The sequence below is a fragment of the Pararhizobium sp. DWP3-4 genome (assembly GCF_049898205.1).
Taxonomy (GTDB): domain Bacteria; phylum Pseudomonadota; class Alphaproteobacteria; order Rhizobiales; family Rhizobiaceae; genus Pararhizobium.
The window spans coordinates 1-55,354 of the sequence record NZ_JAFCXF010000007.1 but is presented as its reverse complement, the minus strand read 5'-3'; the positions used below and the strand labels follow the sequence as shown (position 1 = coordinate 55,354).

The following is a 55,354-nucleotide window of genomic DNA, read 5'->3' as shown; positions in this document are numbered from 1 at the left end:
CCACGCCTTTGGTACGGTTGGATACGCGGAATCATCGATGGATGATTTCACTGCGGCGGCGGGGCTGACGCGGGGTGCGCTGTATCATCATTTCGGTGACAAGAAGGGATTGCTGCAGGCGGTCATCCGGGAAATCGACGCGGAGATGACGGAGCGTCTGCACGTGGTTTCGGCCGGTGCCCCGACGCGCTGGCAGGGTTTTGTCGATGAGTGTTCGACATATATCGAGATGGCGCTGGAGCCGGAAATCCAAAGGATCATGTTTCGCGACGGCCCGGCCGTACTGGGCGATATCTCGCAATGGCCAACCACAAACGGCTGTATCGCGGCGCTCAAGCAAAGTCTCAGCGAACTCAAGCAGGACGGCGTGATCATCGATGTCGATGAGGAAGTGACCGCGCGCCTGATCAATGGCGCCAGCAGCAATGCCGCCCTGTGGATCGCCAATTCCGACGACCCGCAGCAGACCTCCAGAAGGGCGGTTCAGGGGTTTCGCACCTTGCTGGACGGGTTGCGGGTGAAGTAGGCACGGCGGCGCGCGCCTCAGCCCGTGACGAAGTAATAGACCGCCAGCAACAGGCCGACAGCGACGACCAGGCCGCGAATCAGCGCCTGCGGCACGCGGCGGGCGAGCCAGACGCCGGCATAGCCACCGAGCGCGCCGCCGGGGATCATGACGGCGGCATGCAGCCAGCCGACGACATTGCCGCCGGCAAAGACGACAATGGCGACGGCGGCAATGACCATGGCGAGGAAATTCTTCAGCGCGTTCAGCCGGTGGTAATCGCCGCCCTTGGCGATACCGAGTACGGCCAGCATCATGATGCCCATGCCGGCGCCGAAGAAGCCCCCATAGATAGCGGTGGCAAACTGGCTGATGAGACCAAGCGGGCCCATCGGCGCGTCGTCGCTAGCCGATTTCGGCCGCAATAGCGGGCCGGCGGCGAAAATCGCAGTCGCCGCAATCAGCAACCAGGGGACCATAGCCCGGAAGGAAGGATTGGACAGCGACAGCAGGATCAATGCACCCGCGAGGCCCCCGATCAGGGAGAGTGCGCCGAGGATGGCCGCCTCACGGCGGTCCGCCCAGATCTCCTTGCGATAGGCGAGTGCCGAGGTCACGTAGCCGGGAAACTGGACGATGGAGGAGGTGGCATTGGCAACGATCGGCGGCAGGCCCGCCAGCGTCATGGCACCGAAGGTCAGAAAGGTGCCGCCGCCGGCCACCGCATTGACGGCGCTCGACAGGAACCCTGCGACAAACAGCATGATGGTAGTGGATATGGACATGACGCTCCTCCAGCGGTAGAATCGGACATAGCCTGCAGGTTCACCGGCGGCAAGACGTGGAAATCATCGTCCCCCGGCTTGCGGCAGGGAGAATTTTTGTCGTCCGGGGATGACAAACGCTGCTCTTTGGTGTATTCGCCCGACCGGTTCGGGAAAAATCCCGTCAGCCGAAAACAAAGAATGGTGAATTCGCTCCTGTTTCTCTTTACGAGAAACAAAACCTTGAGGCGCCTCATCTGAGGTCTGGTCCAACAGGTTCGATCGAGCGCTCTGGCTGTTGCAGAAGAACTTGAGAAGGTTAGACCCATGAACATCATCCAGCAGCTGGAAGCCGAACAGGCCGCCAAGATTGCCGCCAAGCGTACGCTTCCGGAATTTTCGGCAGGCGACACCCTCCGCGTCAACGTTCGCGTGACGGAAGGTACCCGTACCCGTATCCAGGCCTATGAAGGCGTTTGCATTGCCCGTTCCGGCGGTGGCATCAACGAAAGCTTCACGGTCCGCAAGATTTCCTACGGCGAAGGCGTCGAGCGCGTCTTCCCGGTTTACTCGCCGATGGTCGAAGGCGTCGAGATCGTTCGCCGCGGTAAGGTCCGTCGCGCCAAGCTGTACTACCTGCGCGATCGTCGCGGCAAGTCGGCTCGTATCGTTGAAGACACCGGCGTTCGCGCCCGCAAGCTGAACGATGCCGAACGCGCCGCCGTTGCCGAAGAAAAGGCACGTCTGGAAGCTGAAAAGATCGCAGCAGCACAGGCGCTGGCCGCCGAAAAGGCAGCAGCTGAAGCCGCCGCAGCAGAAGCAGCCGCCGCCAAGGCCGCTGAAGAAGCCGCCGCTGCAGCCGCAGCCGCTGAGCCGGCAGCAGAATAAGCTTCAATCCATCGGGATTGTTTTGAAAAGGCGGTCTTCGGGCCGCCTTTTTCTGTTTTGGGCAGGGGAATTCTTTGGGGGAAGAACACGTTGAACGATTATATCGAAACCAACCGCCTGAACTGGGACGACCGGGCGGGATTGCATGCGACCGACACGACGGGCAGCTACCGGATCGACCGGGTGATTGCCGGCGGCTCGTCGCTGCATGCGCTGGAAGCCGGCGAGATCGGCGATATTGCGGGCAAGGACGTCATCCATCTGCAATGCCATATCGGGCTGGATACGCTGAGCCTCAAGCATCTGGGCGCGCGCTCGGTCACCGGGCTCGATTTTTCCCCGGTTGCCATCACTGCTGCGCGGGATTTTGCCGAAAGGGCCGGAACCGAGGCAACCTTCGTCGAGGCCCCTGTCTATGATGCAGTAGCAGCGCTGGAGCACCGGACCTACGACATCGTCTTCGTCACCTGGGGTGCCATCCATTGGCTGCCGGATATTTTTGAATGGGCCAAAGTCGTTGCCAGCCTGCTGCGCCCCGGCGGCCGGCTCTACCTGCTCGACGGACATCCGCAGATGTATCAGTACGAAGGTACCGGGAGTGGCCGCCTGTCGCTCACCCATGGCTGGCGCACGCCGATCGACGCACCGCTTCTGTTTGAGGAAACCCACACCTATACCGGCGACGAACGGACGCTGACCCACCAGCACATGTACGAATGGCTGCACCCGCTCAGCGACACCGTCAACGCCCTATTGAAGGCCGGAATGACGCTGGATTTCCTCAATGAGCACGAAATCCTCGTCTGGCGGCATTATCCGGGCATGATCGAGACAGGCGAAGACCAGTTCGAACAGGCGTCGGGCCTGCCGCGCATTCCGCTATCGTTCTCGATCGGGGCGACGAAGGCTCGATAAGTTCGCGGCCAGACATGGCGTCCGGTAGGATTTTTCGCGAAATCGACCGGATACGGCGAGCCGTTCCAACTTTTGCCATCAAGGGCCAAGCCGCGGCCCTTGCCAGCCCGTTGGCTTCTGTGACACTTTCCGGTCGCCACAATTCAGGAGCCGCCCATGTTTTCCCGCCGCACCCTTCTCGCCGGCCTGACCGCCCTTGTTCTTGCGCCTTTCAGCGCTGCCGCCGCCGATCTGCCGGATCTGGCCGGGCGCACCGTCATTGTGGTTACCGAGAATGCCTATCCGCCGCTCCAGTTCGTCGATCCGAAGAGCGGCAAGGCGATCGGCTGGGAATATGACGCGATGGAAGAGATCGCCAAGCGGCTGAATTTCAAGCTGGAAATCCAGAACACTTCCTGGGATGCGATGATCCAGTCGGTTTCCGACGGCCAGTACGATATCGGCATGACCGGCATCACCATCAAGGATGAGCGCAAGGCGAAGGTGGATTTCTCCGATCCCTATATGCGCTCGCAGCAGTTCATGCTGGTGCGCGGCGACGAAACCCGCTTTGCCGACGCCAAAACGTTTGGCGCCTTTGCTGACGGTCTGGTCGGTGCGCAGCCGGGAACCTCGCCGTTCTACACAGCGGTCTACGAAATGCTCGACGGCAATGAGCAGAACCCGCGGGTCAAACTGTTCGAAACATTCGGCGCGACGGTGCAGGCGCTGAAGGCGGGCGATGTCGATGTCGTCCTGACCGACAGCGTCGCGGCGCAGGGCTATGTCGATTCCTCAGCCGGTGGCCTCAAGGTCGTCGGCGGGCCGCTCGGCACCGAGGATTTCGGCTTCATCTTCAAGAAGGGCTCGGATCTGGTCGCGCCGGTCAATGCCGCCATTGCGGCGCTGAAGGCAGACGGCACGCTCGACAAGCTGAACCAGAAATGGTTCGTCGATTACAAGATGGGCGAATGATCGCCACCGATGACGCCTGCGCACGATAATTCCCAGAAGGGCGACTATCCCTGGTGGCTGGTCGCCCTTGCCGTGATCGCCGTGGCGCTGGCCGTGGTGATCATCTCCAGCGGTGTCTACCGCCAGGTTTTCAGCATCGTTTCGGCCGGTATCGGCATCACCATTTTCGTGACGCTGGTCGGCTTCTTCTTCGCCACGGCCTTGGGGCTCGGCATTGCGCTGATGGCGCTGTCGGATCGCGCAGCACTGCGCCAGATTGCCCGGTTCTATACCGAGGTGATCCGCGGCATTCCGATCCTGGTTCTGCTGTTCTACATCGCCTTTGCCGGCGCCCCGGCGCTGGTGGTTGCGATCAACTTCCTGCTGTCACCGCTGATTTCGGCAGGGGCCATGGAGCCGATGGTGGTGCGCGACCTGTCCTTGATGTGGCGGGCGATCATCGCGCTGTCGATCGGCTATTCCGCCTTCATCGCCGAGGTTTTTCGCGCCGGCATCCTGTCTGTCGACAAGGGGCAGATCGAGGCAGCCAAGGCGCTCGGCCTGTCGCGCTATCAACGCTTCCGGTTGGTGGTCTTCCCGCAAGCGATCCGCGTCATCCTGCCGCCGCTCGGCAATGATTTCGTGGCGATGGTGAAGGATAGTTCCTTGGTCTCGGTACTCGGCGTCGCCGATATCACCCAGGCGGGCAAGATCTATGCGTCGGGTTCGTTCCGGTTCTTCGAGACTTATTCGATCGTCGCCTATATCTACCTGATCTTGACGGTCGGGCTGTCATTGGGGTTGCGGCGATTGGAGCAGAGGATGCGGCGAACATCCCGATAGCAATCATTGATATGCGCTCCAAACTCGTCTATAGGTTGAAGGTGACGTCAGTTGAGGGATCAATATGATTGCTTTAAAGTTTGCCGCAAAATGGCTCCTGCTTTTAGTGCTTTCCGTTAAGATTCTTTCCGCGGCGCTCTTCCTTCCGGTTTACTTTCTGGCCAATGCGTTTGCGCTGAGCGGTGTGACTGCCTGGATTCTGTCTGTTTTGATCTTAATGTTTTCGATCAATTTGGCGTGGACGCTTTTCAGTCGTACATACTGGCAAAGGCGCACGCCCACAGAGGCATAAACGTCGCGCGCTAAATTCATCGAAGCAATGCTGACACGATGGCAATTGAAGAACCTTCAAAAAATTGCTATATCCCCGCTCATGGAATCCAAATTCGGATGTTACGAGCAGAAAATCGTCGTGCTGCAGGACCACAAGCGTCTGCCGGCACGGTTTTTTGCGTGCGTTTCCGGCGCCCTCAGCAGCCGGCTTATCTGACCGTCGGGGCCTGATCCCGACCGGTCCCCGGCGCCTTTGCCGGACTTTTTCCTGAGCCTTTCTTCACAATGCCCGAACTTCAAATGGATGCACAGCCATGAGCGCACCGCGTACCCTCTACGACAAGATCTGGGACGACCATCTGGTCGATCAACAGGATGACGGAACCTGTCTTCTCTATATCGATCGCCATCTCGTTCACGAAGTGACGAGCCCGCAGGCGTTCGAAGGCCTTCGCTTGACGAACCGTCAGGTCCGGGCTCCGCAGAAGACGCTTGCCGTCGTCGACCACAATGTGCCGACCTCGCCGGATCGCCATCTCGGCATCAAGAACGAGGAAAGCCGCATCCAGGTCGAGGCGCTCGCTCAGAATGCTGCCGATTTTGGCGTCGAATATTATTCGGCCAGCGATATCCGCCAGGGCATCGTCCATATCGTCGGACCCGAACAGGGCTTCACCCTGCCGGGCATGACCATCGTCTGCGGCGACAGCCACACCTCGACCCATGGTGCTTTCGGGGCTTTGGCGCATGGCATCGGCACGTCCGAGGTCGAGCATGTGCTTGCCACCCAGACGCTGATCCAGAAGAAGGCCAAGAACATGCTGGTGCGTGTCGATGGCGTCCTGCCGGAGCATGTCACCGCCAAGGATATCATCCTGGCCATCATCGGCGAGATCGGCACCGCCGGCGGTACCGGTAGTGTCATCGAATTTGCCGGCGAAGCCATCCGCGCGCTGTCGATGGAAGGCCGCATGACCGTCTGCAACATGACGATCGAAGGCGGCGCCCGCGCCGGCCTGATCGCGCCGGACGAAAAGACCTTCGAATATATCAAGGGCAAGCCGCGCGCGCCGAAGGGCGAAGACCTGGAAAAGGCGATCGCCTACTGGAAGACGCTGCAGACCGATGAAGGCGCGCACTATGACCGCGTCGTCGTCCTCAATGCCGCCGACCTGCCGCCGATCGTCTCCTGGGGCTCCTCGCCGGAAGACGTCATCTCGGTTCAGGGTATCGTGCCGAACCCGGACGAAATTACCGACGAGAACAAGCGCACCTCCAAGTGGCGCGCGCTCGACTATATGGGCCTGAAGCCGGGCACGAAGATCACAGATATCAATATCGACCGCGTCTTCATCGGCTCCTGCACCAATGGCCGCATCGAGGACCTGCGCGAAGTCGCCAAGGTTGTGGAAGGCCGTACCGTGGCTTCGACGGTTTCGGCGATGATCGTTCCGGGTTCCGGCCTCGTCAAGGAACAGGCGGAAGCCGAAGGCCTCGACGTGATCTTCAAGGCGGCCGGTTTCGACTGGCGCGAGCCGGGCTGTTCGATGTGCCTTGCCATGAACGACGACCGCTTAAAGCCGGGCGAACGCTGCGCCTCGACCTCCAACCGCAACTTCGAAGGCCGCCAGGGTTTTAAGGGCCGCACGCACCTCGTTTCGCCGGCGATGGCTGCTGCTGCAGCGGTTTCGGGACATTTCGTCGATATCCGCGACTGGAAGTAGTCTCGGCGGAGGGCTCCGTGGTTAGGTTCACGGCGTCTTTGTGCCCCAATCTTAGATCCGGCTAAGGCGGAAGCAGTGCTTCCGCCTTTTCGTTTGGGCGCGTATACTCGATCGGGCCTCGCGGTTTGGGAGTTTCATCATGACCGGTGCGGACAAAGTCTTTGCTGGCGGCATGCCGGCGATCTACCAGCAACTCTTCGTTCCGATGATCTTCGAGCCGTATGCGCGGGAGATGGCGGCGCGGATTGCGACGTTTGCACCGCGCGACGTGCTCGAGGTCGCCGCTGGCACGGGGGTGTTGACCCGCGCCATGGCGTCCGGGCTCGGCGCTGAAACACGGATCGTCGCCACGGATCTCAACCAGCCGATGCTCGACCTGGCGATAGCCAATCAGGGCGTGGACGACCGCATCACCTGGAAGCAGGCGGACGGTCTGGCATTGCCATTCGAGGACCAGTCCTTCGACATCGTCGCTTGCCAGTTCGGCGTGATGTTCTTCCCCGACAAGATCGCCGGCTACCGCGAAGCCCGGCGTGTTTTGAAACCTACCGGGCGCTATCTCTTCAATGTCTGGGATTCCATCCAGAACAACGCGTTCGTCATGACTGCCGCGCGAACGCTGACGGATATGTTTCCGGACGATCCGCCGCGTTTCATGGAGCGGACGCCGCACGGGTACCACGACCCTTCGGCGATCGCTGCGGATGCGCGAGCCGCCGGATTCTCGTCGGTGAAGACCGAGACGGTCGACTGTGTCAGCCGCGCCAGATCCGCGCTCGATGCGGCGACGGCCTATTGTCAAGGCAATCCGCTTGCCGTCGAGATCGAGACGCGTGCACCCGGAAAACTGCAGGATGTGACCGAAACCGTTGCCGGTGCGCTGAGGCGGCAGTTCGGTGACGGAGCCATTGAAGGCCCCATCCGCGCGCATATCATTACGGCACTGCCGTAACCAGTCTGCCTCTTCGTGATGTGGAAATTCGCCCAGACCTTAACGCACCACCCTGACCACCGTCCCCCGCCGCATGAAGCGCAGCAGCCGCTTCATCGACGGCAGGCTGACGGCGACGCAACCCTCGGTCGGCGTGTAGCCGGGTTTGGCGAGGTGGAAGAAGATCGCCGAGCCGCCGTAGCGCTTCCGGCTGCGCAGGTTCCAGTCCATCACCAGGCAGACGTCGTAAAGCCCGTCTTCACGCCGCATCTTTTCGTGGCTGGGCGTGAACGGCGCGCCCACGGGGCGGTTATAGAGTGCATGGCGGGGCTCGTCGCACCAGAGCAGCTTTTCCGGCGTGAAGCGTAGCGGCAAGGCGGTTGGCGATCGGGGAATGCGGTCGTGGCGGACATAGCCGCCAATGAGGCGCATGGCGGCGATCGGGGTGGCGCCATCGCCTTCGCGCTTGCGCGCGGTGATGCCGCTGCGGCCGATGGCGGCTTCCTCGGTACGTCCGGCAAAATTCACCAGTGCGCGGCTGCGGTTGCGGGGCTTTGCTCTGACGGTGATGGTGCGGGCGGGAACGGCAACCTTGCGGGATTTCAATCGCATTTTGCTCACAGTTTTTTGCGTTGTCCGTGATTTGAAACATAACCATAGCATTGCACGATATGTAACAACCGGGTGAGTGCTGCGGAGCTTGTCTAAGGCAGCAATTGCGTTAGTTTAAGACCGCAAGCAAGGAGAGAATACCATGTCGGCCCGCACCATTCTTCTCGTCGATGACGACAACGACCTGCGTGAAACCCTGGTGGAGCAGCTTGCTCTCTATGAGGAGTTCACCATTCTGCAGGAGGCGACGGCCGCCAAGGGCATCAACACTGCCCGCAACAACCAGATAGCCTTGCTGGTTATGGATGTCGGCCTGCCGGACATGGATGGCCGCGAGGCGGTCAAGCTTCTGCGCAAGGGCGGCTTCAAGCCGCCGATCATCATGCTGACCGGGCATGATACGGATTCGGATACGATCCTCGGGCTCGAGGCCGGCGCCAACGACTATGTCACCAAGCCCTTTCGTTTTGCGGTATTGCTTGCCCGCATCCGGGCGCAGCTGCGCCAGCACGAACAGAGCGAGGACGCCACCTTCACCGTCGGCCCCTACACGTTCAAGCCGGGCCAGAAGCTCTTGACGCTGGAAAACGGCCAAAAGATCCGGCTGACCGAAAAGGAAGCAGCAATCATCCGCTACCTCTACCGCGCCGACCAGAAGGTCGTGACCCGCGACGTGCTGCTTGAGGAGGTCTGGGGCTATAATTCCGGCGTCACCACCCATACGCTGGAGACTCATGTCTACCGGCTGCGCCAGAAAATCGAACGCGACCCTTCCAATGCGGAGATTTTGGTGACAGAGAATGGCGGCTACAAGATCGTTCCCTAACCGCATCATGCCCGCTTAGAGGTATCCCTTTGTCGCTGAATGACGATATCGCCCTTCTGTCCCTCGTGCCGCTGTTTGCGGATATAGATGACGACAAATTGCGGCTGATCGCCTTCGGGGCCGAGCGGCGCCGGTTGAACAAGGGCCAGCAGCTGTTTCGCGAGGGCGCGCCGGCCGATTGTGCCTTTGCCATTGCCAGCGGCTCCGTTACGCTGACGCGCCACCTGGTCGATGGCAGCGTCGAACGGTTTGACACCGTCGGGCGCGGAACGCTTCTGTCCGAATTGGCGATGATTTCCTTCGTCGAGCGCAAGTTTACCGCGACGGCCGAGGAAGACAGTGAAGTCATCCGCATCAACCGGCCGCTGTTTCGCCGCATGCTGGAGGAATATCCGGAAGTCGCCGTCGTGGTCGAAGGCCGGATCAAGGCCAACCTGCAGGCGATGATCAGCGCGATGCAGAAACTGGCGCCGAAATTCGGGTAGACGTTTCCTTTCGGAGACAGTGTGTTTCGACGACAGGGGGTCTGCGGCTGGCCTTCGGTCTTTGCTGTGGCGTGCTTGTTCCCCATCTATGCTGCAACACATCGCCATCATCGGGATAGAAAACAATGAAGAAAATCGGCTTCCTTTCGTTCGGACACTGGACACCTTCGCCGCAATCGGGGACCCGGTCTGCCGGAGACGCGCTGCTGCAATCGATCGATCTCGCGGTTGCCGCCGAAGAATTGGGTGCGGACGGCGCCTATTTCCGTGTGCATCATTTTGCCCGGCAGCTTGCCGCACCCTTTCCGCTTCTCGCCGCTATTGGCGCCAGAACCAAAAAGATCGAGATCGGTACGGCCGTTATCGACATGCGCTATGAGAACCCGCTCTACATGGCCGAGGATGCCGGGAGTGCCGACCTGATATCGAACGGGCGCCTGCAGCTGGGCATCAGCCGTGGTTCGCCTGAACAGGTGATCGATGGTTGGCGCTATTTCGGGTATGAGCCGCAGGACGGCATGAGCGATGCGGATATGGCGCGCAAGCACACCGAAGTCTTGCTCGAAACGTTGAAAGGCCAGGGCTTTGCCCAGCCGAACCCGCGTCCGATGTTTCCCAATCCGCCGGGCCTGTTGCGGCTCGAGCCGCATTCGGAAGGCTTGCGCGAGCGCATCTGGTGGGGGGCCAGCTCGAATGCAACGGCCATCTGGGCGGCAAAGCTCGGCATGAACCTGCAGAGCTCGACGCTGAAGAATGACGAAACCGGCGAACCCTTCCACGTCCAGCAGGCGGCGCAGATCCGCCTCTACCGGGAGGCCTGGAAGGAAGCCGGCCATACGCGCACGCCCCGTGTGTCGGTCAGCCGCAGCATCTTCGCGCTCGTGGATGATCGCGACCGCGCCTATTTCGGCGGTGGCAGCAAGGAAAGCGATACGGTCGGCTATATCGATGACCAGACGCGGGCGATCTTCGGCCGCTCCTATGCCGCAGAGCCCGACGTCCTCATCCGGCAACTGGCCGAAGACGAGGCGATCGCCGAGGCCGATACGTTGCTTCTGACCGTCCCGAACCAGCTGGGCGTCGATTACAACGCCCACGTCATCGAGTCGGTCCTGAAGCATGTCGCACCGGCGCTCGGCTGGCGGTAAGATCGGTTATCGCCCCTAAAGATCGAAATGGGCGATGACGGGGACGTGGTCTGAGGGGCGGTCCCAGCCCCGGGCTTCCTTGAGGATATCGACGCGGGTAAGGTGCGGCGAGAGGTCGGCGGACGACCAGACATGGTCGAGACGGCGGCCCTTGTTGGCACCTTCCCAATCCTTGGCGCGGTAGCTCCACCAGGTGTAGAGCTTTTCCGGCGACGGCTTGTGCTGGCGCATCAGGTCGACCCAGGCGCCACCGTTCAGCACGGCCGTCAGGCCTTCGGTTTCGATCGGCGTGTGGCTGACGATCTTAAGGAGCTGCTTGTGCGACCAGACGTCGTGTTCCAGCGGCGCGATGTTGAGATCGCCGACCAGAACCGACGAAATGCCGGCCTCGCTTTCGGCATGGAGCAGCTTCATCTCGTCGATGAAATCGAGCTTATGGCCGAATTTCTGGTTGATCGTCCGGTCCGGCTCGTCGCCGCCGGCGGGCACATAGAAATTATGCAGGCGGATTTTCTTGGCCGATTTTTCAAAGACGACCGAGAGATGGCGGGCATCGCCCACGCCGCAGTAGTCGCGCCGGTCACTCAACTCATGCAGCGGCAGGCGGGAGATGGTGGCGACGCCGTGATAACCCTTCTGGCCATGGATGGCGATATGCTCGTAACCCAGCGCCTTCAGCGGCGAAAATGGGAAGAGATCGTTGGCAACCTTGGTTTCCTGCACGCAGAGAATATCCGGCGCCCAGGTCTTCAAGAGATGCTCGACCAGCGGCATGCGCAGGCGCACCGAGTTGATGTTCCAGGTGGCGATCGACAATGCCATGCAAGGGGTCCTTCGTGAGAATGCGACGTGGAAACGGACGCAGCCCGCGTTCGTCAGGGGGGCTTTTAGGTCGGCTTCACACGTGGACCAGGGGCCTATGTTGACAGCCGCTGATGGTGATATCTATTGCCGGTGAGGTTTTCAACCGCCGCGATTCCCCGGCAAGACAGGGTGCCCCATGATCCGCCAGCTTGGCCCAGACGATATGCAGGTGTTTCGCCAAATCCGGCTCGAAGCTTTACGCAACGAACCGGCGAATTTTGCCAGCAGCGCTGCGGATTGGGAGGCTTTGCCGGATGCCGAATGGACACGGCGACTGACCGTTAATGCCGTCTTTGTCGATTTTCATGAGGGCGAGCCGGTCGCCATCATGGGCCTGATGCCGCAGACTGCCAGCAAGATGGCGCATCGCGGCACCGTCATCATGGTCTATGTACGCAAAGGCAGGCGCGGCGGCGGGCATGCGAAGGCAATTCTCGATATGCTGGTCGCTCATGCCCTGCAAGCCGGTATCCGGCAGCTGGAGCTCGCCGTCAGCGCCGAAAACCCGTCGGCTATCCGTTTTTACCAGCGTGAGGGGTTTACGCAGGCCGGCCGTATTCAAGGAGGAACAATTCACGAGGGCAGGGAGATCGATGAAATCCTGATGACGCGCCGCATCGTTGGCGGCGCTTCGGCGCAGTAAACGCAGCGGCATCCAATCTGCCGTTGCCGGTTTTACTTGCCGCGATTGTTGATGTCGTCGTAAGGGATCTGGAAGACCTTGTCGTCCATCGGCACGCCGTTCTTGACGTTGAAGATCATCACCGAGGTGTCCTTCTTCTGCGCGTCGGTGATCGTCCACTGGCGCAGGTCGTAGGTTTTCGGGTCGAACATCAGGGTGATCGTCGCATCGCCAAACACGGTGCGGTCGCCCAGCACGATGGTGGTGAGATCGGCCTCTTCCTTGACGTCGCGCACCATCTTGCCGGTCAGGTCGATATTGTCGGATAGCAGCAGCTTCAGCGGCGTCTTCGACAAAGGATAGATATCCCAGGTCTTCATTTTCTGATTGCCAATGACGACGGACTTGCCGTCGGCGATCACCCGCATCGGCGAGGGCGCCTCATAGTTGAAGCGGATCTTGCCGGGGCGGCTGATGAAGAACTTGCCGCCCGTCTGTTCGCCGCGCGGGCCGAACTGTACGAACTCGCCGCTCATGGTTTTGACGGAGGCGAAATGATCGGCGATTTTCTGGGCAATGGCGGTCTGCGCCCGGGCAGGCTCAACGGGCAGACCGATGAAGGTCAGGGCAGCGAAAACAGCCAGACCGCCAACGAAGGCACGGCGCGACAGGGACGGAAATTTCATGTCCTGTTCAAAATGGCCGGTTTCGGTGTCTGTCATCGTTATCTCCTTCATTTCCAGTCTCATGTGGAGCGCAAGTGCGGCGCCTTCAAGGCCTGTCCTGCGCCCGGCTTCAAATCCCCGTGAGGGCGCCCGGGCTATGTGCGCCAGGGATTCCGGAGTGCACGCGACGGCTTTCCCAACGGATTACCTGCCGGTGATGTCGCTTTCGGTCGGCACCAGGATTTCGCGTTTGCCGGCATGGTTGGCAGCACCGATGATGCCTTCCTGCTCCATGCGCTCGATCAGCGAGGCGGCGCGGTTGTAGCCGATGCCGAGGCGGCGCTGGACATAGGATGTCGATGCCTTGCCGTCGCGCAGCACGATGGCAACCGCCTGGTCGTAGGGATCGTCGGATTCGGCAAGGTTGGATGTGCCGGCCGGGCCGCTGCCGCCTTCGTCGTCCTCGTCGTCATCTTCGGTGATGGCATCGAGATATTGCGGCGAGCCCTGGGTTTTTAGATATTTGACGACATCCTCGACCTCGGTGTCCGAGACGAACGGGCCGTGCACACGCTGGATACGGCCGCCGCCGGCCATGTAGAGCATGTCGCCCATGCCAAGCAGCTGTTCGGCGCCCTGTTCACCCAAAATGGTGCGGCTGTCGATCTTCGAGGTGACTTGGAAGGAAATGCGGGTCGGGAAGTTGGCCTTGATCGTGCCGGTGATGACATCGACAGACGGGCGCTGCGTTGCCATGATCACGTGGATGCCGGCCGCACGGGCCATCTGGGCCAGACGCTGGACGGCCCCTTCGATGTCCTTGCCGGCGACCATCATCAGGTCGGCCATTTCGTCGATGATGACGACGATATAGGGCATCGGCTGCAGGTCGAACTCTTCCGTCTCGTAGACGGCTTCGCCAGTCTGGCGGTCGAATCCGGTCTGGACGGTGCGGCTGATCTGCTCGCCCTTGGCCATCGCCTGTTCGACGCGCGAATTGAAGCCGTCGATGTTGCGCACGCCGATCTTCGACATCTTCTTGTAGCGCTCTTCCATCTCGCGCACGGTCCATTTCAGCGCGACGACGGCCTTTTTCGGATCGGTGACGACGGGCGAGAGCAGGTGCGGAATGCCGTCATAGACGGAGAGTTCGAGCATCTTCGGGTCGATCATGATCAGGCGGCATTGCTCCGGCTTCAGCCGGTAGAGGATCGACAGGATCATGGTATTTATGGCGACCGATTTACCCGAACCGGTGGTGCCCGCGACCAATAGATGCGGCATCTTGGCGATATCGACGATGACCGGTTCGCCGCCGATCGTCTTGCCGAGCGCCATGGCAAGACGGGTCTTGCTGGTCTCGAAATCCCTCGATCCGATCAGTTCACGCAGATAGACGGTTTCACGGCGCTGGTTGGGCAGTTCGATGCCGATGGCGTTGCGGCCGGGCACGACGGCGACGCGGGCGGCGATCGCCGACATCGAGCGGGCGATATCGTCGGCCAGGCCGATGACTCGCGACGACTTGATGCCGGGGGCTGGCTCCAGTTCGTACATGGTGACCACCGGGCCCGGGCGGACATGAATGATCTCGCCCTTGACACCAAAGTCCTCCAGCACGCCTTCCAGCATGCGGGCATTCTGTTCGAGTGCATCGGCCGACAACGTCGCGTCGCGGGCGACGTTTTTCGGCTCGGCGAGGAAATGCAGCGGCGGCAGGGTGAAATCGTCATCGTCGGACACCAGCGACGTCTGCGCTTCGCGTTCGATGCGCTGGCCGGTCTTCGGACGGGGTGCTGGGGGGACAACGCGTGCCGTGGCCGACGGCATTGCCGGCTTGCGCGGTGCCGGGACCGGCGCCCAGTCGGCGGCCGGGTCGATATCGTCGTCCTCGTCACCACCGGGCAGAATGTCAGCGGATGCACGGCGGTTGTCGATAGCGGGGAAATCGTCGTCCTCGTCGTCCATCGACATCGACGGCGCGACGACGGTGCGGCGCTCGCTGCGGTCCAGCGACGGCTCGACCCGCTCGGAGCGGGCAACGGCTTTCGGGCGTGACGGTTCGTTCAGCGTGCCGAATTCATCCCCGTTGAAATCATAGGGTTCGTCATAATCGCGCACCGCCTGCTTGCGGCGGCCGCTGAGGCCAAACAGACGGCGGATACGGGCCTGGGCGGTGAAGCGCATATGGGTGAGTGCACCAGCCATCACCATGATGATACCCTCGGATTCGTCGTCTTCGGATTCGTCGCTGACGGTGCGGGCCTTGCTGGGTGCCGGTACAGGCACGTCGTTCTCGTCCTCAGCGTCGGATACGCCGATGAGGCCGGCGCTGTAGATCAGGAAATAGGCGGCGGGAAGCGTGAATAGGACGGCGAGCACGGTGCCGAATGTGCCGCTCGGATAGGTGCCGGTGAATAGGGCTGGAAAGCGCAGGATCATGTCGCCGAACACGCCGCCAAGGCCGTTCGGCAGCGGCCAGGTGACGGGAGCAGGGATGCAGCTCAGCGCAGCCGAGGCGAGCACGGACCCGAAGAACCAGGCACCGGCGCGCTTGACGATATGATCGAAGGGTTTGCCGATGATCAGCACCAAGCCCCAGGCGACGACGGGAAGGAGCGCCACGACACTGGCAATGCCGAAGAACTGCATGAAGATATCGGCGAAGGCGGCACCGGTGTAGCCCAGCAGGTTGGTCGGGGCATCGGCGGTCGCGTAGGAGAAGCTGGGATCGGCGACGTTCCAGCTCGACAATGCGGCAATGGCGAAACCGAGAGCGACGAATACCGCAAACCCCGCAAGAGCGGCGATCTGTTTCCAGACGAATGTGGAAAGCACAAACCGGTTGGAACGGTTGTCGTATACCGCCTGATTGCTTCTGCTCATGATGACCTGCTGCCTGTTATTCCCGAAAAACGCCATGCGCGCATGCGTCGAAGGTAAACAGAGGAGAGTTAAAGCCCTATTAACCTTGACGCTTCGTTTACGTGAAACGGACCTGCAAGGGCGGTTTTCCCCATTGAAAGCGCTTTTGTGGCAGTCAAAGCGATGCGTGAGGGCAAAAAAAGACCCGGACGAATCCGGGTCAAAAGCGGTTCCGCACGAGACGAAACCGCGACGGGACTGGATGCGGAGCCGGTTTTCCGGCTCCGCAAGTTCCTTATGAGTGGTAGGCGGCTTCGCCGTGCGAGGAGAGGTCGAGACCTTCGCGTTCGGCTTCGACGGGCACACGCAGACCGACGATGACATCGACGATCTTGTAGAGGATTGCGGAACCGATGCCCGACCACAGGATGGTGACGATGACGCCCTTGAACTGTGCCCAGACCTGCGTTGCGGTGCCGGCATAGCCAGCTGCAAAATCGGCCGTCGAGTAATCGACGATGCCGGCGCCACCGAGAGCCGGGTTGACGAAAACGCCGGTCAGAAGCGCACCGATGATGCCGCCGATGCAGTGAACGCCGAAGACGTCAGCCGTATCGTCATAGCCGAACTTGTTCTTCACCGTGGAGACGAAGAAGTAGCAGACCGGTGAGACGATGAGACCCATGACGATCGCGCCCATCGGGCCGACGAAGCCGGCGGCAGGCGTGATGACGACGAGGCCGGCGACCGCACCCGAAGCGGCACCGAGCATGGAAGCCTTGCCGCGCGTGAAGGTTTCAACCAGCGACCAGGAGATGATGGCCGCCGCCGTGGCAACGAAGGTGTTGATCATGGCAAGAACGGCATAGGCGTTGGCTTCGAGGTTGGAACCCGCATTGAAGCCGAACCAGCCAACCCACAGAAGCGAGGCGCCGATCATCGTCATGGTCATCGAGTGCGGAGCCATCATGTCCTTGCCGAAGCCGGTACGCTTGCCGACCATGATCGCGCCAACCAGACCGGCAATACCGGCATTGATGTGCACCACGGTGCCGCCGGCGAAGTCGATCGCGCCGAAGCCGAAGATCAGGCCAGTCGGGCCGGTATAGGCGCTCGGGCCGCCCCAGAACCAGACCATGTGGGCGATCGGGAAGTAGATGAAGGTGAGCCACAGTATGGTGAACAGGATCACGGCGGAGAACTTGATGCGTTCTGCGAAGGCACCGATGATCAGGCCGGGGGTGATGGCCGCAAAGGTCATCTGGAAGATGACGAAAACGAGCTCCGGAATGGCAACGCCCTTCGAGAAGCTCTCGGCCATGGTCGACACATCAACGCCGGACAGGAAGACCTTTGAGAAGCCGCCGACGAAACTGTTCAGCGAGCCGCCATCGGTGAAAGCGAGTGAGTAGCCGTAGGTGACCCAGATGATCATCGCGACCGCAGCGATCATCAGCACCTGCATCAGGACGGACAGCATGTTCTTGGTGCGCACGAGGCCGCCGTAGAACAGGGCGAGCCCCGGTACGGTCATCAACAGAACCAGAATGCTGGACAGCATCATCCAGGTCGTGTCGCCCTTGTCGACGGTCATCGCCGGCGCTGCGGCAACGGCCGCTTCTGTGGCGGCGGGCGCTGCTTCCTGCGCAAACGCGATGGCCGGGGCGAGGAGGGCTGCTGCTGCAGCGCCCACGCGTCCGAGAGAGGTAGAAAGTTTAAATGAAGACATTGACATGTAGCTCCCTGAACGGCCGTGACTTACAGCGCTTCTGTGTCGGTTTCGCCGGTACGAATGCGCACCGCATGGTCAATCGAGTAGACGAAGATCTTGCCGTCGCCGATCTGGCCGGTCTTGGCTGCCGCAGCGATCGCTTCGACGGTTTTATCGACGATCTCCGTGGCAACGGCGATTTCGATCTTCAGTTTCGGCAGGAAGCTCACGGCGTATTCGGTGCCGCGGTAGATTTCCGTATGTCCCTTCTGACGTCCGTAACCCTTCACTTCGGTCACGGTCAGGCCTTGGATGCCAACGGCAGTGAGGGCTTCGCGAACCTCATCGAGCTTGAACGGCTTGATAATGGCCATCACAATTTTCATCTGGTTTCCCATCCTTGTTCATCTTCGGCTCGGGGCCGTCTCTCCTTGCCGCCGAGCAAAAATCCCCAACGACCGCCCAGTGCTATTCAAGGGGCGTGCCAGTTTGAGAGTGGATGGGTAAGTCTATGAAAAGACAAGGAAATGACATATCCCGCAGAGCTGGATCCGCGAAATGTCAAAAATCCATCAAATTAAACGATGAAAAATTAAGCAGTTTATGAAAATCGGCGTTTTTTTATTCAGATGCCTTTTTCCGGATCAGGCCTTCCTGGGCAACGGAGGCGATCAGTGTACCGGAGCGATCAAAAAGGCTGCCACGCGTCATCCCGCGTGCACCGAAGGCGCTGGGGCTGTCCTGCGTGTAGAGCAGCCAGTCGTCCATCCGGCAGGGGCGGTGGAACCACATGGCATGATCGAGGCTCGCCACCTGCAGGTCGCGGTCGAAAACCGAGGTGCCGTGGGCATAGAGCGCCGTGTCGAGCAGGGTCATGTCGGAGATGTAAGCGAGCACCGCCGCCTGGATGTGTCGCTCGTCCGGAACGGCACCGACGGCCTTGACCCAGACGTCCTGCGACGGCTCCAGCTTGTCGCGCGAAAAATAGTGTTTCAGCGAAACCGGGCGGATTTCGATCGGCCGGGGGCGTTCCCAGTAGCGTCGAATGGCTTCCGGCGCATTGACCAGAAACTTATCCTTGATGTCCTGCTCACCCATCAGCGTTTCGGGGGCTGCGACATCCGGCATGGTGATCTGGTGGTCGAAGCCCTCTTCGTCGAACTGGAAGGAGGCCGACAGCGAAAAGATCGCCTTGCCGTGCTGGATGGCAACGACACGGCGGGTGGCAAAGCTTGCGCCGTCGCGGATGCGGTCGACATCGTAGATGATCGGCACGGCGGGATCGCCCGGCCGCATGAAATAGGCGTGCAGCGAATGCACGTAGCGGCCTTCGCTGACCGTGCGCTGGGCTGCCACCAGTGCCTGGCCGATGACCTGTCCGCCGAACACGCGCTGCCAGCCAACCTGCGGTGAGCGGCCGCGAAACAGGTTCTCCTCCAGCTTCTCCAGATCCAGCGTCTGCAGCAGGACATCCATCGGGGAAGGGTTTTCGGCGGGGCGCGGCATTTCGGCAATCTCCTAAGGTCGAGCGCTCAAGCGGTAGGAACGAGCGCATCAATGATCTATATAGGCCATAAGCAATGCTCAAGAGCGACGGGAGAATGAGAGATGATCGATGTGCTGATTGCGGGCGGCGGTTATGTCGGGTTGTCGCTGGCCGTATCCATCAAGAAAGCCGCGCCGCACCTTGCCGTGAGCCTGATCGACGGCGCTCCGGACGATGCCTGGAAAAAGGACGAGCGCGCCTCGGCGATCATTGCCGCCGCCGCGCAGATGCTCGACGTGCTCGGCATCTGGAGCGAGATCGAGCCGGAAGCCGAGCCGATCAAGCGCATGGTCATCACCGATTCAAAGACCGCCGATCCGGTGCGCCCGGTGTTTTTGACCTTCGAGGATGAAAAGGTCGAGGGCCGGCCGTTTGCGCATATGGTGCCCAATGTCGCGCTGGTCGGCGCGCTGCGCAAGGCAGCGCAGGCGCTAGGCGTCGAGATCCGGCAATCGACGGCCGCCGCCGGTTTCAACAGCGGCGATCATTCTGTTTCCGTCGCTTTGGCCAATGGCCAGGCAATCGAGGCACGGCTGCTGATCGCCTGCGATGGCGTGCGCTCGAAACTGCGCGATGCCGCCGGCATCAAGACGGTCGATTTCGATTATGGTCAGTCCGGGATCGTTACCACCGTCGAGCATGAGCGGCCGCACGACGGCACGGCGGAGGAGCACTTCCTGCCCGCCGGCCCGTTTGCAACGCTGCCGCTGAAGAACAACCGCTCCTCGCTGGTCTGGACGGAGCGGACGCGCGATGCCGACCGGTTGATCGCCAGCGACGATCTGGTGTTCGAGGAAGAATTGGAGCGCCGCTTCGGCCACAAGCTCGGCACGCTGAAGGTTGTCGGCGGGCGCCGCGCCTTTCCGCTGGGGCTGACGCTGGCGCGCGATTTCATCGCGCCGCGTTTCGCGCTGGCCGGCGATGCCGCCCACGGCATCCACCCGATTTCCGGCCAGGGCCTCAATCTCGGCTTCAAGGATGTGGCGGCGCTCGCCGAAACCATCGTCGATGCCGACCGACTCGGTCTCGATATCGGCTCGCTCGCCGTGCTCGAGCGCTACCAGAGCTGGCGCCGCTTCGACACATTCCGTATGGGCGTGACCACCGATGTGCTGAACCGGCTGTTTTCCAACGATGTCACGCCAGTCCGGGCACTGCGCGATTTCGGCCTCGGCATCGTCGACCGCATGCCCTCGGTGAAATCGTTCTTCATCCGCCAGGCGTCGGGATTAGGTGGGCAAAGCGAGCCGAAAATGCTGGGCGGGCAGGCGATCTGAGCGGAGGTCATATTTCGTTTCGGAAATGTCTGAATGCGTGGAGGCTTACCCCCTTCTGTCACCTTTGGTGACATCTCCCCCACAAGGAGGGAGATTTTTCTTTTCCCATATTGATCCAGAGCCAGCGGTGATCTCCCCCTTGTGGGGGAGATGTCGGCGTCGCCGACAGAGGGGGGCAAGCGTCGCAAAATTCATCAGTGGAGATAACCGGCGTCAGCCTCAATCCTCGATCTTGCGCGCCTCGGAGATCAGCATGATCGGAATGCCGTCGCGGATCGGGTAGGCGAGGCGGGCTTTCTCGGAGATCAACTCGTTGTCGGCGGCGCGGTAGCTGAGGCGGCCTTTGGTCAGCGGGCAGACCAACAGGTCAAGCAGTTTGGGATCGACCCGGCTGGTTCTGTCTTCCATCACTTCCGCCTATTGCAGCATGGTTTCGATATCGCCGAAATTGCGGGCGAGCACGATTTCGGTAATCGCAATCAGCGTTTCGGCGCGGGTCTTCAGGTCCGGTGCCTCGAGCAGCGCCTGCTTTTCCGCCGGGCCATAGGGCGACATCATCGCCATGGAATTGACCAGCGTCACATTGCTGGCCCGCTCGACGCTTTCCCAGTCGGCTTCCAGCTTGTTGGCGTCGAGATAGGCTTTGAAGGCGGCAAGCAAAGCTTGGCGATCGACCTGTGCTTCGTCGTCCGGCCCGGTGAGGTCGGTGGCGAAGGGGGCGATCTTGAAGGAGCGATAGCCTTTTTTGGTCAGATGCACTTCATCGAACAGCCGGAACCGGCATATGCCGGTCAAAGAGACGATGTAACGGCCATCTTCCATTTCGGCAAACGAGGTGATCCGGCCGATGCAACCGACCTGGCAGAGCGCCTGCACATGTGCCTGACCCGGCTCTTCGCGAATTTCCCCGAACGACGGCTGGATCATGCCGATCAGGCGATTTCCGGCCAGCGCATCGTCGAACATCGAGAGATAGCGCGGCTCGAAGATGTTGAGCGGCAGCTGTGAGCCCGGAAGCAGCAACACGCCCGTCAGCGGGAATACCGGAAGCGTCTCCGGCAGGTCCTGAGGCCTCAGATAACGTGCATTACCAACTTGCATGTCTCAATTCACCCCGTCGCTGTCAGGCGTTCTTGGCAGCCGCTGTGGCGCCGCGCCGCTTATCGACAAGAAATGGGGCGCCAGCGGTAAATCTCAAGGGAGATTGTCACAAAGCCGCCCCGTTAGGGTATCACGAAAACAGGATCGATGACAGTTTGCGCCGCGCCGACAGCGTTGCGGGGTCCATCGGTCCCCAGACATCGAAGAACTGCAGCAGCTCGCGCCGCGCGCCGTCATCCTCGAACGTCCGGTCGCGCTTCATCACCTTGAGCAGGTGATCGGCGGCAGCCTCGCGGTCGCCCTCGACATTGCGGATCTTAGCGAGCTTGATGCGGGCACCATGATCGTCGGGATCGGCAGCAAGGATTTGTTCCAGCGCATTCGGGTCGCCGAGCTTGCGGGCCTCCTCGATCTGGTCGAGTTTTTTCACAACGGCGGCGATGCCGGCATCCTTTGCAAGCTCCTCGGAAAGCTCGGCCAGCACTTCGCGCGCCTGCTCCAGCTCGCCGGCGGTGATCAGGCAATTGGCGAGCCCTGCAAGGGCTGCGGCATTCTCCGGGTCCGCCTGCAGCACGGCGCCGAAAAGGCCGGCGGCGTTCTCGATGTCGCCCTGCTCAACCAAGGCTTTTGCGTCTGCGAGCGCCGCGTCGATCCCGGCCTGCTGGTCATCGACCATCGGCCCGGCGACCTTGTCGATGAACTCGCGGATCTGGCTTTCAGGGACGGCGCCCATGAAACCATCGACCGGCCTGCCGCCGACAAAGGCGATGACGGCGGGGATGGACTGGATGCCGAGCTGGCCGGCGATCGAAGGATGATCGTCGATATTCATCTTGACCAGCCTGACGCGGCCCTGCGCTTCGGTCACCACCTTTTCGATCACCGGGGTCAGCTGCTTGCACGGGCCGCACCAAGGCGCCCAGAAATCGACCAGCACCGGCTGCTGACGGGAGGCTTCGAGCACGTCGCGGGTGAAGTTGGCGGTCGTGGTTTCCTTGATCAGCTCACCGGCTGGCGCGGCCGCTCCTGCCGGAACTTGCGCCTGTGCTGGGGCGCCGCCGTAGCTGGCCGTCGCGGTCATCTGGTTGCCGTAGGATGCCGCATAGGGATTGTCGTTGCCGCTCATCGTGTCTCCTCGCGGACATTCTCGTCCGTCTGACTGTCTTCCCGTCAAAGATCGTATGTCAGGACGTCACTTTCAAGACAAGGGCTTCGTGTCCGGTCGCCTCGATAAAGCGCAGCAGGTCTTTGGAGGCAATCGATGTCGTCGCATCGTTTGCCAGCGGATGGCAGTTGATGATCTCGTCCTTCATCAGGTCTTCGTCGATGATGATCTTCACGTTCTGCTGGGTATCATTGATGACCCCGAAAGCGGTGACGGCGCCGGGAATAACGCCCAGATATTCCATCAGCTTTTCCGGCCGGCCAAACGAGACCTTGCTGGCACCGCCGATAAGCTTGTGCACCGTTTTCAGGTCCACGGTCGCGTTCTCCTCTACCGTGAGCAGGAAATAGTTGTCCTTCTTGTCCTTCACGAACAGGTTCTTGGTGTGCCCACCGGCGATGGCGTCCCGCAAAGCCACCGATTCGGCGACGGTGAAAACCGGCTCGTGCCGCACGGTCTTGTGGGCGATGCCGAGGCTGTCGAGAAACGCGAACAATTCGTCCTGTGTCTTCGGCTGCGTTTCACTCATGACGGCTTCCCCCTGGCTTGAAAATGATGGTCTTCCTTACGGCGAAGGGCAAAAAACCGCAATCTTCCACAGAATGCAGGCCACAAAACGCCTTGTTTTCAGGGCCTTGCGACATTCCTTCAAAAAAATATCGGGTCGGCCGTCATTTCCCTGTTGCATTTAAAAATCGTCTGGGCCATATAGCCGTCGTCGCAGCAAACAACAAACGCAGCGGCGCCACGGTCCACCGACTACCCCCGGGCCTTGGATGATGAGCGGGTGTAGCTCAGGGGTAGAGCACAACCTTGCCAAGGTTGGGGTCGAGCGTTCGAATCGCTTCACCCGCTCCATTTTCTCTCTATTGAGATGCAGAAATTTGAAAGTTGCGCCGGCGACTTTGCTGCGTGCGTTTTATCCTCATCCCCTCCCCACATACGGCATCTCAGTTGCCATCACCGTCATCGTCAGCACATTGGCGCTAAGTGGCAGGCCGGCCATATAGACGACGGCATCGGCCACCAGCTTTGCCGGGATGGTCGGTTCGGAGGCGATTTCGCCATTGGCCTGCAGGACGCCGCCGCTCATTTGCGATGTCATTTCCGTCGAGGCATTGCCGATATCGATCTGGCCGCAGGCGATGTCGAACAGGCGGCCGTCGAGGGCGGTCGATTTGGTGAGGCCGGAAATGGCGTGTTTGGTGGCCGTATAGGGCGCCGACATCGGGCGCGGCGTCGAGGCGGAGATCGAGCCGTTGTTGATGATGCGCCCGCCACGCGGCGTCTGGGCCTTCATCAGTTTCATCGCCTGCTGGGTGCAGAGGAAGGCGCCGGTCAGGTTGGCGCTGACGATGGAATTCCACTGCTCGAAACTGATATCTTCCATCGGAACGGCCGGAAGGCCCATGCCGGCATTGTTGATCAGCAGGTCGAGACGGCCGAAATCGTGGCGGATGGCCGAAAACAGGGTGGCGACCGCCTGCGGATCGCCGACATCGGCAGCGAAGGCCCGTGCCGTGCCGCCGGTCTCCGCGGCGAGTTCCTTTGCCGCTACCTGCAGCACGTCAAAGCGCCGGCCTGAAAGGACGACCGTATAGCCGTTTTTCAATAGTGCCTCGGCAATCGCTCGGCCGATACCGGTGCCGCCGCCGGTCACCAATGCAATCTTCGATCCGCCTGCTTCAGCCATGCCCAAGTCCTCCCGTGCCGCAGCCTTGATCGGTGCATCAAATCCCGTTTCGCCGCAAAAGCCCAGCGGATTTGCTTTTGGCCTTATGGGATCAGCGGACCGGCGGAAACGAGGGAGTGGCTTGCACGGGCAACGTCGGATCACCGTTCTCGGCTGGGTTCATCCACGAATCGTGGCCGTGCTGCCGGGACATGCCACCCCTGCTTGGACGAGGATGCAGACGTGGATCAGTTTCGGGTAAAGACGTAATCGGTTTCCTGCCGCAGCGTTTCGCCGGGCCGCAGGACGGCCTGCGGGAAATTGGCGTGATTGACCGCATCCGGCCAGATCTGGGTTTCGAGGCAGAAACCGGCGAACGGGCCGTAGTGACGGCCTTCAAGGCCCGGCACAGGAACGTTCATCTTGAAGCCGGTGTAGAACTGCACGCCGGGCTCGGTGGTACGGACTTCCAGGGAGATGCCCGAATTGATGCTGCGCACCAGAGCGACGGACTGTTTCGGACCGCGGGCCTCGGCCAGGCAGAAATTGTGGTCGTAACCGATCTTGTCGCCCTCCAGCTGACGGCGCAGCGGGGTCATGGCGCGCAGGTCGAAGGCGGTATCCTCGACGGAGCGGATTTCGCCGGTCGGGACCTGCCATTCGTTGGTCGGCAGATAGCTGCTGGCGGCAATCATCGCATCGTGACTGAGCGCATCGGCGGTGCCGTCGAGATTGAAATAGCTGTGCTGACAGATGTTGCAGATCGTCGCCCGGTCGGTGCTGCTTTCATAGAGAACATTGAGGACGCCGCAATCGCCGACCGTGTAGGTGCAGGTGACGGTGCAATTGCCTGGATAACCGGCGCGGCCATCGGGATCGGCGATCTGCAGCACCACGCGGTTTTCCGCTGCCTCGATCAGGGTCCACAGGCGCTTGGCGATGCCGTCGCTGCCACCGTGCAGGTGGGTCACGCCCTTTTCATTGCATTCCAGCTGATAGGACACGCCGTCTATGGCAAAACGGCCACCGCCGATGCGATTGGCATTGCGGCCCGGCGTAGCGCCGAAATAGGGGGAGTGCGCGAGATAGTCGGAAAAATTCTCGAAGCCAAGCACCAGCGGCGCTGCATGGCCATCAAGGCGCAGGTCCTGGATGACCGATCCCCAGGTGAGGATATGCGCGGTCAGGCCGCCGCCCTTGATCACAATGCGATGCACGGGTTCGCCGGACGGCATATGGCCGAACAATTCAGTCTCTGTCTGCACGGCTATTCTTCCTCCACTAATCCCCGGCGGCAAACTGGCTCATTTCGCTGAAAGCGGCAACCGAAAAGTCATACAATTTACTGCCGTCCGGCCAATACAAGCGTTCCGGCGTCTCTCTCAGCAAAGAGAAGCAGATGGTCTTAAAACGTCTTCTGGTAGACGATGAAAGGCGTCTTTCCGGCAATCCGGTCATAGAGCTTGCGGGCACTGGCGTTGAAGTCCTGGGTCATCCAGTAGACTTCCTCGGCCTTTTCCGCGTTTGCACGGGCATAGACGGCCTCGATCAGCGCCCGGCCAATTCCCTGTCCGCGCACGTCCGGATCGGCGAACAGGTCCTGCAGGTAGCAGATCGAATTCTCGTGCCAGCAGGATCTGTGAAAGAGAAAATGCGCAAGGCCGACCGGCTTGCCGTCGAGAACGGCCAGATATCCGGCATATTCATGGGCTGCACCGCTCAAGAGCCGTGAAAAGGTGAGGGCGTAGATCTTTTCCGGCAGGGTGGTTTCGTAGAAGGCGAGATAAGCCTTCCACAGACGGCGCCAGTCCTGTTCGTCACCGGGCTCGACCGGGCGGATGATGAGGGGTGCGGTCAGCGTCTGTCCTTCCCGATATCGGCGAGATCATAGGATGTCGTCTGATAGATATCGTTGATCCAGTTGCCGAACAACAGGTGTGCGTGGCTGCGCCAGCGGTTCTGTGGCGTCAGCGTCGGATCATTGTGGGGAAAATGGTTGTGCGGCATCTTGATCGGCACGCCGGCATCGACATCGCGGAAATATTCGTCCGACAGCGAGGTCGAATCATATTCGACATGGTTGAAGACATAGAGCCGGTTGCCTGCCTTCTCGTGCACGAAGCAGACGCCCATTTCGTCGGATTCCATCAGGATTTCCAGGCCGGGTTTCTGTTCGATATCGGCGCGGCACACCTCGGTCCAGCGTGATACCGGGATCTGGAAATCATCGGAAAAGCCGCTGAGATAGGGCGAGGACGGGTTGAGATTGTGGTGGCGATAGACGCCGAATGCCTTTTCCTTCAGCGTGTATTTCGGCACGCCATGAAAATGGTAGATCGCCGCCATGGCGCCCCAGCAGATGTTCAGCGTCGAATGGACGTTGGTATGGGTCCAGTCGAGAATCTGCTGCATCTCGTTCCAATAGGTGACGTCTTCATAATCCAGCGTTTCGACAGGTGCGCCGGTGATGATCAGGCCGTCGAACTTGCGGTGCTTGACCTCTTCCCAGGTCTGGTAAAAGGCCAGCAGATGCTCTTCCGGCGTGTTCTTGGCCTTGTGGCCGCCCAACCGGATCAGCGAGAACTCGACCTGCAGCGGCGAGGCGCCGACGAGGCGCGCCATCTGCACTTCGGTCTTGATCTTGTTCGGCATGAGGTTGAGCAGGCCGATCTGCAGCGGCCGGATGTCCTGGCGGATCGCCGCAGTTTCGGTCATCACCCGCACGCCCTCTTTGACGAGGGTTTCATAGGCGGGAAGCGTATCGGGAATCTTGATGGGCATGGGGCAACACTCGGCTCTACGAACATGCCGGAACAAAAAACCGGCAACGATACAAATCGCAACCGGCCCCGCTTGCTTGCGCATGCACGGCCCTTTAGCGACTTATTTAACGTGGCTGCAAGCCGGCCGGCCAAATCACCACGAGTGCCTCAATAGCGCCTGTTCGCCTGCGAATCAATATGCATCACCCATGTCCGTGAAACCGGCGCCGCAGCGATTGCCGGCGGCAGGTTTTCTTGAAGCGGCGATGGGGGAATGTATGCGGGCGGCAGTCCCGTGAATCGCCAGATGCCGTGTTCACGCCGATGTGTTCGCGAACCTGAAACCCGGCGGCTGCCGCGTCCGTACCTCTGATGATGTCAGGAGGATACGCGATGCCCAGTCTTGCCTATCAGATCAGCCCGGCCGATTTCCGGCAGCGGCGCTTGCTGCAGGCGACCATCGCCGTCCTTGCAATACTGCCGGTGTTTGCCGGGCTGGCGGGCGTGGTGATGGGACCCGGCTTTCTCGGCGAAAAGACCCCGCCCGTCGATCTCGCCAGCCATGTGCGGTTCCTGTCCGGGCTTTTCCTTGCCCTCGGCATCGGCTGGTACAGCTGCATTCCGGCGATCGAGACCAAGGCCGAGCGCATCCGGATTCTGGCGATCCTGACCTTCAGCGGCGGGTTGGCGCGGCTGTGTTCGCTGGTTGTCGATGGTCTGCCCTCGGCCGGGCATGTGCTTGGCCTTGGCATGGAGCTTGTCGTCGTGCCCTGCCTGGTCGTCTGGCACGGGCGGGTCGCAGCGCTGAGCCAAAGCCGGGGCTGAGCGAGGTCGCGCGGCAATCGGCGTCTTTTGTCCGGTCAGAAAACGGGCGGAGGCGATTGCCGCAAGCGGCGGGTGGGGCGATCCTGGCGTGGCTGGGAGGATCGTCTCACCCTTTTTTGCGGTCAGCCACGGGCGGTTGCGTTTCTGGAGGCTTCTTCCCCGAAAACGGTCACTGGATCAGAGCCGATGCAGACGCGGTTGCGGCCGGAATTCTTGGCCTCGTAAAGAGCTGCATCCGCCTCCGCCATCAACGTCGCATTCGGCTTCTGCCGGTCGTCGTCGCGGTGGGCAAAGCCAATGCTGACGGTGACCATGCGGCGGATCTTGCGGGCATGGAGGGTGAGGAGAGACTGGACATTGCCGCGCACCAGCTCGGCCACTTCGACCGCCTGCTCCTGCGAAAGGTCGCCGAGAATGATGGCGAATTCCTCGCCGCCAAAACGGGCGGCCAGGTCGCGGCCGGGCCGGATGCTGGTCTGCAGCGCATCGGCCACCAGCACCAGGCAGAGATCGCCGTCGACATGACCAAAGCTGTCATTGTAGGACTTGAAGTGGTCGATATCGACGATCAGAAGGCTGCTGCGGCCCGCGTTTGCGCGCATGAAATTCATCAACTGCCGGCGGTTGGCCAGCCCCGTCAACGGATCGGTCAGCGTCTCGACGATCAGCTCCCGGTTGGCCCGCTCCAGCGCTGCGCCGTGGTCCGCAAGCTCTTCGGCCAGCTGCTTGTTTTCCAACGACAGGCGCAGCGCAAGAGTGAGCTGCGATCCCATGCCCCTGGCGATGACGGCCAAGGCAATGCATAGCAGCACCGAGGCGAGGGCGAGCAGTTGGCCGTATTCGATATCGCCTGATGCCAGCGTGATGGCAAACAGCGTGAAGATCGGTACCTGGAAAAGATTGTATGCCGCACCGTAGACGATGGCCGGGAAGGTGCAGGTGACAGCGCCCATCGCCAGGCAGCAGATGACCAGCGTCTGGTGATCATCACCGATGGTCAGCATCCAGGCGCCGCCGACACCCCAGGCTGTACCGGCAGTGAGATAGATGGCCTTGACGAGATGCGACCAGGCAACCGGCCCCCAGCCTTTCGGAATACCCTTGTAGCGCAGCACCGCGCTGGCGATGTGCGCGACCGCCGGCGCGCAGACGATGGTAAACCAGACCAAGAGGCCCGACTGCGTCTGCGGCGACCAGTAGGCCGCCAGCGCGATCAGCCCGCCGAATATGCTCAGCACAGATGCCGGCGCTGCCTTGAACAGCGCGTCCATTTGCAGCGCGAGCACATCTGTCGTGCCTCGAACCTGATGCCTGCCTTTCGCCATCCCATCCCCTTTCTCTGCGGCAAACTCTAACGGCCGTCTCCTAAGATTTCATGTCTGGATGGTCCATATCCGGCATGCGCCGTTCGCCGGCAGGCCCGGTCGGGACCATAGTCCGTGCCGTCACGCGGCGGCTTTTTTCGCCCGTGGTTTGCGTCATCTGCATGTCTGCCGGGCTTTTGCCTGGCAGGGTCGGCCGGGGCACATCGGGTGCCGCAGGTAAGTAGGAGTAGGTGACACGCGATGTGCCCCGTTTCAGTGTCTTTTGCCGCGCTTCTCAGGTTCTTCTGCGCTTTCCTCTCTGACAGGAAAGCCTCCAATGCCCCAGCCCGGCCGCTTATCCGCTGGGCTTTTCAATGAGGCGGGGTTTAGCCCTAGACCGTCCAAGGACGGTGTGACCACCCGGCACGCCCGGTCCGCTTTCACGAACCGGAGGAGAACCGCCTTTCACGCAGCCCCGGGAATTTCGCGCGCGTTTCGCCAAACCGTCCGGGCACCGGCCCCACCTCGCCGGCAACGCTTTCCGGTGTATCCGTGATGGGACGGGAATAAGTATGGCACGGGTTTTGCGGGCGGGGATTTGCGGGGATGAAATTTTTTTGAGAGAGCCACTATTATCCCACAGCCGGCTTGTAACGTTTGCATACTCACAGGCGGCTTCGCGCCTTCGTTCCGGTCGTTTGTACCGCCTGCTGAATTGCTGAACGTTACCCTTCTGCCACGCAGGTGCCGTCACCCTTGAAAGGGCAACAGTAGATTTGCCACCGTCACCACGAATGGAACAAAACCCAATTCTCTGAGTTGAACGCTATTCGACCAAAGCGGTGGAGGCCGTGGCGATGTCTGCGTTGGTCGAAATTCCAGGACCAAGCAAAATTTGAAACCAACGATAGGAGGAAGAAATGTCTTATTATTCCACTATGGTCGTCGTCGCAGCATCATGCGTTGCATTGGCTGGATGTCAAACAGCGAGCATGAATTCCAGCGCTGGCCCGGCGACGCCCGGCTGTGTGGTCGGAACGGTGGGAGGCGCCGTGGTGGGCGGTGTGGCGGGGTCCGCAATCGGGTCCGGTACCGGCCAGCTCTGGGCCGTTGGCGCCGGAGCAACGTTGGGCGGTGCGGCCGGTTCTGCAATAGCCTGCGGCCGCTAACTGTTTACGACAGGGCAGGTGGCGAATTACATGCGTCACTTGCTTGAAAAATAACCTGATTTATTCATTTGCCGTCATGAACTCAAAGGCCCTCGGCGTGTAAAGGCTGACCGCACCGAGGGCTTTTCTGCGTCACTTGGCAGGCCCATTTCCCCAAATGATGCTGCGTTCGCCTCAGAGCGTGTCGATCAGTCCTCCGTCCACGCGCATGGAAGCCCCGGTCGTCGCGGATGACAAAGGCGAGGCGAGATAGGTTACGAGGTTAGCAATCTCCTCCACGCTTGCAGCGCGTTGAATAATCGAACTGCCACGATGCGTCTTGACGAAGTCCGCCGCAACCTCCTTGATCGGCTTGCCCGTCTTCGCAACCTCTTCGGCAAGCATCGCCTCGACCCCTTCCGACAGTGTTGGACCGGGGAGGACCGAGTTCACGGTCACGCCAGTGCCCGCCATGCGCTTGGCAAGCCCACGGGCAACCGCAATGTCTGCGGTCTTGCTGACGCCGTAGTGGATCATTTCCACCGGAATATTAAAGCCGGATTCCGACGCAATGAAGATCACGCGACCCCAGTCGAGGTTCTGCATGCCCGGAAGGTAAGCGCGCGACAGCCGGACGGCCGACATGACGTTGACCTGCCAATGGCGATCCCACACCTCGTCGCTCGCCTCGAAAAAGTCGAGCGGCTGAAAAATGCCCGCATTGTTGATGAGGATGTCCACATGAGGAACCTTGGCGACGAGAGCTTCACACCCTTCAGCGGTCGCGACATCGGCTGCGACGGCAGCGACCGTGCCCCCGGCACCTTCGCCTTTCAAGCGCTCGGCGGCCTTTGCGGTCTTTTCGTCGGACCGTCCATTGATCACCACATCCGCGCCAGCCCTCGCGAGCTGGCGGGCGATCGCGTAGCCGATGCCTTCGGTAGATCCAGTAATCAGAGCGGTTTTGCCTGCGAGGTCGATCTGCATCTGCTGCTCCTTGTGAGGGTGAACACACAAGGTATGAGCTTGCGGACGGTCTCGCAACAGCGCACGCCGTCGCGCCCAATCTGCTGCCATTGATGAAGTCCGAAAAGCGCCGGCATGCCGGTCTTGGAGGAAGCCGCGCGATATGCCCCGTTCCGGTGTCTATTGCCGCGCTTCTCAGGTTCCTTTGCGCTTTCCCGTGTCAGGAGAAAGCCTCCAATGCCGCAGCCCGGCCGCTTATCCGCAAGCCTTTCAGTAAGGCGGGTTCAGCCCTGGACCGTCCACAGGCGGCGTGGCTACCCGGCACCCCCGGTCCACTTTCACGAACCGGAGGAGCCCCCCCTTTCACGCAGCCCCGGGAGTTTTGCGCGCGTTCCGCCTCCGGGCACCGGCCCCACGTCGGCGGCGACGCTTTCCGGTGTATCCCTGGTGGGACGAGAAGAAGCATGGCACGGGTTTTGAGGGTGGGGATTTGCGGGGATGATTTTTTAAGAACGTATCAAATCGCACGGCGAATGGCGGCTCCAACGCTAAAAACAGTCACTTGGCTCCACGCAGTTTTGACGATGCATGCCGGCGGGCACCGCTTTTCGCCCCAATGCAACGGGTCGTATTTGCGGCTGCACACGATTGCGATTTCCTCTAATTTAGTCTAGTCTAATTGAATATTTTACTATCTTAATAAGGGGTTTATATCGTGGGTCCTGCGGGAGGCCTGAAAGAACTGTTATCGACGCACAGAAGGATTGCGAACCGTTACCTTCCGGAAGTCCCTGCCGGCAAAAGGGACCTGTCGCCTGTCGCAGCCGGTGAACTGCCGGGCAGGCATCTTATCGCGGATTTCAGTGGTGCGGAAAATCTCGACGATGTCGCTCGCATCGAGGCTGCGTTCACTCGCGCCATCGCCGCTGCTGGGGCCACTCTGCTCGGTATGAGCTTTCACGTGTTCAGCCCTGGGGGCGGCGTCACGGGGACAGCGTCGCTGGCCGAAAGCCATATTTCCATCGACACATGGACGGAGAATGCATATGCCGCGCTCGACATATTCATGTGCGGTGTCTGCGATCCGTTGAACGCGCTTCCAGCGCTGATCGAGGCGTTCACGCCGGCGCTGATCGAACTGCGCCAGATCATCCGCGACACGGCAACCGACACGCTTGCGGAAGCGCAATGAATGGCGATCGCTGACACTCCTTCACCGCTGCCTTTTCCGCCGGACGGCTTTCCGGGTCCCGTTCTGGTCGAGCGCCCTTACCCGCTTCCGGAGTTGCCGCCGAACAAGTTTTTCGTCGAAGGTGCCGACACTGCCGCCATCGCCCGCAGCGGCAGCGTTTTCGTGCTCGAGGATGCCGATATCTTCGACGAGTACCACTACCGCGCAAAATCGGTCATCTGCTCGGTGCGCACCGCGTTCCAGACCGTAACCATCGCCGATACCTATAGTTTCGGCAGGGCTCTCTTCCTGGATGGTGCGATCCAGAGTTCGGAAGAAGACGAGGCGCTTTACCACGAGATGCTGGTGCATCCCGCTTTGCTGATGCACGAGAACCCGCGTCACGTGCTGATCATCGGTGGTGGTGAGGGCGCGACACTGAGGGAGGTGCTGGCCTATGGCGGCATCACCCGTGCCGTCATGGTCGATATCGACCGCGATGTCGTGGATATCTGCCGCGAGCATCTGGGAACCTGGAGCTATGGTGCCTTCACGGATCCACGTGCGGAACTGCATTATTGTGATGGCCGCGCTTTCGTCGAAACGACGGATGATCTGTTCGACGTCGTCATCATTGATGTGGTGGACATGCTGGACAATGGACCGGCACAACACCTGTATACGCGGGAATTCTATCAGATGGTCCGCGAGCGGCTTCGTCCGGGCGGCATCGTCGTCGTGCAGGCCCTGGAGTTTTCGTTCTGCGACTACAAGGGGCACACAGCCGTCAGCCGGACCCTGGCGGCGGTCTTCTCGCAGGTGCACAGCTACCAGGTCGCCGTCCCCTGTTTCCTGGCGTCCTGGGGATTTCTCATCGCTTCCGACTGGCTGGACCCGCATGAGGAAAGTGCGGAGCGGATGGATCGGACGATCGATGCGCGGCTTGGGGCCGACTGGCTCGACCATCTCACCGGTGCCTTTATCAAGGCAAGCTTCTGTTTCGACAAGGAGACGTCATTCTATCTCGGATTATCAGGTCCTATTCTGGAAGACGGCGTGGCGTTTGTTCCCCCGCCGGATATCCACACGGTCGATGACGGCGTCAGGCAACTTCCTTCTCTGTCTGTCGATTGATCCATGAACCAGGCCCTGCATCCCATGTCGATATCGAGGCTGGCCTTCCATCGTCCGGATTCGAGGACTGCCGAAAGCCCCACGGGGATCTGCGTCCTTTCCTACCCGGAGGCCGTTGTGGTGGCCGAGCGGTCGGTACGGATCGAAGGGCAGACGATACCGTCAGCCGAGTTGGGCGCCAGCCCGGCAGATGGCCTCGACATCATCAAACTGGCGCCCGGTTCCGACACGCCGTTTGCCCTGCAGCAGCTTGCTAGCGCCTGGGTGAACGAGACGCTGGGTCGAAACGGCTTCGAGGACCTGGCGATCGAACTGCCGTTGCGCAATGGCCAGATCCGGTGGCGCGGCCCGCGCGCCGTGGTGCAGGCTCCCCCGGACCAGTTCACCGACCTGACCACGGCGATAGCCGCATTTGCCTGGCTCTGGCTCAATATCGAAAGGCTGGAACGGAAACTCGAAGCCGAGTGGGCTGATCAGCATGACGACGCGGCGGCATTGGCCCGCACGTCCTTCAGTTGGTCGCAGGGACGCCGGCTGAGTGAAAGGGCTGTCGAGGCAAGCCGCCATCGCCAATGGTTCCTCCGCGCCATGCGCGTTCTCGAACGTGGCGACGGCGGGCTCTCTCGCAACGCGCGCCGGGTGTTTTTCGAGCTGTGCCACCAGCTCGAACTCGCCAAGCGCGTGACACTGATCGGCGAGATCATCGAGGGCAGGGAGACACTCTACAATCAGGTCGCGGAACGGGTTTCCGAGTACCGGCTGTTCCTTGTTTCATCGGTGCTGGAGGCCGCCATTCTGGTGGCGATTCTCACTGAAATTGCCTTGTTTCTGGTCTACGAACTCTAGGAGGACGACATGAAACAGCTGCTCGCTGCCATCATTCTCGCAGCGCTGGCATCATCGGGCCAAGCCCAGGATGCATTCCTCAGTGGCCCGCAAATCAGGGCAAAACTGACCGGTAAGACGATTTCCGGAACGGAGGGCGGGGTGCGCTATTCCGAAAAATTGCTTGCCAACGGTACGATCAAAGGCCGATCGAGCGCGGAGCCGGACTATGACGGCGAGTGGGAGATTTCCGGCAACGAAATCTGCTTCTACTACGACAGCGACGATGACGACGACTGCTCGCGCGTCATTCTCAAGGGTCGCAGTATAAGCTTTGTCGATGAGGATGGGTCGAGATCGACGGCGGTGGTCCAGTAGCCGCCGGCGCTTGACGGAGCCTGGCCGGTCAGGCGCCGGCCGCTTTCCCTGCAACAATGATTGGCTCTACCCGCGCAGGGATCGCCGCGGCTGGCCTACCCCTCGATCTCCTCGCGCAGCATCTCCAGCTCCAGCCATTGCTCTTCCATCGTCGCAATCGAAGTCCGCAGTTTTTCGAGCTCGGCAGCGAGCGCGGAGAACCGGGCCGGGTTCTTGGAAAACAGGCTCGGGTCGGCCATTTCCGTTTCGCGTTTGGCGATTTCGGCTTCGGCTTTTTCCATCTCCTTCGGCAGGTTTTGGAGTGCGAATTTCTGTTTGAAGGAGAGTTTGCCCTTGCCGATTTTTGGCCCCGAGAAGGAGCCGTTATCGGTGGCGGATCTGGCTTTTTCGGCTTTTTCCGCGCGCTTCCGTTCGTCGGCGACGCCCTTGCGCTGCGCCATCATGTCGGAATAACCGCCGGCATATTCGATCCAGCGGCCGTCGGGCGCGTCCGGGTTGGCAGGCGCGATAGTCGAGGTGACGGTGCGGTCGAGGAAGTCACGGTCGTGGGAAACGAGGATGACGGTGCCGGGGAAGCCGGCGACGATTTCCTGAAGCAGGTCCAGCGTCTCGATATCGAGGTCGTTGGTCGGCTCATCAAGGATCAACAGGTTGGTCGGGCGCGACAGGATGCGGGCGAGCATCAGGCGGGCGCGCTCTCCACCCGACAGGTTCTTGATCGGAGTGCGCGCCTGTTCGGGCTGGAACAGGAATTCTTTCATATAGCCGGTGACATGGCGCTGCTCGCCATTGACCAGCAGGTTGTCGCCGCGGCCGTCGGTGAGGTAATGGGCCAGCGTATCCTCGAGGTTGAGGTCCTCGCGGCGCTGGTCGAGCGTGGCGATCTCGAGGTTCGTGCCGAGCTTGACCCAGCCGCTGTCGGGCTTGATCTGGCCGGTCAGCATCTTCAGAAGCGTCGTCTTGCCCGCCCCGTTCGGGCCGACGAGGCCGATGCAGTCGCTGCGATGGACGCGGATCGAGAAGGGGGCGACGATGGTGCGGTCGCCATAGGTTTTGGTGATCTGGTCGGCCTCGATCACCAGCTTGCCGGATTCGCGGGCATCGGAAATCGTCGCCTGAACCGAGCCTTGCGGGCCATTGTGGCCGCGATGTTTTGCGCGCAGGTCCTGCAGCGCGCCGAGCCGGCGCATGTTGCGCTTGCGCCTTGCCGTCACGCCATAGCGCAGCCAGTGCTCCTCGCGTTCGATCTCCTTGCCGAGCTTGTGCTGCTCGAGCTCTTCTTCCTCCAGCACCTTGTCGCGCCAGGCTTCGAAAAAGGCAAAGCCCTGGCTGAGGCGGCGAGACTGGCCGCGATCGAGCCAGACGGTGGCATTGGAGACCTTTTCGAGGAAGCGCCTGTCGTGGGAGATGACCACGAGGGCCGAGCGGCTCTTGACCAGCTCGCCTTCCAGCCATTCGATGGTCGGCAGGTCGAGATGGTTGGTCGGCTCGTCGAGCAGAAGGATGTCCGGTTCCGGCGCCATGACGCGGGCAAGGGCTGCGCGGCGGGATTCACCGCCCGAAAGCTGGTTGGGGTCCTCGTGGCCGGAAAGGCCCAGATGTTCGAGCAGATAGGCCACCCGGTAGGGATCGTCGCTGGGGCCAAGGCCTGCTTCGGCATAGGCCTGCACGGTGTCGAATCCTTCGAAATCCGGCGCCTGATTGAGGTAGCGGATGGTGACGGACGGATGCCGGAAGATCTCGCCGGACTGTGGCTCGGCAAGGCCGGCCGCCATCTTCATCAGGGTCGATTTGCCCGAGCCGTTGCGGCCGACGAGGCAGATGCGGTCGCCCGGCTCCACCTGCAGGTTAGCACCTGCCAGCAGCGGCGTGCCGCCGAAGGAGAGGAAGATATCGTCGAGTTTCAGAATGGGTGGCGCCATGATCAGGCTCCCGAAAGGTCTTGCGGACGGGCAAGGATGAGCGCCCGGCCGGAGGAAAGGGTGAAGCGGACGGTGCCTTCGGCGACATTGGAAACGGTGCGCGAGGAGCCGAACGGCAGATGAAAATCCTTGAGCGGATACCGGGCGCCCGCAATGGACAGGCCGGTCAGCGTATCGAGCCCGAGAATGGAAAACAGGCTGCCCTTTGGCAGATCGATCTCGAAGGTGCCCGGCAGGAGCGGATAGGCTTCCTCCTCGCCGGAGGTGAGCAGCAGGTCGATGCCGTCTTCGGCAAGTTTGGCGGCATAGAGCAGGTGCATGAAGGCATGGTCGCTGCGTTCGCCGCCCAGGGCGCCAGCCAGCACGAGTTTTTGCGCGCCGCGCTCAAGGGCGGTGGCAACGGCGATCTCGCCGTCGGTTTCGTTCTTGGCTGAGGGATAGGGCTCGCGGAGAACGTCGGGCCATTCGGCGATCAGGGCGTCGGGCGTGGAATCGAAATCGCCGACCCAAAGCTCCGGCGTCAGGCCAAGCGCGCTGGCATGGCGCATGCCGCCATCGGCCGCAATGACGCGGGCGCCGGACAGCTGGGCCAAGAGCCTGTCCGTCGGCGTCAGCGGCCCGCCCATCAAGATTACAAAAGCCTGTTTGCTCATGGCGCAAGGCCATAGCGTAAACAGGGGGAGGAGGGGAAGGGGCGGGTGTGGATTTGGCGGTGATGGATCTCTTCTCCCCAGCGGGGAGAAGGTGGCCCGAAGGGTCGGATGAGCGACTATCTGGGGTGTCAAGTTGCATTTACAAATTCCATTCTCGCGTCGCGTGCTTTTGCATTGAGGATGACGAGGAGTTTGCGGGCGAGGGCGATGCGGATGACCATTTTGGGTTTCCCTGCGCTTTGCAACCTTTGCTGGAAGGAAGACAAATGCGGGTCGTAGCGAGCGGCGATATGGGCGACGAGGAAGAGGATGCTGCGCGGGCCGCTGCGTCCGCCGCGCACCGGCCGGTGTCCGTTGCGTTTGCCACTGTCGTTGGCGATCGGCGCAAGGCCGGACAGCTTGGCGATGGCCTTGTTGGAGACCTGCCCGATCTCGGGAAGTTCCGCCATCAACCGTGCGACGGTACGCGAGGCGACGCCCTTGACGGATCGGAACGCCGCGTCGAGGCGGCCCCAGAGCGGGTCGTCGTCGATCAGCGAGGCAATCTCGCCTTCGAGCCGGCGGCTCTGGCGCACGAGGAGGGCGATGACCTCGTCGAGACTGTCACGGGTTTCCGCATCGCGGGCCGCATGCCGGCGTTGCTTCTGGACGGTGAGATCGGCCGTCACCTGGGAAAGCCGCGCCACCAGCGACGACAGACGCAACTGGGCCGCCTGGGGCGGCGGCGTTGGCGCGATGGCCTTGACCGCCGCATAGTGTGCGATGATGCCGGCATCGATCCTGTCCGTCTTTTCCAGAAAACCCATCGCCTCGGCGAAGCGGCGCACGCTCAGCGCATTGGCCAATGCGCAGGCGACCCCCAACTCCCACAGAAGCAGGAAGGCCGAACGCTCGTAACCGCCCGACGCCTCCATGACGACGAGCGCGACGCCATGGGCCCGGCACAGCGCCGCCAGCGCACCGATGCCGTCCGCATCATTGCCAAAGCGCTCAAACACACCGGCCGGCCGGACCTGTGCGTCCAGCCAATCCTTCGAAACATCCACTCCACAAATGATACTGTTCACGGTAACCTGCCTTGTGCGTGCGGTTGGAACCAAGCGATGGCGAAGATCCCAGGCTCATCCACGGTTGTAGCCGCAGGGGGAACGGGCGACTTCGCCACACCTTCGACCGGGGGGCCAACCGGTCGAAGGTTCAGTCGCTTCAATCGCACAGAATGCCTTCTATGTAGATACAAGGGGGAACCGCAGGCTGTGAACGTGCCGAACCGCCCCCTCATCGCCTCGCATTCGCTCGGCACTTCTCCCCGATGGGGAGAAGAGGGATGCTAATCCGCATCCTTGGCGCGGATGGTGCAGACCTGCTCGAACGAGGTGACGAACCGGTCGAAGAGGTGGGAGAAGGTGGCGACGTCTTCTTCCGGCCAATCGGCCAGCACGCTTTCGATGACATCGCGCTTGACTGCCTGGATCTTGATCATCAGCTGCTGGCCAAGCTCGGTCATGACGACGATGATGCGGCGGGCATCGGCCTGCGAGGCTTCCCGGCGCAGGGCACCGCGTGTCACCATCTCGCCGACGATGCGGCTGGCCCGCGACGGATCGATGCGCATCATCTCGGCAATGGTGCCAACCGTCACTTCGCCCTCCGGTTCGGCCCGGCGCACGGCATCGAGCACGTCGAGATGGGTGATTTCAAGGCTCGGTGCGACATTGCTGATCGCCAGACGGGCAAGCACCCGCCGCCCGATCATCGTCCGCCAGCGGCCCATCGAGTTGCTGATCAAGGTGCGGTGGCTCTCCGCGTCGCCGCTTTCGGCGATGCATTCCAAGGGTGAGGGTGCGTGATCCATGGGGCATCCTAGCAAAACGCGCGGGTTCCATAAAGCATGAATATGCTTTGGGCATAAATGTGCTGTTGACAATTATGTGCTAACAGCACATAAATTCCTCAACGCAATTGGAATTCTCCCATGGACATGCAGGTCACCCCGGCGCCGCTGGTCTCAAACCCGGCGCTCCGCCTCACGCTTTTCTTCTTCCTGATGACGGCTTTGTTCATGGCGACGCTGGACAACCAGATCGTCGCCACGGCGCTGCCGACGATCGTCGGCGAGTTCGGCCAGATGGAGCGGTTCGGCTGGATCGGTTCGGCCTATCTGCTCGCCACCTGCGCCGTCATGCCGCTCTACGGCAAACTCGGCGACCTGTTCGGCCGCAAATATGTGATGATCACTGCGGTGACGATCTTCACGCTGGGCTCCATCGCCTGCGGGCTCGCAGTCTCGATGAACACGCTGATTGCCGCGCGCGTGCTGCAGGGGCTGGGCGGCGGCGGCATCATGGTGTCGATCTTTTCGATCACTGCCGACCTGTTCGAACCGCGCGAACGGGCGCGCTACCAGAGCTATTCCAGTCTTGTCCTGATGGCCTCCGGCGCCGTCGGCCCGGTGATCGGCGGCGCGATGAGCGATCATTTCGGCTGGCGCTCGATCTTCCTCATCAATATCCCGATCGGTATCGCGGTGCTCATTGGTCTGTTCGTCTTCCTGCCCTATCGCCGCCCGACACGCCGCCCGACGATCGATTATGCCGGGGCGCTGCTTCTGGCCGCCGCCGTTACCTGCGTCGTGCTCCTGGGCGATGGTGCCGAACTGTTCGGCTCACTGTTTTCGCTGGGCAGTCTGGCGATCGTGATGCTTGGCGCGATCTGCGCCACGGCATGGGTTTTTGTCGAGCGCCGCGCGCCGGAGCCTATCGTGCCGCTGACGCTGTTTCGCAATCCGACGTTTAGTCTGATGCTGGTGATTTCACTGGCGAGCGGCGCCGTCGGCATCGGCATGGTCAACTATTTCGCGCTGTATCTGCAGACGACGACGGGGCTGACACCGTCGCTCGCCGGGCTGCTGTTCATCATGCTGACCGGCGGCATCGTTTGCGGTGCGCTGACGGCGGGACGGCTGATTTCACGCTCGGGCCGCTACAAGCCGTTCGCGATCGTCAGCGCCAGCCTGACGGTTCTGGCTCTGTTCATCTTCACGCAGATCCAGCCGGGCACGCCACTCTACGTCATCTGCGCAATCATGGCGCTGCATGGCATCGGTATCGGTTTTGGCCAGCAGGTGCCGATCGTCGCCGTGCAGAACATCGCCGCGCGCGGTGACGTCGGGGCCGCCACCGGTGCCGTCACCCTGTCGCGCATGGGCGGCGCCTCGATCGCCATATCGATCTATGGCGCGATTATCGCGGCAGGTCTCGCACGCGGCACCACGGCGATCCCAGGCATCGCCGATATCGAAAAGCTGACGCCGCTGGTGCTGTCGACGCTGCCGGAGGCAACGCGCCAGCTGGTAGCCGAGAGCTATACGGCCGCCTTCCTGCCGCTGTTTCTGACGGCCGGCGGCATCTCGCTGATCGCGCTGACTGCGGCCCTCAGCTTGAAGGCCGTGCGGTTGCCGCAAAGATGATGTCAAGATATTATCACCATAACACTTCCTCTTGAATACCTACTCAATTAAACTAAGAGCGTGTTTAACGATCTTCTGATTCCTTCGATTAACAAAACTGTCGAAATCATCGTTGAAATCTGATGTCTCACAAAATATAGTTGCGAGAATTGCAAGTTTATTCTCTATTGTACCTACTTCATCAATATAGACTGATGGTTTTTTCTTCCCAACCTTCTTGTTTTCTGCTGCGCTAAGGAAACAGAAGTTTGCGAGGCAATTTATCTTTTCCTCAGAAATTTCCTTAAAGGCAGCTTTAGGATATATATGATGAAATTCCGACCTGTTGTATGCTTGCAAGACCGGTTCCAAGTCTATATCTTTTCCTGATATAAGGCTTTTCGGAAATTTACTTGATAGAAGCAAAACGAAAGTCTTCGTATTTGCTGTTGTTGTTCGAAATACATTTCTTAGAAAAAAGTTTCCGTCAATTACAATTTCCATTGAATCTATGTTTGATAAGAAGCCATTTTTGAGAGCATTTATCTCTTTGATGTCCCGAATTGCTGTTTTTCGAGTTTGGCTGCTGTATCTGTTTCCTAAACATGACTTCCAGAACCATCGTTTAAGTTTGTCGTAGGTCTCTGCATTGTAGGAGACTTCTTTACCGTTTGGTTCGGCGAAGAAGACGGAGAGCGGGATCAGTAGTGCAGGGTATGGTAGATTTTTCAAATTATATACACGAAGCTGAGTGCGCAAGAAGTCAATAGCCCCTTTAATTCCATTGCGAACCCTTGGAAATTCCTCACGGACAACTTGTCCTGTTAATTCCAGAAGGGTTTCCGCAGATGGTTCTTCCTTCAATATTGCGGCTGTGCAGCGTAGTATCAAATCGGAATCTTCCCCTACCCCCTCAAATCCAAAGTCCTCAAGTTCTTCCTTTAGGTTTTTAAAGCTATCAAGTAGGTCAAAGTTTTCATTCCAGGTCCATGCAGAAAGTAACTGAAGGGTATCCAGTTCTACTCCTAGCCTATTTACTCTTTCAAATACAATTGCCACCATAGACCGGTCTTCCGTTTTTAGAACCTGAACCGGTATCGATACTTCTTTAAATTTTTCTTGTAGTCTGTCTACTTGTGTGATCTGCTCGTTAGTTAGACTCGATGTCGCCTCTCTGTATTTTACAGAATCAAATAATGCGCTCAGCGGAAAATATTTCCCTGGATCGACTTCGTTCTCTTTAAGTGGATAGAACTGACTTTCTTGAGCATGTCCTTCGCTATAAAGATCGAAGTATATATCTATCCACTTATCGTCTTGTTTTGGCTTTAAATCCGTCTGAAATACCGTAAATATCGAAGTTAGTCTTTGCTGTCCGTCAAGAACGTAGTCGACCGGGTAATCTTCTTCAGGTTCTGGTAGATCAAATCGACCTAAGCTTCTTTCTACATTGAGCTTGTTTTTTGTTCGCCAGAATAGAAGGGAACCAAAAGGATAATTTTTATATATGCTGTCCATTAGGTAAGCGACATGATCCATGTCCCAAACAAAACCCCGCTGGAATGCCGGGATTCTGATTCCTCCTCCCTTTACGGAGTCAAGTAATTTTCTGACCGAGTAAGACTGATATTCCATTTAAAGGCCTCGATGGGTTCTAAAATGCGGATTTGGTTATAGCAGGTGAACATATGAATGCGCCGTTAAGTTGTAGTGTTTAATCGAGGACGTACACCGAAAAATCTTTTATTGCTAACTTTTTGCCAGCCGTCTAAATCTCCTCTTGCTCTAACGGGGTGCCGTTCGTCGTTCTCGACGTCCGGCTGAGAGGCTGTCGCCAGCCAACCCGAAGAACCTGATCCGGTTTGTACCGGCGGAGGGATTAGACGGCACATTCCAGCGCCCTATTCCCATTTTTTGGATTTATAAGGAGGCGCGGATGCGCAAGGCAATCATTCCATTTTTCGCGGCAGTTGCTGCCCTTACGGCCTCGTTTTCCGCCTCAGCCGAAGATAAGGTGCTGACGGTCTATACCTATGAGAGCTTTACCAGCGAATGGGGCCCCGGCGCCAAGGTGGCGGAAGCGTTTGAAAAGACCTGCGGCTGCAAGCTGTCTTATGTCAGCGTTGCCGACGGCGTCGAGCTTCTCACCCGGCTGAAGCTTGAGGGCGCCTCCTCCAAGGCCGATATCGTGCTGGGCCTCGATACCAATCTCGTGTCCGAGGCGAAGGCGACCGGCTTCTTTGCGCCGCACGGCGTCAATACCTTGGCCGTCAAGGTTCCCGGCGGCTTTACCGACGATACGTTCGTTCCCTATGACTACGGCCATTTTGCCGTGATCTATGACACACAGGTGATGAAGGAACCGCCGAAAAGCCTGAAGGAACTGGTCGAGGGTGACCCGAACCAGAAGATCGTCATCGAGGATCCGCGCACCTCGACGCCGGGTCTCGGCCTGCTGCTCTGGGTGAAGTCGGTCTATGGCAAGGATGCTCCTGCCGCCTGGGCAAAACTCAAGGACCGCGTGCTGACCGTTACCCCCGGCTGGTCGGAAGCCTACGGCCTGTTCACCAAGGGCGAGGCGCCGATGGTGCTGTCCTACACGACCTCGCCGGCCTATCACGTGGTTGCCGAAAATACCGACCGCTATCAGGCGGCTTCCTTCTCCGAAGGCCATTACATCCAGATCGAAGTGGCTGCCATGACCAAGGCTGCCAAGGACCCGGCGCTCGCCAAGCAGTTTCTCGCCTTCGTCACCGGCCCTGAGTTCCAATCGATCATCCCGACGACCAACTGGATGATGCCGGTTGCCGCCACCAAGGAGCCGTTGCCGGAGGCATTCGGCAAGCTGGTGACGCCGGAAAAGACATTTTTGATGCCGTCGGACGAGGTGGCCGCCAACCGCAAGGCCTGGATCGACGAGTGGCTGGCGGCAATGAGCAAGAACTGATCGGGCTGGGACGATCGTTTCCACTTCTCCCCGGCGGGGAGAAGTGCCGAGCGACTGCGAGGCGATGAGGGGGCGGTTCGGCACATTCTGAGTGTTTGGCCCCCTCATCCGGCCCTGCGGGCCACCTTCTCCCCGCTGGGGAGAAGAGGGGACGAGGCGACGCCCGTAAACGAGATAAGGGCATCATGATCAACCGCATGGAACGTCGTTGGACACTGACCGCCGGGGCGCTGTGCCTCGGGGGCATTGTGCTGTTCGTCTGCCTGGCGGCGGCCGCTCTTCTCGCATTTGATGAGCCGGGTTCTGCCAATGACGGCATGGTATTCGATGCCTATGTCTGGCGTGTGGCCCGGTTCACGCTGTTGCAGGCGTCGCTTTCGACAGTCCTTTCCATCGTCTTCGCCATCCCTGTTGCCCGGGCTCTGGCGCGGCAGGCTGTCTTTCCGGGCCGTGTCTGGATCATCCGGCTGATGGCGTTGCCGCTTGGGCTGCCGGCGCTGGTGGCGGCTCTTGGGCTGATCGGCATCTGGGGGCGGCAGGGGGTGCTGAATACCGCGCTTGTGGCTGTTGGCCTCGATCAGCCGGTCAGTATCTATGGCCTGTCGGGGATCTTGGTTGCCCATGTCTTCTTCAACATGCCGCTGGCGGCACGGCTGATGCTCGGCGGGCTCGAGCGCATTCCCGGCGAATACTGGCTGGCCGGGGCCAATCTCGGAATGCGGCCGCTGTCGATTTTTCGCTTCATCGAATGGCCGGTGATCCGTGGGCTCTTGCCGGGGATCGCCGGGCTGATCTTCATGCTCTGTGCCACCAGCTTCACGCTTGTCCTGACGCTCGGCGGCGGACCGGCGGCCAGCACGATCGAGGTGGCGATCTATCAGGCGCTGCGCTTCGATTTCGACCCTCCGCGCGCCATCGCCCTGTCGTTGCTGCAGATTTCGGTGACGGCAGCGCTGCTGGTTGCCATCCGGCTGCTGACGCCCACCGCCGATGAAGGCCATGGCGGCGGGCGCAAAGTGCGCCGGTTCGATGGCCGCCGCCGGTTTGACCGGGTGGGCGACGGGCTGGTGATAGCGCTTGCGGTGCTGTTTCTTGCGCTGCCGCTCGGCTCGGTGGTCTCCTCCGGTCTTCGCGCCGACCTCGTCCGGCTGGCCAGCGATCCAATGGTGCAGCGGGCGTTGCTTACCAGTGCCGTCATCGCGCTGGTTTCGGGTCTGCTCTGCGTCCTCCTGGCGGCTCTGATGATCCGGGCGCGGCAGGCAGCGCTTTCGCCAAGACGCCCAGCGGCGGCCGGGCACGGGCTGGCAGCGGGGATTTCGGCGAGTTCGTCGCTGGTGCTGTTGGTGCCGCCGGTCGTTCTGGGGGCAGGCTGGTTTTTGTTGTTGCGGCCGCTCGGCGATATCGCCCGTTTTGCACCGCTGCTGGTGATCCTGATCAACACGCTGATGGCGCTGCCCTTCGTCTACCGCGTGCTGGAGCCCGCGATGGCCACCCATACGGCCCGCACGGCAAAACTTGCGGTCAGCCTCGGTCTCGGCGGCTGGCATCGGTGGCGCCTGATCGATTGGCCGGGCTTGCGCAGGCCGCTGCTGATGGCCCTGTCTTTTGCCTGTGCCCTGTCGCTCGGCGATCTCGGTGCCGTGGCGCTGTTCGGTTCGCAGGATATGGTGACGCTGCCGTGGCTACTCTACAGCCGCATGGCTGGCTACCGTTCGACCGATGCGGCGGGGCTGGCGCTGTTTCTCGGCCTCGTCTGCCTGGTGCTGACGATTGCCGGTACGCCGCGGGCAGGGGCCGATGATGTGAGGAGTAAAGATGTCACCGCCTAAAACGGATATTGCGGTTCGCCTCAGCGGCGTGCGCGTGCAGTTCGGCCAGACCGAACTGCACTTCGATTGCGCCATCGGCAAGGGTCAGATCGTCGCTGTCACCGGCGCATCCGGTTCCGGCAAATCGACGCTGCTCAATGTGATCGCCGGGTTCGAGACGCCGGATGCCGGCACGGTCGAGATTCTCGCACAGGATGTTGCCGGGCGCGATCCCGCCGAGCGGGCGGTATCGGTGATCTTTCAGGAACACAACCTGTTTGCGCATCTCGACGTCGCCACCAATATCGGTCTCGGCATCGATCCGGCGCTAAAGCTGGGCGTCAAGGAGAAGGCGAAGATTGCAGGTGCGCTGCTGCGCGTGGGGCTGGAGGGTTTTGGCAAGCGCCTGCCACCGACATTGTCGGGTGGTGAGCGGCAACGCGTGGCGCTTGCCCGAGCGCTGGTGCGCCGCAAGCCGGTGCTTTTGCTCGACGAGCCGTTTGCCGCACTCGATCCGGGCCTGCGCGCCGGCATGAGCAGCCTCATCCTCGATCTGCACCGGCAGGAGGGCAATACGATCCTGATCATCACCCATCATCCCGACGACGTGCGGACACTGGCCGACAGCGTGCTTTTTCTCGACATGGGCCGTGTTCTCCTGCATGAGCCAACGGCGCGGTTTCTCGATCATACCGATATTCCAGCTGTTGCCCGGTTTCTCGGCCGGTGAGTATCGCCTGCGATGCTTTTGCCACAATTTGAACGACAGCCTATGCGACGGCGCTTTTGCTGTCCGGTGGCGTGCGCTCCCGCATGCGTTGCCGGGATATCACGGGGCAACTATTTCTATCGGCGTATGCTAGGCACGCATGGCGCGAATAGGTTACAGCAGGTCATTGCCGTACTCACGGCGCGACCTAATTATACGGCTGTAAAGAATACTGAATTTGCACGCGTGCTAACACCGGAACGGTTTGCACGGCTGGCCTGAAGACTGGAAATGAGCTGAGGTGATGAGCAGAACGACAGGCACGCAGAGGCAGGTTTCGCGAACAGGCTCCGGCGTGTCCGCGCGCGCCGTCGCGGCGCTGCTCGGTAGCCTGCTTTTGTCCGGCTGCCAGTCGGTGATCGAGCAGACCTACGAGCCCAAGGTCTCGCCGTCGTCCAATCCGCAGATCGTCGAGGAAGTCCAGAAGAACGACCCGCGCGCCCAGGTCGGTGCCCGCGAGCATCCGCGCATCGTCGCGAGCTATGGCGGCGAATATCAGGATGAAAAGACCGAGCGCCTTGTCGCCCGCATCACCGGCGCGCTGACGGCAGTTTCGGAAAACCCGAACCAGTCCTATCGCATCACAATCCTCAACTCGCCCGCCATCAACGCCTTTGCGCTGCCGGGCGGCTATCTATACGTGACGCGCGGCCTTCTGGCGCTCGCCAACGATGCCTCGGAAGTGGCAGCCGTGCTCTCCCATGAAATGGCGCACGTCACCGCCAATCACGGCATCGAGCGGCAGCAGCGCGAAGAGGCCGAGGTCATCGCCAGCCGCGTCGTCTCCGAAGTGCTGTCGAGCGATCTGGCCGGCAAGCAGGCTTTGGCGCGTGGGAAACTGCGGTTGGCAGCCTTCTCGCGCAATCAGGAATTGCAGGCTGACGTCATCGGCGTGCGCATGCTCGGCGAAGCCGGCTATGACCCCTATGCGGCGGCGCGCTTCCTCGATTCGATGGCGGCCTATAGCCGTTTCTCCTCGGTCGATCCTGACAGCGACCAGAGCCTGGACTTCCTGTCGAGCCATCCGAGCGCGCCGCAGCGCGTCGACCTCGCCCGCCGCCATGCCCGCGCCTTCGGCGCGGAAGGGTCCGTCGGCGACCGCGGACGCGACTATTATCTCGCTGGTATCGACGGGCTGCTTTATGGCGACAGCCCGCAGGAGGGCTATGTCCGCGGCCAGACCTTCCTGCATGGCAAGCTCGGCATCCGCTTCGATGTGCCCAACGGTTTCCAGATCGACAACAAGGCCGAGGCAGTGCTGGCGACCGGGCCGAACGAGACCGCGATCCGCTTCGACGGCGTGGCCGATAGCCAGAAGCGCAGCCTGACCGACTATATCGGCAGCGGCTGGGTGACCGGCCTGCAACCGGACACGATCCATGCCGTGACGATCAACGGGCTCGAGGCCGCAACGGCGCGTGCATCGGCCGAACGCTGGGATTTCGACGTGACCGTGATCCGCATCGACACGCAGATCTACCGCTTCCTCACCGCCGTGCCGAAGGGCGCGCCGAGCCTGGAACCGACCGCCGAGGTCCTGCGCTCCTCGTTCCGCCGGATGACGCCGCAGGAAGCCGCCGCCCTGAAGCCATTGCGCATCCGCGTCGTCACCGCAAAGCCTGGCGATACGCTGGCCACGCTCTCGGCGCGGATGATGGGCACCGACCGCAAGCTCGATCTGTTCCGCCTGATCAATGCCATGCAGGTGACCTCAACGGTAAAGCCCGGCGACAAGGTGAAGATCATTTCGGAATAGGGGGCAGTGAGGCGTTTTCGCATTTGGGGCAACTCCTCTGCCTAGCGTGTGATTGCTCCACTGACTGTTTCATTCGGCGGGAGCCGTCACCCTCTCTTGGCAATCCCGCACATGCGGTCATGCTTCACGATGTCCGGCGGGCGATGCGGCCGCCGGTTACGCCCATCGTACCCTTGGCTTCGTAAAAAGCTCTCTTATGCTCGTACATCAGAGTGTCGGCGCGCTGGACGAGGGATTCCATCGATTCGCCCTGTTCGCTGGTCGCGACGCCGAAAGACATGGTGAGGGGCGCGCTCGAGTAGAACTGGTTGTTGATCTTCAAAAGCTCGTTGATCGTCTCCATCATCGCGCCCGCCGCCTTGTTGTCTGCTCCTGGCATCAGAACGGCGAACTCGTCGCCGCCGATCCGGGCGGCATGGTTGGGCTGCGAGACGGCACCATTGAGGATTTCACCGAACCGCCGCAACAAGGCATCGCCAGCGTCGTGGCCAAGCTGGTCATTGGCCTCCTTCAATCCGTTCAGGTCGATTATTATTGCCGAAACGGGGCGGAGCGACTTTCGCTCCAGCCGGTTGATCTCATCCGCATAGAAGGCGCGATTGTAGAGCTTCGTCAGAACGTCGTGCTTGCCGAGATATTCGAGATAGGCCTCGGCTTTCTTGCGTGCCGTAATATCGGTGAGGGCGACCTGAACGCGGGACCAGTCGTTTTCGCGGCCGGGAAAGACCGAAAAATGCAGCAGGATGTGGCGTTCGGAACCATCCAGCGCGTAGTTGATGACTTCGCGATGGTGAAACAGGTTGCCGTTCCACAGTTCAAGCAGCTGCTCGCGAAACGGTTTTTCCATATCGCCACGGAAGATATCGCTCAAGCGCTGCAGCAGCGTCATGCGATCGGGAGCGCAGAAGAGGTCGAGCGTCGCCTGGTTGACGTCGATGACGCGGATTTCGCTCATGCACTGGGTGACGAACTCCGGGTGGACATCCATGAAGGTTCGAAAGTCGCTGATGCCGCGGGCGCGAATATCCTCGATCAACACCTTGATGCGGCTGAAATCCTCGATCCAGAGCGACACGGGCGAATGCTCGAAAATGCCTTCGGCATAGAGTCTTTGGGCGATTTCCGCCCTGCGTGCATCTTCGCGCGCGGTGATGTCTTCCGTCGTCAGAAGCACTTTGGCGAGAGAGCCCTCATGACCCGGCATGACCGCACCGCGCAGCTGGATATCGAGGCGGCGGCCGGTAAGCGTGTAGTTGACGGTGGTGCTGGAAAACGCCAGTTTTCCGTCGAAAAGGTCGGCCAGCTCATGGATATGCGTTTCCAGCATGTCGTCTCGAAAGATCTGCGCCACGCCCGCCCGAAGATGATCGACGTCATCGGCCTCAAACAGCTCAAGCGTCTTTCTGTTGACATCCAAAATCCGGATCAGCCGGGAGCATTCGGCGATGCGCGAGACATCGCCCCGCAGGAAAGCGCGGATATCGGTTATCCCTTGCGCGCGCCACATGTCGAAAAGTGCTTTGACGTCGCTGAAATCCTCGATCCACATGGCAATCGGCGCAAGGTTGAAGACGCCGGAATCGAATGTCTCTTGCATTGTGCCACCTGAAAACGAGCTGAGACCAAGATGCGCCGGGGGCGCAGATGTCGCGTATCGCAGTATTAACCCCCAAAGGTAAACCACGCATTGATTGCCGTTGCACTACAGATCCGCTTGAGCCGCACATCCTGACGTAAAAAAACCGGATGAAACGTTCATCCGGTTTCACAGTCAGCGCAAATCTTCATCAGTGCCGCATTGCCAGCACCGGAGCTTCCGCGACAAGCGCGATCTTCAGCTTTTCCAGGGCACGGGTTTCGATCTGGCGGACGCGTTCCTTGGAGATGCCGAGGTCGGCGCCGAGTTCTTCCAGCGTGGCGCTGTCTTCGCTGAGGCGGCGGGCGCTAATGATTTTCATTTCGCGCTCGTTCAACTGGCAGAGCGCGTGGCTGAGCCAGGTGCGCCGCCGCTCGCTGTCGATCATTTCGGATACCTGCTCGTCGGGCAGCGGGGCATCACAGGCCAGCAGGTCGAGGCGCTCGCCACCGTCGGATTCTCCGGACGAGGAGATCGGCGCCTGCAGCGAGGCGTCGTTGCCGGACAGGCGGGCATCCATCGTCTGCACATCGGCAAGGCTGACGCCCAGTGCCACGGCGATTTCTTCATGCACCGCGCGGGCCGTCAGCTGGCGGTCGCCTTGGGCAAGCTTGGCACGCAGGCGGCGCAGGTTGAAGAACAGCGCCTTTTGAGCGGACGAGGTGCCGCCGCGCACGATAGACCAGTTGCGCAGCACATAATCCTGCATGGAGGCGCGGATCCACCAGCTGGCATAGGTCGAGAAGCGGACGTCGCGGCTCGGCTCGAAGCGGGCTGCCGCTTCCAAAAGGCCGATATGCCCTTCCTGGACGAGATCGCTCATCGGCAGGCCGAAATTGCGGAACTTGGAGGCCATGGAGATCACCAGGCGCATATGGGCCATGGCAATCTTGTTGCGGGCATCCTGATCCTGGTGGTCTTTCCATGCCAGTGCCAGAGCATGTTCCTCATCCCGTGCGAGATAGGGTGCCGCCATGGCGATCTTGATCATCCGCCGGTCTGCTGAGAGATTTTTCATCGGCTACTCCATGACGGGCACAAGAGCGTGCCGCTGAACGATAGGTCGATCGGTTTTTCGGGATTTCCGCTATCTGGCGCTTGACCAGAATTCGAACCGCCCTACTTCCCGTTGAGATCCGAGGCCGGAAGAAGAGGCCGCGGCAATCCTGATTTGCGCAAGCGCACATATCCGGACGCTTTCAAACGCGCGATCCGTGGAAAAGGTTCCATGCTGCGCTGCCGTATTTCGCGGCGGCGGGCATTTTTGTGCGTTTGTGCGTCTGTTTGCGATTCGGACGACCGCCCATGGAGCGTGCCCGGCAGGGTCGAATCACCCCAATGGCCAAAAAGTGAAAGTTGCTCTGGTGTTAGAGGGGACGCCGGGGCAAATCTTGTGCGCCGCGATGAAAGCCGCTTGCCGGAAAAGTTAAAAAAGCGTTAACTTTGCATGGTTGTCCCCATAAGTTGCCTGTGAGTTAGTTAAAGACAGGGCTTGGCCGGGATTCCTGTTTGTACGGCACGAGTCTAGAGTCGCGTTATGAAAACACTATCAATCGAGGTGCGCCCGGGTGAGCCGAGGGACGCCATGTCCATATCGGATGTGCACCGCGTCTCGTGGCTGCAGGCCTATGGCGGTCTCATTCCACACAAGCCGCTGACCCAGATGGTTCACCGGCGCGATCACGCGTGGTGGCGCAAGGCCACGCGCGGACCCTCGACATTGCTGGTCGTCGAAGTTGCCGGCGTGATCGCAGGCTACGCGACGCTGGGCCTCAACCGGTCGCGGTCGCTGCCGCAGGAAGGCGAGGTCTACGAGATCTACCTGCGCCCGGAATATCAGGGCATCGGGCTTGGCCGCATCCTGTTCGGTGAAGCCAAAAGCCTGCTGAAATCGCTGGGCTGCCAAGGCCTCGTCGTCTGGTGCCTGGAAGACAGCCATCATGCCGACCGCTTCTTCCGCATGGCCGGCGGCCGCGATCTCTGCGAGGGCATGGAAGATTTCGGCGAAAAGAATCTGAAGAAGATCGGCTATATCTGGGATTGAGGCGCTCGCACTGACTGTCTGCGCTCAGGCTGTGGTTCAGTCGGGGAAAATGTGCGTCGGCTCTGCCGCCGTCGGCCCGCGAATGCCGTGATACCCCGCCATGTCCTTACCGCAGACGAAATTCGTGGCCATGGCATCGGCAACCTGCCGGGCCAGTGCATTGGGATTCGGATTCGCCAGTGCATCCACATAGCCGACCACGCAGCCCTTTCCGGCATCATCGGCCACTTTCGAGACGACGAGAACCTGGCCTTTCAATTTCGGTGACGGTTGGTAGGTGACCGGATCGATATTGTCCAGGAACCAGCGCAGGATTGTCGCAACCGGCTTGCCGTCCGCATCAAGCCGCCATTCGATTTTTCGCGTCGCATTGTTGAACGGCTCGAAGCTTTCGAAGACGCCGGCGATGTAGGTGTCGCTGACGGGCCCATAGAGGATGCTCTGGCGCAGATCGCCTTCCTTGAAATAGACAGCGTGATCCTTGAGCCCCTTGCATCGCAGCGAAAGACTGCCGCCTTCCGGGTCTTCCGGCAAAAGGGGTTTGCAGCGATCGGTGTCGAGGTCGGTATAGGTGCTGTCATTGGCCAGCGAGGGACTGGCCACGATCGGCACGAGGATCAGAAACGGCATGGCATAGGCGAACGGCTTCATCGGGGCTCCTCTTGCCGATACGCGGTGCAAATGGGCGAATAGTCGCTCAAACGTCGCATTTTTCGGGGCATGACGAAAGTAATGTTGCGCCGCGTCATGTTTCCCGTTATCGGACTTGCCATCCGAAAAACTGGCCCCTGGGGGAAAACTCATGCGTATTGATGCAATTTCGATTGGAAAGAATCCGCCGGAAGATATCAACGTGATCGTCGAGGTTCCGGTTGGCGGGCATCCGATCAAGTATGAAATGGACAAGGAAGCCGGCACGCTGGTCGTCGATCGGTTCCTCTACACGCCGATGACCTATCCCGGCAATTACGGCTTCGTGCCGCACACCCTGTCGGAAGACGGCGATCCGATCGACGTGCTGATCGCTTCGACCCGTCCGCTGGTTCCCGGCTGCGTCATCAACGTGCGGCCGATCGGCGTCTTGATGATGGAAGACAATTCCGGCAAGGACGAAAAGATCGTCGCGGTGCCGAACTATCACCTGACCAAGCGCTACGATAAGGTGAAGGACTATACCGACCTGCCGGAAATCACCCTGCAGCAGATCGAGCACTTCTTCGAGCACTACAAGGATCTGGAGCCCGGCAAATGGGTGAAGATCTACGGCTGGAAGGATACCGCCGTTGCCCAGCAGCTGATCCTCGAAGCCGTCGAGCGCGCCAAGGCTGAGAAGTAAGCGAGAGCTGAAAAGGCGTCCTGCGCTTCAGTTGCCGACGCTCCAGGGCGTTGCTTTGACGAAGCGCATAGCCCCATCCCCCGTCATGCTCGCCCTCGTGGCGGGCATCCAGCGACCCGACGTCCACCGGGTCAAAAAGCTTTTCAGCCCAAGGACTTGGGCTGGCTAGATTCTTGTGACGGGCACAGGAATGACGGAGATTTTGGTGTCACTCAATTCCCCAAATGACCTGTCAAAAATGGGAAATGGCTTTGTCAGTCGTAAAATGAAAACCTCCGGATCAGGCTGATCCGGAGGTTTTGTTGTCGGTTGTTCAAGCCTTGGGTTCGAAGGCCCTCAAGCTGTTAGCTGAGCAAGGCGGCAGCGACGGTCGTATTGAGGAAATACCAGAGGAAATAGAGGATGACCAAAACCACCAGCGGCGACAGGTCGACGCCGCCCATGTTGGGCAGGACGTTGCGGATCGGCCGGTAGAGCGGTTCCGTCAGCTGGTAGAGCGAGCGGCCGATCATATTGATGGCGTTGTTGTTCACGTTGATGACGTTGAAGGCGTAGAGCCAGGAAAAGATGGCCGAGGCGATGACCAGGAACCACGCAATGTTGATGATGAAATTCAGGGTCGCAATGACAGCAAGCATGCCGGTCTCCAATTCGTTGTTGACAGACATGTAGACATTGCCGACTAAACCGGCAAGTCCGCGCTTCGCGATGGGCCAAACATGTTTAATGCGGCGCGATAGCCTGCCGTTCTCCGGAAAGATTGCCGCATGTCCGTCCTTCAAGGTGCAGACCGGTTTGCCGCATTCCGGCATGTCTCCTATGCCCGTTTCTTCTTCGCCCGCTTCCTTGCGTCCTTCGCCATCCAGATCATCAGCGTCTCGGTGGGATGGCAGATGTACGAGCAGACGCAGAACACGCTCTATCTGGGCCTGATCGGCCTTTTCCAGTTTCTGCCGTCGCTGCTGCTGATCCTGGTCACAGGATCGGTGGCCGACCGCCATTCGCGGCGCATGATCGTTTCGATCTGCATGATCATCAGCGCGCTCTGCGCGGCGGCGCTGCTGGGATTGACGATTGCCGATGCCTTTTCGCCCTGGCCGGTGTTTTCCATCCTGATCGTCTTCGGGATCGAGCGCGCCTTCATGGCGCCCGCCGTGCAATCGCTGGCGCCCAACCTCGTTCCGGTCCGTGACCTCGCGAACGCCATCGCCTGGAATTCATCCTCCTGGCAGACGGCTGCGATTCTCGGTCCGGTGGCAGGTGGTCTGCTTTACGGCGTCAGCGCCGTCGTCGCCTATTCCGTGGCGCTGGTCTTCCTGATCCTGTCGGCCATCCTCGTTTTCATGATCGAGAAGCCGGCGCAACACAGTCTCAGCGAACCGCGCGACTGGACCTCGGTGCTGGCCGGGTTCAAGTTCATCCGCACGGAAAAGATCGTGCTGGGGGCGATCTCGCTCGATCTGTTTGCCGTGCTGCTCGGCGGTGCTGTGGCGCTGATGCCGGTGTTTGCCAAAGAAATCCTCGTGTTGGGGCCGCTTGGTCTTGGGCTATTGCGCGCCGCACCAGGCATCGGCGCCATCCTTGTGGCCGTGACATTGGCTGCCTACCCGATCCGCCACCATGCCGGAAGGCTGATGTTTGCCGGTGTGGCGCTGTTTGGTCTCGGCACGGTGATCTTCGGCCTGTCTGAGGTTGCCTGGCTGTCGATCATGGCGCTGATGCTGATGGGCGCATCGGACATGATCTCGGTCTATGTGCGCGAAACGCTGATCGCGCTGTGGACGCCGGATGCAGTGCGCGGCCGTGTCAATGCGGTCAACATGGTGTTCGTCGGCGCGTCGAACGAACTCGGCGAATTCCGCGCAGGGACGATGGCGCATTTCATCGGCGCGGTTCCGGCCGTCGTCATCGGCGGTGTCGGGACGCTGGCAGTCGCCGTCATCTGGGCGCTCGGTTTTCCGCAACTGCGCAAGATCGATTCGCTCGATGCCCCGGACCGTTCTGTTTCGGGGTGATCCGGCAGGCTCAGAGCGTAACGCCCCCTCATCCGGCCCTGCGGGCCACCTTCTTGTAACTTCCCTTCTTCCGCATTTGGCGCTGTAATGCCAGTTGCGGTGGCGGATGGAAGACCGTCGCACCTTTGGGACACCAAGCCCGTGGGAGAGCAAGGGTCTCCGTCCGCCGTTC

The 55,354-nt window shown here is 60.6% G+C and carries 53 protein-coding genes, 1 tRNA gene and 2 riboswitches (1 of these 56 cut by a window edge); of the genes, 27 read left to right on the top strand and 27 right to left on the bottom strand.

Going from position 1 to position 55,354, the window contains the following annotated elements:
* Positions 1-526, top strand: partial view of a TetR/AcrR family transcriptional regulator gene (locus tag ACP7E6_RS18715; RefSeq protein WP_426231489.1) — the 3' portion only. Its footprint begins 62 nt before the window's first position; 526 of the gene's 588 nt are visible here — the last part of the coding sequence; the start codon falls outside the window, past its left edge; it ends in the stop codon at positions 524-526.
* A gap of 17 nt (positions 527-543) precedes the next feature.
* On the opposite strand, the gene ACP7E6_RS18710 is transcribed toward ACP7E6_RS18715, so the two are convergent.
* Entirely contained in the window at positions 544-1,290 is a 747-nt protein-coding gene (locus ACP7E6_RS18710; protein WP_426231238.1) for a sulfite exporter TauE/SafE family protein, read from the bottom strand.
* Positions 1,291-1,596: 306 nt separating this feature from the next.
* On the opposite strand from ACP7E6_RS18710, the gene rplS reads away from it, so the two are divergent.
* The 6 genes from rplS (at position 1,597) to ACP7E6_RS18680 (ending at position 7,797) form a co-directional block, all read left to right on the top strand.
* Positions 1,597-2,157: a 50S ribosomal protein L19 gene (gene rplS / locus ACP7E6_RS18705; protein WP_426231237.1), complete on the top strand. Its 561-nt coding sequence runs from the start codon at positions 1,597-1,599 to the stop codon at positions 2,155-2,157.
* Positions 2,158-2,247: 90 nt separating this feature from the next.
* Entirely contained in the window at positions 2,248-3,072 is an 825-nt protein-coding gene (locus tag ACP7E6_RS18700) for a class I SAM-dependent methyltransferase (RefSeq protein ID WP_426231236.1), read from the top strand.
* A 156-nt stretch (positions 3,073-3,228) separates the two neighbouring features.
* Complete coding sequence (locus ACP7E6_RS18695) at positions 3,229-4,026, top strand: basic amino acid ABC transporter substrate-binding protein (RefSeq protein ID WP_426231235.1); 798 nt, start codon at positions 3,229-3,231, stop codon at positions 4,024-4,026.
* A 9-nt stretch (positions 4,027-4,035) separates the two neighbouring features.
* Complete coding sequence (locus ACP7E6_RS18690) at positions 4,036-4,848, top strand: amino acid ABC transporter permease (RefSeq protein WP_426231234.1); 813 nt, start codon at positions 4,036-4,038, stop codon at positions 4,846-4,848.
* A gap of 587 nt (positions 4,849-5,435) precedes the next feature.
* A complete protein-coding gene (leuC, locus tag ACP7E6_RS18685) occupies positions 5,436-6,845 on the top strand; it encodes a 3-isopropylmalate dehydratase large subunit (protein WP_426231233.1) in 1,410 nt (469 codons plus the stop codon).
* Between the two features lie 139 nt (positions 6,846-6,984).
* A complete protein-coding gene (locus ACP7E6_RS18680; RefSeq protein ID WP_426231232.1) occupies positions 6,985-7,797 on the top strand; it encodes a class I SAM-dependent methyltransferase in 813 nt (270 codons plus the stop codon).
* A gap of 39 nt (positions 7,798-7,836) precedes the next feature.
* Here ACP7E6_RS18680 and ACP7E6_RS18675 read toward each other — a convergent pair whose 3' ends face one another.
* Positions 7,837-8,388, bottom strand: coding sequence for a L,D-transpeptidase family protein (locus ACP7E6_RS18675; RefSeq protein ID WP_426231231.1), 552 nt, complete (start codon positions 8,386-8,388; stop codon positions 7,837-7,839).
* Positions 8,389-8,530: 142 nt separating this feature from the next.
* Between ACP7E6_RS18675 and ACP7E6_RS18670 the strand changes: the two genes are divergently transcribed.
* From ACP7E6_RS18670 to ACP7E6_RS18660, 3 genes are all read left to right on the top strand, one after another.
* Positions 8,531-9,214: a response regulator transcription factor gene (locus tag ACP7E6_RS18670; protein WP_426231230.1), complete on the top strand. Its 684-nt coding sequence runs from the start codon at positions 8,531-8,533 to the stop codon at positions 9,212-9,214.
* A gap of 29 nt (positions 9,215-9,243) precedes the next feature.
* Positions 9,244-9,699, top strand: coding sequence for a cyclic nucleotide-binding domain-containing protein (locus ACP7E6_RS18665; RefSeq protein WP_426231229.1), 456 nt, complete (start codon positions 9,244-9,246; stop codon positions 9,697-9,699).
* A 125-nt stretch (positions 9,700-9,824) separates the two neighbouring features.
* Positions 9,825-10,847: an LLM class flavin-dependent oxidoreductase gene (locus tag ACP7E6_RS18660; protein WP_426231228.1), complete on the top strand. Its 1,023-nt coding sequence runs from the start codon at positions 9,825-9,827 to the stop codon at positions 10,845-10,847.
* A 15-nt stretch (positions 10,848-10,862) separates the two neighbouring features.
* Here the strand turns inward: ACP7E6_RS18660 and ACP7E6_RS18655 are convergent, their stop codons facing one another.
* On the bottom strand, positions 10,863-11,669 hold the full coding sequence (locus ACP7E6_RS18655; protein WP_426231227.1) for an exodeoxyribonuclease III: 807 nt from the start codon (positions 11,667-11,669) through the stop codon (positions 10,863-10,865).
* A 178-nt stretch (positions 11,670-11,847) separates the two neighbouring features.
* Between ACP7E6_RS18655 and ACP7E6_RS18650 the strand changes: the two genes are divergently transcribed.
* Entirely contained in the window at positions 11,848-12,354 is a 507-nt protein-coding gene (locus ACP7E6_RS18650) for a GNAT family N-acetyltransferase (RefSeq protein ID WP_426231226.1), read from the top strand.
* Between the two features lie 32 nt (positions 12,355-12,386).
* Here the strand turns inward: ACP7E6_RS18650 and ACP7E6_RS18645 are convergent, their stop codons facing one another.
* The 5 genes from ACP7E6_RS18645 to tesB all read right to left on the bottom strand — a co-directional run bounded on the left by ACP7E6_RS18645 (position 12,387) and on the right by tesB (position 19,080).
* Positions 12,387-13,055, bottom strand: a complete 669-nt coding sequence (locus tag ACP7E6_RS18645) for an outer membrane lipoprotein carrier protein LolA (RefSeq protein WP_426231225.1) — start codon at positions 13,053-13,055, stop codon at positions 12,387-12,389.
* A 147-nt stretch (positions 13,056-13,202) separates the two neighbouring features.
* The gene (locus ACP7E6_RS18640) at positions 13,203-15,884 is read right to left on the bottom strand and encodes a DNA translocase FtsK (protein WP_426231224.1); all 2,682 of its coding nucleotides are present in this window, start codon (positions 15,882-15,884) and stop codon (positions 13,203-13,205) included.
* A 274-nt stretch (positions 15,885-16,158) separates the two neighbouring features.
* Positions 16,159-17,592 (bottom strand): ammonium transporter, encoded by a 1,434-nt coding sequence (locus ACP7E6_RS18635; RefSeq protein WP_426231223.1) that lies wholly within the window; start codon positions 17,590-17,592, stop codon positions 16,159-16,161.
* A 29-nt stretch (positions 17,593-17,621) separates the two neighbouring features.
* Positions 17,622-17,972 (bottom strand): P-II family nitrogen regulator, encoded by a 351-nt coding sequence (locus tag ACP7E6_RS18630; protein WP_426231222.1) that lies wholly within the window; start codon positions 17,970-17,972, stop codon positions 17,622-17,624.
* 223 nt (positions 17,973-18,195) lie between these two features.
* Complete coding sequence (tesB, locus tag ACP7E6_RS18625; protein ID WP_426231221.1) at positions 18,196-19,080, bottom strand: acyl-CoA thioesterase II; 885 nt, start codon at positions 19,078-19,080, stop codon at positions 18,196-18,198.
* 102 nt (positions 19,081-19,182) lie between these two features.
* On the opposite strand from tesB, the gene ACP7E6_RS18620 reads away from it, so the two are divergent.
* A complete protein-coding gene (locus ACP7E6_RS18620) occupies positions 19,183-20,397 on the top strand; it encodes a ubiquinone biosynthesis hydroxylase (protein WP_426231220.1) in 1,215 nt (404 codons plus the stop codon).
* Positions 20,398-20,616: 219 nt separating this feature from the next.
* Here the strand turns inward: ACP7E6_RS18620 and ACP7E6_RS18615 are convergent, their stop codons facing one another.
* The 4 genes from ACP7E6_RS18615 to ACP7E6_RS18600 all read right to left on the bottom strand — a co-directional run bounded on the left by ACP7E6_RS18615 (position 20,617) and on the right by ACP7E6_RS18600 (position 23,192).
* Positions 20,617-20,805 carry a Trm112 family protein gene (locus ACP7E6_RS18615; protein ID WP_426231219.1) on the bottom strand — a complete coding sequence of 63 codons (189 nt, stop codon included), beginning with the start codon at positions 20,803-20,805 and terminating at the stop codon, positions 20,617-20,619.
* A 9-nt stretch (positions 20,806-20,814) separates the two neighbouring features.
* A complete protein-coding gene (locus ACP7E6_RS18610) occupies positions 20,815-21,498 on the bottom strand; it encodes an LON peptidase substrate-binding domain-containing protein (RefSeq protein ID WP_426231218.1) in 684 nt (227 codons plus the stop codon).
* Between the two features lie 130 nt (positions 21,499-21,628).
* On the bottom strand, positions 21,629-22,624 hold the full coding sequence (trxA, locus tag ACP7E6_RS18605) for a thioredoxin (protein WP_426231217.1): 996 nt from the start codon (positions 22,622-22,624) through the stop codon (positions 21,629-21,631).
* A 58-nt stretch (positions 22,625-22,682) separates the two neighbouring features.
* On the bottom strand, positions 22,683-23,192 hold the full coding sequence (locus ACP7E6_RS18600) for a prolyl-tRNA synthetase associated domain-containing protein (protein ID WP_426231216.1): 510 nt from the start codon (positions 23,190-23,192) through the stop codon (positions 22,683-22,685).
* Positions 23,193-23,446: 254 nt separating this feature from the next.
* On the opposite strand from ACP7E6_RS18600, the gene ACP7E6_RS18595 reads away from it, so the two are divergent.
* Positions 23,447-23,521: transfer RNA gene (locus tag ACP7E6_RS18595), tRNA-Gly, on the top strand.
* Between the two features lie 67 nt (positions 23,522-23,588).
* On the opposite strand, the gene ACP7E6_RS18590 is transcribed toward ACP7E6_RS18595, so the two are convergent.
* The 4 genes from ACP7E6_RS18590 to metA all read right to left on the bottom strand — a co-directional run bounded on the left by ACP7E6_RS18590 (position 23,589) and on the right by metA (position 27,116).
* Positions 23,589-24,356, bottom strand: a complete 768-nt coding sequence (locus ACP7E6_RS18590) for an SDR family oxidoreductase (protein ID WP_426231215.1) — start codon at positions 24,354-24,356, stop codon at positions 23,589-23,591.
* 227 nt (positions 24,357-24,583) lie between these two features.
* The gene (locus ACP7E6_RS18585; RefSeq protein ID WP_426231214.1) at positions 24,584-25,600 is read right to left on the bottom strand and encodes an aldose epimerase family protein; all 1,017 of its coding nucleotides are present in this window, start codon (positions 25,598-25,600) and stop codon (positions 24,584-24,586) included.
* A 140-nt stretch (positions 25,601-25,740) separates the two neighbouring features.
* Positions 25,741-26,193: a GNAT family N-acetyltransferase gene (locus tag ACP7E6_RS18580; RefSeq protein ID WP_426231488.1), complete on the bottom strand. Its 453-nt coding sequence runs from the start codon at positions 26,191-26,193 to the stop codon at positions 25,741-25,743.
* Positions 26,190-27,116: a homoserine O-acetyltransferase MetA gene (gene metA / locus ACP7E6_RS18575; protein ID WP_426231213.1), complete on the bottom strand. Its 927-nt coding sequence runs from the start codon at positions 27,114-27,116 to the stop codon at positions 26,190-26,192. Before metA ends, ACP7E6_RS18580 begins: the two co-directional genes overlap by 4 nt.
* A 74-nt stretch (positions 27,117-27,190) precedes the next feature.
* Positions 27,191-27,268, bottom strand: a riboswitch (SAM riboswitch).
* Positions 27,269-27,490: 222 nt separating this feature from the next.
* On the opposite strand from metA, the gene ACP7E6_RS18570 reads away from it, so the two are divergent.
* Positions 27,491-27,922: a DUF4345 domain-containing protein gene (locus ACP7E6_RS18570; RefSeq protein ID WP_426231212.1), complete on the top strand. Its 432-nt coding sequence runs from the start codon at positions 27,491-27,493 to the stop codon at positions 27,920-27,922.
* 122 nt (positions 27,923-28,044) lie between these two features.
* Here the strand turns inward: ACP7E6_RS18570 and ACP7E6_RS18565 are convergent, their stop codons facing one another.
* On the bottom strand, positions 28,045-29,247 hold the full coding sequence (locus ACP7E6_RS18565; RefSeq protein ID WP_426231211.1) for a diguanylate cyclase: 1,203 nt from the start codon (positions 29,245-29,247) through the stop codon (positions 28,045-28,047).
* 899 nt (positions 29,248-30,146) lie between these two features.
* On the opposite strand from ACP7E6_RS18565, the gene ACP7E6_RS18560 reads away from it, so the two are divergent.
* On the top strand, positions 30,147-30,395 hold the full coding sequence (locus ACP7E6_RS18560) for a glycine zipper 2TM domain-containing protein (protein WP_426231210.1): 249 nt from the start codon (positions 30,147-30,149) through the stop codon (positions 30,393-30,395).
* A 174-nt stretch (positions 30,396-30,569) separates the two neighbouring features.
* Here ACP7E6_RS18560 and ACP7E6_RS18555 read toward each other — a convergent pair whose 3' ends face one another.
* Positions 30,570-31,361 carry an SDR family NAD(P)-dependent oxidoreductase gene (locus ACP7E6_RS18555; protein WP_426231209.1) on the bottom strand — a complete coding sequence of 264 codons (792 nt, stop codon included), beginning with the start codon at positions 31,359-31,361 and terminating at the stop codon, positions 30,570-30,572.
* Positions 31,362-32,055: 694 nt separating this feature from the next.
* On the opposite strand from ACP7E6_RS18555, the gene speD reads away from it, so the two are divergent.
* From speD to ACP7E6_RS18535, 4 genes are read left to right on the top strand one after another with little or no spacing between them, the layout of a single operon-like run.
* Positions 32,056-32,532 (top strand): adenosylmethionine decarboxylase, encoded by a 477-nt coding sequence (gene speD, locus ACP7E6_RS18550; RefSeq protein ID WP_426231208.1) that lies wholly within the window; start codon positions 32,056-32,058, stop codon positions 32,530-32,532.
* Entirely contained in the window at positions 32,533-33,645 is a 1,113-nt protein-coding gene (locus tag ACP7E6_RS18545; protein ID WP_426231207.1) for a fused MFS/spermidine synthase, read from the top strand.
* 3 nt (positions 33,646-33,648) lie between these two features.
* Positions 33,649-34,491, top strand: a complete 843-nt coding sequence (locus tag ACP7E6_RS18540) for a hypothetical protein (RefSeq protein ID WP_426231206.1) — start codon at positions 33,649-33,651, stop codon at positions 34,489-34,491.
* A gap of 9 nt (positions 34,492-34,500) precedes the next feature.
* The gene (locus ACP7E6_RS18535; RefSeq protein WP_426231205.1) at positions 34,501-34,848 is read left to right on the top strand and encodes a hypothetical protein; all 348 of its coding nucleotides are present in this window, start codon (positions 34,501-34,503) and stop codon (positions 34,846-34,848) included.
* A 95-nt stretch (positions 34,849-34,943) separates the two neighbouring features.
* Here the strand turns inward: ACP7E6_RS18535 and ACP7E6_RS18530 are convergent, their stop codons facing one another.
* The 4 genes from ACP7E6_RS18530 to ACP7E6_RS18515 all read right to left on the bottom strand — a co-directional run bounded on the left by ACP7E6_RS18530 (position 34,944) and on the right by ACP7E6_RS18515 (position 39,197).
* A complete protein-coding gene (locus tag ACP7E6_RS18530; protein WP_426231204.1) occupies positions 34,944-36,770 on the bottom strand; it encodes an ABC-F family ATP-binding cassette domain-containing protein in 1,827 nt (608 codons plus the stop codon).
* Positions 36,771-36,772: 2 nt separating this feature from the next.
* On the bottom strand, positions 36,773-37,423 hold the full coding sequence (locus ACP7E6_RS18525; protein ID WP_426231203.1) for a thiamine diphosphokinase: 651 nt from the start codon (positions 37,421-37,423) through the stop codon (positions 36,773-36,775).
* Positions 37,424-37,551: 128 nt separating this feature from the next.
* The gene (locus ACP7E6_RS18520; RefSeq protein WP_426231202.1) at positions 37,552-38,490 is read right to left on the bottom strand and encodes an IS110 family transposase; all 939 of its coding nucleotides are present in this window, start codon (positions 38,488-38,490) and stop codon (positions 37,552-37,554) included.
* Between the two features lie 263 nt (positions 38,491-38,753).
* Positions 38,754-39,197 carry a MarR family winged helix-turn-helix transcriptional regulator gene (locus ACP7E6_RS18515; protein ID WP_426231487.1) on the bottom strand — a complete coding sequence of 148 codons (444 nt, stop codon included), beginning with the start codon at positions 39,195-39,197 and terminating at the stop codon, positions 38,754-38,756.
* A gap of 201 nt (positions 39,198-39,398) precedes the next feature.
* Here ACP7E6_RS18515 and ACP7E6_RS18510 point away from each other — a divergent pair, with 201 nt between their 5' ends.
* A complete protein-coding gene (locus ACP7E6_RS18510) occupies positions 39,399-40,892 on the top strand; it encodes an MDR family MFS transporter (RefSeq protein ID WP_426231201.1) in 1,494 nt (497 codons plus the stop codon).
* 39 nt (positions 40,893-40,931) lie between these two features.
* On the opposite strand, the gene ACP7E6_RS18505 is transcribed toward ACP7E6_RS18510, so the two are convergent.
* Entirely contained in the window at positions 40,932-42,506 is a 1,575-nt protein-coding gene (locus tag ACP7E6_RS18505; RefSeq protein ID WP_426231200.1) for a GmrSD restriction endonuclease domain-containing protein, read from the bottom strand.
* 144 nt (positions 42,507-42,650) lie between these two features.
* Positions 42,651-42,767: riboswitch (TPP riboswitch) on the top strand.
* A gap of 40 nt (positions 42,768-42,807) precedes the next feature.
* On the opposite strand from ACP7E6_RS18505, the gene thiB reads away from it, so the two are divergent.
* The 4 genes from thiB (at position 42,808) to ACP7E6_RS18485 (ending at position 48,151) form a co-directional block, all read left to right on the top strand.
* On the top strand, positions 42,808-43,818 hold the full coding sequence (gene thiB / locus ACP7E6_RS18500) for a thiamine ABC transporter substrate binding subunit (RefSeq protein WP_426231199.1): 1,011 nt from the start codon (positions 42,808-42,810) through the stop codon (positions 43,816-43,818).
* A 185-nt stretch (positions 43,819-44,003) separates the two neighbouring features.
* Positions 44,004-45,647, top strand: coding sequence for a thiamine/thiamine pyrophosphate ABC transporter permease ThiP (gene thiP / locus ACP7E6_RS18495; RefSeq protein WP_426231198.1), 1,644 nt, complete (start codon positions 44,004-44,006; stop codon positions 45,645-45,647).
* Positions 45,634-46,356, top strand: a complete 723-nt coding sequence (locus tag ACP7E6_RS18490) for an ATP-binding cassette domain-containing protein (protein WP_426231197.1) — start codon at positions 45,634-45,636, stop codon at positions 46,354-46,356. Before thiP ends, ACP7E6_RS18490 begins: the two co-directional genes overlap by 14 nt.
* Before the next feature lie 283 nt (positions 46,357-46,639).
* A complete protein-coding gene (locus ACP7E6_RS18485; protein WP_426231196.1) occupies positions 46,640-48,151 on the top strand; it encodes a M48 family metalloprotease in 1,512 nt (503 codons plus the stop codon).
* Positions 48,152-48,275: 124 nt separating this feature from the next.
* Here ACP7E6_RS18485 and ACP7E6_RS18480 read toward each other — a convergent pair whose 3' ends face one another.
* Together ACP7E6_RS18480 and ACP7E6_RS18475 are read right to left on the bottom strand one after the other, a co-directional pair.
* A complete protein-coding gene (locus tag ACP7E6_RS18480; RefSeq protein WP_426231195.1) occupies positions 48,276-49,748 on the bottom strand; it encodes a diguanylate cyclase domain-containing protein in 1,473 nt (490 codons plus the stop codon).
* A gap of 190 nt (positions 49,749-49,938) precedes the next feature.
* Positions 49,939-50,805 (bottom strand): RNA polymerase factor sigma-32, encoded by an 867-nt coding sequence (locus ACP7E6_RS18475; protein ID WP_426231194.1) that lies wholly within the window; start codon positions 50,803-50,805, stop codon positions 49,939-49,941.
* Positions 50,806-51,324: 519 nt separating this feature from the next.
* Between ACP7E6_RS18475 and ACP7E6_RS18470 the strand changes: the two genes are divergently transcribed.
* Positions 51,325-51,831: a GNAT family N-acetyltransferase gene (locus ACP7E6_RS18470; RefSeq protein WP_113241773.1), complete on the top strand. Its 507-nt coding sequence runs from the start codon at positions 51,325-51,327 to the stop codon at positions 51,829-51,831.
* Between the two features lie 36 nt (positions 51,832-51,867).
* On the opposite strand, the gene ACP7E6_RS18465 is transcribed toward ACP7E6_RS18470, so the two are convergent.
* Positions 51,868-52,482, bottom strand: coding sequence for a hypothetical protein (locus tag ACP7E6_RS18465; RefSeq protein ID WP_426231193.1), 615 nt, complete (start codon positions 52,480-52,482; stop codon positions 51,868-51,870).
* Between the two features lie 151 nt (positions 52,483-52,633).
* On the opposite strand from ACP7E6_RS18465, the gene ppa reads away from it, so the two are divergent.
* Positions 52,634-53,167: an inorganic diphosphatase gene (gene ppa, locus ACP7E6_RS18460; protein ID WP_426231192.1), complete on the top strand. Its 534-nt coding sequence runs from the start codon at positions 52,634-52,636 to the stop codon at positions 53,165-53,167.
* Between the two features lie 344 nt (positions 53,168-53,511).
* Here ppa and ACP7E6_RS18455 read toward each other — a convergent pair whose 3' ends face one another.
* Positions 53,512-53,805 (bottom strand): YggT family protein, encoded by a 294-nt coding sequence (locus ACP7E6_RS18455; RefSeq protein ID WP_113241811.1) that lies wholly within the window; start codon positions 53,803-53,805, stop codon positions 53,512-53,514.
* A 129-nt stretch (positions 53,806-53,934) separates the two neighbouring features.
* Between ACP7E6_RS18455 and ACP7E6_RS18450 the strand changes: the two genes are divergently transcribed.
* Positions 53,935-55,182 (top strand): MFS transporter, encoded by a 1,248-nt coding sequence (locus ACP7E6_RS18450; RefSeq protein WP_426231191.1) that lies wholly within the window; start codon positions 53,935-53,937, stop codon positions 55,180-55,182.
* Positions 55,183-55,354: the final 172 nt, after the last annotated feature.

What these genes read in the sequence shown, in the direction of transcription:
- ACP7E6_RS18710 (WP_426231238.1), bottom strand. Translation starts at nt 1,290, where the DNA reads ATGTCCATATCCACTACCATCATGCTGTTTGTCGCAGGGTTCCTGTCG.
- rplS (WP_426231237.1), top strand. Translation starts at nt 1,597, where the DNA reads ATGAACATCATCCAGCAGCTGGAAGCCGAACAGGCCGCCAAGATTGCC.
- ACP7E6_RS18695 (WP_426231235.1), top strand. Translation starts at nt 3,229, where the DNA reads ATGTTTTCCCGCCGCACCCTTCTCGCCGGCCTGACCGCCCTTGTTCTT.
- ACP7E6_RS18690 (WP_426231234.1), top strand. Translation starts at nt 4,036, where the DNA reads ATGACGCCTGCGCACGATAATTCCCAGAAGGGCGACTATCCCTGGTGG.
- leuC (WP_426231233.1), top strand. Translation starts at nt 5,436, where the DNA reads ATGAGCGCACCGCGTACCCTCTACGACAAGATCTGGGACGACCATCTG.
- ACP7E6_RS18680 (WP_426231232.1), top strand. Translation starts at nt 6,985, where the DNA reads ATGACCGGTGCGGACAAAGTCTTTGCTGGCGGCATGCCGGCGATCTAC.
- ACP7E6_RS18675 (WP_426231231.1), bottom strand. Translation starts at nt 8,388, where the DNA reads ATGCGATTGAAATCCCGCAAGGTTGCCGTTCCCGCCCGCACCATCACC.
- ACP7E6_RS18670 (WP_426231230.1), top strand. Translation starts at nt 8,531, where the DNA reads ATGTCGGCCCGCACCATTCTTCTCGTCGATGACGACAACGACCTGCGT.
- ACP7E6_RS18660 (WP_426231228.1), top strand. Translation starts at nt 9,825, where the DNA reads ATGAAGAAAATCGGCTTCCTTTCGTTCGGACACTGGACACCTTCGCCG.
- ACP7E6_RS18655 (WP_426231227.1), bottom strand. Translation starts at nt 11,669, where the DNA reads ATGGCATTGTCGATCGCCACCTGGAACATCAACTCGGTGCGCCTGCGC.
- ACP7E6_RS18650 (WP_426231226.1), top strand. Translation starts at nt 11,848, where the DNA reads ATGATCCGCCAGCTTGGCCCAGACGATATGCAGGTGTTTCGCCAAATC.
- ACP7E6_RS18645 (WP_426231225.1), bottom strand. Translation starts at nt 13,055, where the DNA reads ATGACAGACACCGAAACCGGCCATTTTGAACAGGACATGAAATTTCCG.
- ACP7E6_RS18640 (WP_426231224.1), bottom strand. Translation starts at nt 15,884, where the DNA reads ATGAGCAGAAGCAATCAGGCGGTATACGACAACCGTTCCAACCGGTTT.
- ACP7E6_RS18635 (WP_426231223.1), bottom strand. Translation starts at nt 17,592, where the DNA reads ATGTCTTCATTTAAACTTTCTACCTCTCTCGGACGCGTGGGCGCTGCA.
- ACP7E6_RS18630 (WP_426231222.1), bottom strand. Translation starts at nt 17,972, where the DNA reads ATGGGAAACCAGATGAAAATTGTGATGGCCATTATCAAGCCGTTCAAG.
- tesB (WP_426231221.1), bottom strand. Translation starts at nt 19,080, where the DNA reads ATGCCGCGCCCCGCCGAAAACCCTTCCCCGATGGATGTCCTGCTGCAG.
- ACP7E6_RS18620 (WP_426231220.1), top strand. Translation starts at nt 19,183, where the DNA reads ATGATCGATGTGCTGATTGCGGGCGGCGGTTATGTCGGGTTGTCGCTG.
- ACP7E6_RS18615 (WP_426231219.1), bottom strand. Translation starts at nt 20,805, where the DNA reads ATGGAAGACAGAACCAGCCGGGTCGATCCCAAACTGCTTGACCTGTTG.
- ACP7E6_RS18610 (WP_426231218.1), bottom strand. Translation starts at nt 21,498, where the DNA reads ATGCAAGTTGGTAATGCACGTTATCTGAGGCCTCAGGACCTGCCGGAG.
- trxA (WP_426231217.1), bottom strand. Translation starts at nt 22,624, where the DNA reads ATGAGCGGCAACGACAATCCCTATGCGGCATCCTACGGCAACCAGATG.
- ACP7E6_RS18600 (WP_426231216.1), bottom strand. Translation starts at nt 23,192, where the DNA reads ATGAGTGAAACGCAGCCGAAGACACAGGACGAATTGTTCGCGTTTCTC.
- ACP7E6_RS18590 (WP_426231215.1), bottom strand. Translation starts at nt 24,356, where the DNA reads ATGGCTGAAGCAGGCGGATCGAAGATTGCATTGGTGACCGGCGGCGGC.
- metA (WP_426231213.1), bottom strand. Translation starts at nt 27,116, where the DNA reads ATGCCCATCAAGATTCCCGATACGCTTCCCGCCTATGAAACCCTCGTC.
- ACP7E6_RS18570 (WP_426231212.1), top strand. Translation starts at nt 27,491, where the DNA reads ATGCCCAGTCTTGCCTATCAGATCAGCCCGGCCGATTTCCGGCAGCGG.
- ACP7E6_RS18565 (WP_426231211.1), bottom strand. Translation starts at nt 29,247, where the DNA reads ATGGCGAAAGGCAGGCATCAGGTTCGAGGCACGACAGATGTGCTCGCG.
- ACP7E6_RS18560 (WP_426231210.1), top strand. Translation starts at nt 30,147, where the DNA reads ATGTCTTATTATTCCACTATGGTCGTCGTCGCAGCATCATGCGTTGCA.
- ACP7E6_RS18555 (WP_426231209.1), bottom strand. Translation starts at nt 31,361, where the DNA reads ATGCAGATCGACCTCGCAGGCAAAACCGCTCTGATTACTGGATCTACC.
- ACP7E6_RS18545 (WP_426231207.1), top strand. Translation starts at nt 32,533, where the DNA reads ATGGCGATCGCTGACACTCCTTCACCGCTGCCTTTTCCGCCGGACGGC.
- ACP7E6_RS18540 (WP_426231206.1), top strand. Translation starts at nt 33,649, where the DNA reads ATGAACCAGGCCCTGCATCCCATGTCGATATCGAGGCTGGCCTTCCAT.
- ACP7E6_RS18535 (WP_426231205.1), top strand. Translation starts at nt 34,501, where the DNA reads ATGAAACAGCTGCTCGCTGCCATCATTCTCGCAGCGCTGGCATCATCG.
- ACP7E6_RS18530 (WP_426231204.1), bottom strand. Translation starts at nt 36,770, where the DNA reads ATGGCGCCACCCATTCTGAAACTCGACGATATCTTCCTCTCCTTCGGC.
- ACP7E6_RS18525 (WP_426231203.1), bottom strand. Translation starts at nt 37,423, where the DNA reads ATGAGCAAACAGGCTTTTGTAATCTTGATGGGCGGGCCGCTGACGCCG.
- ACP7E6_RS18515 (WP_426231487.1), bottom strand. Translation starts at nt 39,197, where the DNA reads ATGGGCCGCTGGCGGACGATGATCGGGCGGCGGGTGCTTGCCCGTCTG.
- ACP7E6_RS18510 (WP_426231201.1), top strand. Translation starts at nt 39,399, where the DNA reads ATGGACATGCAGGTCACCCCGGCGCCGCTGGTCTCAAACCCGGCGCTC.
- ACP7E6_RS18505 (WP_426231200.1), bottom strand. Translation starts at nt 42,506, where the DNA reads ATGGAATATCAGTCTTACTCGGTCAGAAAATTACTTGACTCCGTAAAG.
- thiB (WP_426231199.1), top strand. Translation starts at nt 42,808, where the DNA reads ATGCGCAAGGCAATCATTCCATTTTTCGCGGCAGTTGCTGCCCTTACG.
- thiP (WP_426231198.1), top strand. Translation starts at nt 44,004, where the DNA reads ATGATCAACCGCATGGAACGTCGTTGGACACTGACCGCCGGGGCGCTG.
- ACP7E6_RS18490 (WP_426231197.1), top strand. Translation starts at nt 45,634, where the DNA reads ATGTCACCGCCTAAAACGGATATTGCGGTTCGCCTCAGCGGCGTGCGC.
- ACP7E6_RS18485 (WP_426231196.1), top strand. Translation starts at nt 46,640, where the DNA reads ATGAGCAGAACGACAGGCACGCAGAGGCAGGTTTCGCGAACAGGCTCC.
- ACP7E6_RS18480 (WP_426231195.1), bottom strand. Translation starts at nt 49,748, where the DNA reads ATGCAAGAGACATTCGATTCCGGCGTCTTCAACCTTGCGCCGATTGCC.
- ACP7E6_RS18475 (WP_426231194.1), bottom strand. Translation starts at nt 50,805, where the DNA reads ATGAAAAATCTCTCAGCAGACCGGCGGATGATCAAGATCGCCATGGCG.
- ACP7E6_RS18470 (WP_113241773.1), top strand. Translation starts at nt 51,325, where the DNA reads ATGAAAACACTATCAATCGAGGTGCGCCCGGGTGAGCCGAGGGACGCC.
- ACP7E6_RS18465 (WP_426231193.1), bottom strand. Translation starts at nt 52,482, where the DNA reads ATGAAGCCGTTCGCCTATGCCATGCCGTTTCTGATCCTCGTGCCGATC.
- ppa (WP_426231192.1), top strand. Translation starts at nt 52,634, where the DNA reads ATGCGTATTGATGCAATTTCGATTGGAAAGAATCCGCCGGAAGATATC.
- ACP7E6_RS18455 (WP_113241811.1), bottom strand. Translation starts at nt 53,805, where the DNA reads ATGCTTGCTGTCATTGCGACCCTGAATTTCATCATCAACATTGCGTGG.
- ACP7E6_RS18450 (WP_426231191.1), top strand. Translation starts at nt 53,935, where the DNA reads ATGTCCGTCCTTCAAGGTGCAGACCGGTTTGCCGCATTCCGGCATGTC.